Annotated in this window: 52 protein-coding genes and 1 tRNA gene; 12 read left to right on the forward strand and 41 right to left on the reverse strand. The window is 32.3% G+C overall.

Features of this window, described 5'->3' with window-relative positions; genetic code table 11:
* Nucleotides 1-54: 54 nt before the first annotated feature.
* The 20 genes from rpsR to C6H31_RS05825 all read right to left on the reverse strand — a co-directional run bounded on the left by rpsR (nucleotide 55) and on the right by C6H31_RS05825 (nucleotide 17,387).
* Complete coding sequence (gene rpsR, locus C6H31_RS05730; RefSeq protein ID WP_104697861.1) at nucleotides 55-309, reverse strand: 30S ribosomal protein S18; 255 nt, start codon at nucleotides 307-309, stop codon at nucleotides 55-57.
* 11 nt (nucleotides 310-320) lie between these two features.
* Nucleotides 321-812 carry a single-stranded DNA-binding protein gene (locus C6H31_RS05735; protein ID WP_104697862.1) on the reverse strand — a complete coding sequence of 164 codons (492 nt, stop codon included), beginning with the start codon at nucleotides 810-812 and terminating at the stop codon, nucleotides 321-323.
* 18 nt (nucleotides 813-830) lie between these two features.
* Nucleotides 831-1,253 carry a 30S ribosomal protein S6 gene (gene rpsF, locus C6H31_RS05740; protein WP_104697863.1) on the reverse strand — a complete coding sequence of 141 codons (423 nt, stop codon included), beginning with the start codon at nucleotides 1,251-1,253 and terminating at the stop codon, nucleotides 831-833.
* An 83-nt stretch (nucleotides 1,254-1,336) separates the two neighbouring features.
* Complete coding sequence (gene holA / locus C6H31_RS05745) at nucleotides 1,337-2,317, reverse strand: DNA polymerase III subunit delta (RefSeq protein WP_104697864.1); 981 nt, start codon at nucleotides 2,315-2,317, stop codon at nucleotides 1,337-1,339.
* Nucleotides 2,318-2,325: 8 nt separating this feature from the next.
* Nucleotides 2,326-4,245 (reverse strand): RNB domain-containing ribonuclease, encoded by a 1,920-nt coding sequence (locus C6H31_RS05750; RefSeq protein ID WP_104697865.1) that lies wholly within the window; start codon nucleotides 4,243-4,245, stop codon nucleotides 2,326-2,328.
* A complete protein-coding gene (locus tag C6H31_RS05755) occupies nucleotides 4,242-5,027 on the reverse strand; it encodes a shikimate dehydrogenase (protein WP_104697866.1) in 786 nt (261 codons plus the stop codon). The genes C6H31_RS05750 and C6H31_RS05755 overlap by 4 nt, the downstream gene beginning before the upstream one ends.
* Nucleotides 5,020-5,622 carry an SH3 domain-containing protein gene (locus C6H31_RS05760; RefSeq protein ID WP_104697867.1) on the reverse strand — a complete coding sequence of 201 codons (603 nt, stop codon included), beginning with the start codon at nucleotides 5,620-5,622 and terminating at the stop codon, nucleotides 5,020-5,022. Before C6H31_RS05760 ends, C6H31_RS05755 begins: the two co-directional genes overlap by 8 nt.
* Nucleotides 5,619-6,611: a phosphoribosylformylglycinamidine cyclo-ligase gene (gene purM, locus C6H31_RS05765; RefSeq protein WP_104697868.1), complete on the reverse strand. Its 993-nt coding sequence runs from the start codon at nucleotides 6,609-6,611 to the stop codon at nucleotides 5,619-5,621. Before purM ends, C6H31_RS05760 begins: the two co-directional genes overlap by 4 nt.
* Nucleotides 6,612-6,667: 56 nt before the next feature.
* The gene (locus tag C6H31_RS05770; RefSeq protein ID WP_104697869.1) at nucleotides 6,668-7,738 is read right to left on the reverse strand and encodes an NAD(P)-dependent alcohol dehydrogenase; all 1,071 of its coding nucleotides are present in this window, start codon (nucleotides 7,736-7,738) and stop codon (nucleotides 6,668-6,670) included.
* 54 nt (nucleotides 7,739-7,792) lie between these two features.
* Nucleotides 7,793-8,728, reverse strand: a complete 936-nt coding sequence (gene hemC / locus C6H31_RS05775; protein WP_104697870.1) for a hydroxymethylbilane synthase — start codon at nucleotides 8,726-8,728, stop codon at nucleotides 7,793-7,795.
* Entirely contained in the window at nucleotides 8,725-9,129 is a 405-nt protein-coding gene (locus C6H31_RS05780) for an FxsA family protein (RefSeq protein WP_158654754.1), read from the reverse strand. Before C6H31_RS05780 ends, hemC begins: the two co-directional genes overlap by 4 nt.
* Complete coding sequence (locus C6H31_RS05785; RefSeq protein ID WP_104697872.1) at nucleotides 9,126-10,874, reverse strand: proline--tRNA ligase; 1,749 nt, start codon at nucleotides 10,872-10,874, stop codon at nucleotides 9,126-9,128. The genes C6H31_RS05780 and C6H31_RS05785 overlap by 4 nt, the downstream gene beginning before the upstream one ends.
* Nucleotides 10,875-10,876: 2 nt before the next feature.
* A complete protein-coding gene (hemA, locus tag C6H31_RS05790; protein WP_104697873.1) occupies nucleotides 10,877-12,205 on the reverse strand; it encodes a glutamyl-tRNA reductase in 1,329 nt (442 codons plus the stop codon).
* Nucleotides 12,206-13,099 (reverse strand): polyprenyl synthetase family protein, encoded by an 894-nt coding sequence (locus tag C6H31_RS05795; RefSeq protein ID WP_233709981.1) that lies wholly within the window; start codon nucleotides 13,097-13,099, stop codon nucleotides 12,206-12,208.
* A gap of 9 nt (nucleotides 13,100-13,108) precedes the next feature.
* On the reverse strand, nucleotides 13,109-13,492 hold the full coding sequence (locus C6H31_RS07095) for a hypothetical protein (RefSeq protein ID WP_104697874.1): 384 nt from the start codon (nucleotides 13,490-13,492) through the stop codon (nucleotides 13,109-13,111).
* Complete coding sequence (locus tag C6H31_RS05805; protein ID WP_104697875.1) at nucleotides 13,485-13,763, reverse strand: DUF2018 family protein; 279 nt, start codon at nucleotides 13,761-13,763, stop codon at nucleotides 13,485-13,487. The genes C6H31_RS07095 and C6H31_RS05805 overlap by 8 nt, the downstream gene beginning before the upstream one ends.
* Nucleotides 13,764-14,521: 758 nt before the next feature.
* Nucleotides 14,522-14,959: a Dps family protein gene (locus C6H31_RS05810; RefSeq protein ID WP_104697876.1), complete on the reverse strand. Its 438-nt coding sequence runs from the start codon at nucleotides 14,957-14,959 to the stop codon at nucleotides 14,522-14,524.
* 75 nt (nucleotides 14,960-15,034) lie between these two features.
* Nucleotides 15,035-16,102, reverse strand: a complete 1,068-nt coding sequence (locus C6H31_RS05815; RefSeq protein WP_442778076.1) for a sensor histidine kinase — start codon at nucleotides 16,100-16,102, stop codon at nucleotides 15,035-15,037.
* A complete protein-coding gene (locus tag C6H31_RS05820) occupies nucleotides 16,066-16,371 on the reverse strand; it encodes a Rod binding protein (protein WP_104697878.1) in 306 nt (101 codons plus the stop codon). Before C6H31_RS05820 ends, C6H31_RS05815 begins: the two co-directional genes overlap by 37 nt.
* Complete coding sequence (locus C6H31_RS05825) at nucleotides 16,371-17,387, reverse strand: flagellar basal body P-ring protein FlgI (protein WP_104697879.1); 1,017 nt, start codon at nucleotides 17,385-17,387, stop codon at nucleotides 16,371-16,373. The genes C6H31_RS05820 and C6H31_RS05825 overlap by 1 nt, the downstream gene beginning before the upstream one ends.
* Nucleotides 17,388-17,568: 181 nt before the next feature.
* Here C6H31_RS05825 and C6H31_RS05830 point away from each other — a divergent pair.
* The 9 genes from C6H31_RS05830 (at nucleotide 17,569) to C6H31_RS05870 (ending at nucleotide 24,386) form a co-directional block, all read left to right on the forward strand.
* Nucleotides 17,569-17,646 (forward strand) — tRNA-Pro (locus tag C6H31_RS05830).
* Between the two features lie 400 nt (nucleotides 17,647-18,046).
* On the forward strand, nucleotides 18,047-19,087 hold the full coding sequence (gene recA / locus C6H31_RS05835) for a recombinase RecA (RefSeq protein WP_104697880.1): 1,041 nt from the start codon (nucleotides 18,047-18,049) through the stop codon (nucleotides 19,085-19,087).
* A gap of 22 nt (nucleotides 19,088-19,109) precedes the next feature.
* Nucleotides 19,110-20,381 carry a phosphopyruvate hydratase gene (eno, locus tag C6H31_RS05840; RefSeq protein WP_104697881.1) on the forward strand — a complete coding sequence of 424 codons (1,272 nt, stop codon included), beginning with the start codon at nucleotides 19,110-19,112 and terminating at the stop codon, nucleotides 20,379-20,381.
* On the forward strand, nucleotides 20,381-20,626 hold the full coding sequence (locus tag C6H31_RS05845) for a hypothetical protein (protein WP_104697882.1): 246 nt from the start codon (nucleotides 20,381-20,383) through the stop codon (nucleotides 20,624-20,626). The genes eno and C6H31_RS05845 overlap by 1 nt, the downstream gene beginning before the upstream one ends.
* Nucleotides 20,623-21,216 carry an AMIN domain-containing protein gene (locus tag C6H31_RS05850; protein ID WP_104697883.1) on the forward strand — a complete coding sequence of 198 codons (594 nt, stop codon included), beginning with the start codon at nucleotides 20,623-20,625 and terminating at the stop codon, nucleotides 21,214-21,216. Before C6H31_RS05845 ends, C6H31_RS05850 begins: the two co-directional genes overlap by 4 nt.
* Nucleotides 21,188-21,709, forward strand: a complete 522-nt coding sequence (locus C6H31_RS05855) for a shikimate kinase (RefSeq protein ID WP_158657714.1) — start codon at nucleotides 21,188-21,190, stop codon at nucleotides 21,707-21,709. Before C6H31_RS05850 ends, C6H31_RS05855 begins: the two co-directional genes overlap by 29 nt.
* 259 nt (nucleotides 21,710-21,968) lie before the next feature.
* Nucleotides 21,969-22,967, forward strand: a complete 999-nt coding sequence (locus C6H31_RS05860) for a methionine ABC transporter ATP-binding protein (RefSeq protein ID WP_104697885.1) — start codon at nucleotides 21,969-21,971, stop codon at nucleotides 22,965-22,967.
* A 34-nt stretch (nucleotides 22,968-23,001) separates the two neighbouring features.
* Nucleotides 23,002-23,610: a methionine ABC transporter permease gene (locus C6H31_RS05865; RefSeq protein ID WP_233709984.1), complete on the forward strand. Its 609-nt coding sequence runs from the start codon at nucleotides 23,002-23,004 to the stop codon at nucleotides 23,608-23,610.
* Nucleotides 23,607-24,386: a MetQ/NlpA family ABC transporter substrate-binding protein gene (locus C6H31_RS05870; RefSeq protein WP_104697887.1), complete on the forward strand. Its 780-nt coding sequence runs from the start codon at nucleotides 23,607-23,609 to the stop codon at nucleotides 24,384-24,386. The genes C6H31_RS05865 and C6H31_RS05870 overlap by 4 nt, the downstream gene beginning before the upstream one ends.
* Here the strand turns inward: C6H31_RS05870 and C6H31_RS05875 are convergent.
* The 7 genes from C6H31_RS05875 to C6H31_RS05905 all read right to left on the reverse strand — a co-directional run bounded on the left by C6H31_RS05875 (nucleotide 24,383) and on the right by C6H31_RS05905 (nucleotide 29,779).
* A complete protein-coding gene (locus tag C6H31_RS05875; RefSeq protein WP_104697888.1) occupies nucleotides 24,383-25,378 on the reverse strand; it encodes a hypothetical protein in 996 nt (331 codons plus the stop codon). The two genes, C6H31_RS05870 and C6H31_RS05875, sit on opposite strands and share 4 nt — an antisense overlap.
* Complete coding sequence (folP, locus tag C6H31_RS05880; RefSeq protein ID WP_104697889.1) at nucleotides 25,371-26,507, reverse strand: dihydropteroate synthase; 1,137 nt, start codon at nucleotides 26,505-26,507, stop codon at nucleotides 25,371-25,373. The genes C6H31_RS05875 and folP overlap by 8 nt, the downstream gene beginning before the upstream one ends.
* Complete coding sequence (locus tag C6H31_RS05885; RefSeq protein WP_104697890.1) at nucleotides 26,485-27,111, reverse strand: DNA polymerase III subunit delta'; 627 nt, start codon at nucleotides 27,109-27,111, stop codon at nucleotides 26,485-26,487. The genes folP and C6H31_RS05885 overlap by 23 nt, the downstream gene beginning before the upstream one ends.
* A gap of 3 nt (nucleotides 27,112-27,114) precedes the next feature.
* Nucleotides 27,115-27,660 (reverse strand): HobA family DNA replication regulator, encoded by a 546-nt coding sequence (locus C6H31_RS05890; RefSeq protein WP_104697891.1) that lies wholly within the window; start codon nucleotides 27,658-27,660, stop codon nucleotides 27,115-27,117.
* The gene (locus C6H31_RS05895; RefSeq protein ID WP_104697892.1) at nucleotides 27,657-28,862 is read right to left on the reverse strand and encodes an aspartate kinase; all 1,206 of its coding nucleotides are present in this window, start codon (nucleotides 28,860-28,862) and stop codon (nucleotides 27,657-27,659) included. The genes C6H31_RS05890 and C6H31_RS05895 overlap by 4 nt, the downstream gene beginning before the upstream one ends.
* The gene (locus C6H31_RS05900) at nucleotides 28,862-29,329 is read right to left on the reverse strand and encodes an RNA pyrophosphohydrolase (RefSeq protein WP_104697893.1); all 468 of its coding nucleotides are present in this window, start codon (nucleotides 29,327-29,329) and stop codon (nucleotides 28,862-28,864) included. The genes C6H31_RS05895 and C6H31_RS05900 overlap by 1 nt, the downstream gene beginning before the upstream one ends.
* A 147-nt stretch (nucleotides 29,330-29,476) precedes the next feature.
* Nucleotides 29,477-29,779 (reverse strand): c-type cytochrome, encoded by a 303-nt coding sequence (locus C6H31_RS05905; protein WP_104697894.1) that lies wholly within the window; start codon nucleotides 29,777-29,779, stop codon nucleotides 29,477-29,479.
* An 86-nt stretch (nucleotides 29,780-29,865) separates the two neighbouring features.
* Here C6H31_RS05905 and hemW point away from each other — a divergent pair, with 86 nt between their 5' ends.
* Nucleotides 29,866-30,900, forward strand: coding sequence for a radical SAM family heme chaperone HemW (gene hemW / locus C6H31_RS05910; RefSeq protein WP_104697895.1), 1,035 nt, complete (start codon nucleotides 29,866-29,868; stop codon nucleotides 30,898-30,900).
* On the opposite strand, the gene lspA is transcribed toward hemW, so the two are convergent.
* Entirely contained in the window at nucleotides 30,861-31,337 is a 477-nt protein-coding gene (lspA, locus tag C6H31_RS05915) for a signal peptidase II (protein WP_233709982.1), read from the reverse strand. The genes hemW and lspA overlap by 40 nt on opposite strands.
* A complete protein-coding gene (gene glmM / locus C6H31_RS05920; protein ID WP_104697897.1) occupies nucleotides 31,334-32,674 on the reverse strand; it encodes a phosphoglucosamine mutase in 1,341 nt (446 codons plus the stop codon). Before glmM ends, lspA begins: the two co-directional genes overlap by 4 nt.
* A gap of 133 nt (nucleotides 32,675-32,807) precedes the next feature.
* Here glmM and rpsT point away from each other — a divergent pair, with 133 nt between their 5' ends.
* Both rpsT and prfA read left to right on the forward strand, forming a co-directional pair.
* Nucleotides 32,808-33,110: a 30S ribosomal protein S20 gene (gene rpsT, locus C6H31_RS05925; RefSeq protein WP_104697898.1), complete on the forward strand. Its 303-nt coding sequence runs from the start codon at nucleotides 32,808-32,810 to the stop codon at nucleotides 33,108-33,110.
* A gap of 6 nt (nucleotides 33,111-33,116) precedes the next feature.
* Nucleotides 33,117-34,178, forward strand: a complete 1,062-nt coding sequence (prfA, locus tag C6H31_RS05930) for a peptide chain release factor 1 (protein ID WP_104697899.1) — start codon at nucleotides 33,117-33,119, stop codon at nucleotides 34,176-34,178.
* Between the two features lie 10 nt (nucleotides 34,179-34,188).
* Here prfA and C6H31_RS05935 read toward each other — a convergent pair whose 3' ends face one another.
* From C6H31_RS05935 to C6H31_RS07100, 12 genes are all read right to left on the reverse strand, one after another.
* The gene (locus C6H31_RS05935; RefSeq protein ID WP_104697900.1) at nucleotides 34,189-35,889 is read right to left on the reverse strand and encodes an ATP-binding cassette domain-containing protein; all 1,701 of its coding nucleotides are present in this window, start codon (nucleotides 35,887-35,889) and stop codon (nucleotides 34,189-34,191) included.
* Nucleotides 35,867-36,841 carry a GDP-L-fucose synthase family protein gene (locus C6H31_RS05940; RefSeq protein WP_104697901.1) on the reverse strand — a complete coding sequence of 325 codons (975 nt, stop codon included), beginning with the start codon at nucleotides 36,839-36,841 and terminating at the stop codon, nucleotides 35,867-35,869. The genes C6H31_RS05935 and C6H31_RS05940 overlap by 23 nt, the downstream gene beginning before the upstream one ends.
* Before the next feature lie 10 nt (nucleotides 36,842-36,851).
* On the reverse strand, nucleotides 36,852-38,198 hold the full coding sequence (locus C6H31_RS05945; RefSeq protein ID WP_104697902.1) for an aminotransferase class V-fold PLP-dependent enzyme: 1,347 nt from the start codon (nucleotides 38,196-38,198) through the stop codon (nucleotides 36,852-36,854).
* Nucleotides 38,199-38,525 (reverse strand): histidine triad nucleotide-binding protein, encoded by a 327-nt coding sequence (locus tag C6H31_RS05950; protein ID WP_104697903.1) that lies wholly within the window; start codon nucleotides 38,523-38,525, stop codon nucleotides 38,199-38,201.
* Nucleotides 38,526-38,535: 10 nt separating this feature from the next.
* Nucleotides 38,536-39,378, reverse strand: coding sequence for a biotin synthase (locus tag C6H31_RS05955; RefSeq protein ID WP_104697904.1), 843 nt, complete (start codon nucleotides 39,376-39,378; stop codon nucleotides 38,536-38,538).
* A gap of 9 nt (nucleotides 39,379-39,387) precedes the next feature.
* Complete coding sequence (locus tag C6H31_RS05960) at nucleotides 39,388-39,849, reverse strand: hypothetical protein (RefSeq protein ID WP_104697905.1); 462 nt, start codon at nucleotides 39,847-39,849, stop codon at nucleotides 39,388-39,390.
* A 10-nt stretch (nucleotides 39,850-39,859) separates the two neighbouring features.
* Entirely contained in the window at nucleotides 39,860-41,509 is a 1,650-nt protein-coding gene (locus C6H31_RS05965; RefSeq protein ID WP_104697906.1) for a 30S ribosomal protein S1, read from the reverse strand.
* A 257-nt stretch (nucleotides 41,510-41,766) separates the two neighbouring features.
* The gene (locus C6H31_RS05970; RefSeq protein ID WP_104697907.1) at nucleotides 41,767-42,615 is read right to left on the reverse strand and encodes a 4-hydroxy-3-methylbut-2-enyl diphosphate reductase; all 849 of its coding nucleotides are present in this window, start codon (nucleotides 42,613-42,615) and stop codon (nucleotides 41,767-41,769) included.
* 1 nt (nucleotide 42,616) lies between these two features.
* Complete coding sequence (gene aroA / locus C6H31_RS05975) at nucleotides 42,617-43,885, reverse strand: 3-phosphoshikimate 1-carboxyvinyltransferase (protein ID WP_104697908.1); 1,269 nt, start codon at nucleotides 43,883-43,885, stop codon at nucleotides 42,617-42,619.
* A gap of 2 nt (nucleotides 43,886-43,887) precedes the next feature.
* Nucleotides 43,888-46,239: a phenylalanine--tRNA ligase subunit beta gene (pheT, locus tag C6H31_RS05980; RefSeq protein WP_104697909.1), complete on the reverse strand. Its 2,352-nt coding sequence runs from the start codon at nucleotides 46,237-46,239 to the stop codon at nucleotides 43,888-43,890.
* Complete coding sequence (gene pheS, locus C6H31_RS05985; RefSeq protein WP_233709983.1) at nucleotides 46,239-47,228, reverse strand: phenylalanine--tRNA ligase subunit alpha; 990 nt, start codon at nucleotides 47,226-47,228, stop codon at nucleotides 46,239-46,241. Before pheS ends, pheT begins: the two co-directional genes overlap by 1 nt.
* 512 nt (nucleotides 47,229-47,740) lie before the next feature.
* The coding region (locus tag C6H31_RS07100; RefSeq protein WP_233712807.1) for a hypothetical protein at nucleotides 47,741-47,925 on the reverse strand (185 nt) is incomplete at its 5' end.

The raw sequence follows: 47,925 nt of genomic DNA on the forward strand, positions 1-47,925 counted from the left end.
AGAATAGATAGAATAGATACGCAGGAAGCGTATCTATTAAATTTTATCGCTAAATTAGATTTTGAAAGGATTCTCTACTACAGATTTTCGATCCACAATATATGGAATAAGCGCCATATGTCTAGCTCTTTTGATTGCCACTTCTACGCGCTCTTGCCATTTTTTTGTATTACCTGTCAATCTTCTTGGCATAATCTTATATCTCTCTGATAGAGAATGCTTTAACATCTCTATATCCTTATAGTCAATAAACTCAATCTTTGCTTCTGTATACTTACAATATCTTTTTGAATATTTTTTTCTTTCCATAATTTTATCTCCTAAAATGGTATTTCATCTTCATCAATATTAATTTCTGGGATATTGCTTACATAATCTTTTTGTTGTGGTATAGCATTACCCATTTGCGGATTCTGATAATTATTGTTTGGTGCATATGGTTGGGTACTTTGACTTGGAGCTTCATAGCTATCTGCTACATTACTAGATTTATTATCTAGCATACTCATACTCTCTGCAGTAATTGTATGTCTGCTTTTTTTAGCACCCATCTGATCTGTCCAAGTCTCATAGGTCAGCCTTCCTTCAATCAATACTTTAGAACCCTTCCTTAAATATTGATTTGCAACTTCTGCTGTTCTCCCAAAAAGTTTCACATCAATAAAACAAGATTCATCTGCAATACTGCCATCTTGCTTTTTAAACCTACGATTACTTGCTAACCCTATTGTAGCCAAAGCTGAGCCACTAGGCAGATAACGCAACTCAACATCACGAGTTAAATTACCAACCATTATCACCTTATTAAACATAACACACCTACCTAATTTTTATTCAGCAGCCTCACTAGTTTGTTCTTTTTCTTCTGTGTTTTCTTTCTGCTCTACTTTTTCTTTCTTTGCAACTTTTGGCTCTGGCTTCTTATTTGCTCTATCTACTAGAGTCTGCCAAGCTTTTTGCTCTTTTTTGCTCTCATATTTAATCACAATGAAGCGTAAAATATCCTCATTAATACGATAAAGTCTTTCTAACTCCAATACCATATTGGGTTGAGCCTTAAAATAAATTACAAAATAATAGCCACGCTTATTTTTTTTGATTTCATAAGCAAGATTTCTCATACCCATATCTAGGCAAGTTTCAATAACGCCTCCATTTTTTGTAATTGCCTCTTTGTAAAATTCAATCTTTGCTTTGATTTCCTCTTCTACCAAAGTAGGCTTAATGATAAACATTGTTTCATAGTGTCTCACTATATTCTCCTTGTGGTTTAATAGCCCTTTAATAAGAGCAAGGTTTTTTCTTTTTTATAGCATAAAAAAGATGCAAAATTATATCAGAGAAATGCTTTTATTTTTATTAATGCTCGGATATCTGCCGTTTTATCTCCCCTAAAAGTTTGATTACGCCAATCCCTTAAAATTTCAAAAATTCTTTGAAAATGATTTTCTTTGAGTTTAATCATTCTTCTTACATATTTATCCACTATAAATTTAGGAGGTTGATAGCCTAATATCTCCTTGGCATTTTCCTTTCCATTGACTTTAATATATGAACTAAACATAAAGAGAATATAAAAATAACGCTCCAGTTCCCTTAAGATATCATTAGAATCCACCCCTTCTTCTTGCATCTTTTCATAAGTGGGTAAAAAATCTTTTTTCTCAAAAAAAACATCTAAGAAATCATCGATACTGATACTTCCTAATCCATAAGATAACTTTTGTATCAACTCTTGAGTGATAGGTTCATCATAATTTTCATATTTTTGTAACTCATTATAAGCCAAGGACAGATCATTATTTTGTATGTGTAGAATAAATTGTAACAATCCATCATTTAGTTCTAAATGCAACTCCTTGGCTCTTTGTCTCAAAATCATTAAGCTATCTGCAAGACTTGGGGCAAAAAATCTTACTTCAACTATATTATCCCCCTTAAATGCGCTTGCAATACTTCTACAATCTTGTGCATATTGAATTGATGTTTTATTTTCAGATTGATAAAAATTTACTATGAGATAATTATCTGTTATCTGGATAGCACCAAGCATGGAATCGATTTCTTTTTTTGATAATTTGGTATCTATTTTTAAAATAACAATACTAATATCTCCAAATAAACTACCCTGTGAGAGGATATCTAGCACCGCATTTAATTCATAATCAGCAAAATAAAAAGTTGTAATATTTGCATCAGGTATTTTTTGAGTTATTTTTTTGGAATAAAAATCAATAAAAAAATTACTCTCTCCATAAAGCAAAGAAGCTTTTGGGGTAGTTTTAGCCAAATAGATGTCAAATTCTTTTTTATACATTAACTGCCTTACTCCTTTGAAGATAGCCTTGCATAGATTCTAGCATTGACAAAATCAACATCTATGATCTCAACTTCAACTTCTTCAAACATCAAGAGCTCTCTTGGATTCTCATCAATTATGATTCTAGCACCTTGTATTTCTCCAAGGGCAAGAGCTAAAACAGGATAGCGCTCATCAATTATTTGTGCCCTTATTTGTTTACCTATATTTTTTCTTGCCCAATGGGTATATTTTCTATCTCTAAACCCTGCTTCAATTTTTGCAATTTTCCTTTCTTGCTCATTTAAATAAGCACAATAAGTATGCATTTTATTAAGTAAAAAATCCACACGCTTACCCTGTCTTAAAATTTCTTTTAAAACACGATGCAAGGCTAAATCACTGTATCTTCTAATGGGTGAAGTAAAGTGAGTATAGGCCTCAAACCCTAAAGCAAAGTGTTCTTGCAGTGCTGTGCTATATTCTGCCTTATTTTGTGCTTTTATAATTATCTTATCAATTTGAGAAGATAATCCTTTCTCTTTGGCCTGTGCTTGGATGTTTAAGATTTGAGTATGAAAATCCTTGCCTTTTATTTCAAAACCTAAATTCTTTAAATCAAAAAATAACATCCTTAATTTTTCATCTTTAATAGGTTGATGGATTCTATAAATTCCTGTTTTAAAGTCTCTTAACATTAGTGCAGATTGTTTATTTGCAAGAAGCATTGCCTCTTCAACAATACAATGACTCTTAGTCTCTTGATAGGGCTTAGTTGATACAATCTCTTCATTTTTATCCAAACTTAAAACAACTTCATCACTGCTAAAATCAAACCCTTTAGCAAGTCGTTGTTTTTTTAACTTTAAAGCAATTTGATAGAATTTTTTAATATTTGAAGCAATTTCTTTTTTAATGTCATGCTTTTTAGAATCTAGCATCCGATCTACCATTTCATAACTAACATTTTGATGATTACAAATTATTGCTTCAAAGAGATGGGATTTTTTTACTTGATTTTTATTATCAAACTTTATTTTCCATACAAATGCTAGACGCACCTCACCTTCTTTTAAAGAACAAATATTTTGACTTAAATTCTCTGGAAGCATCGGATAACTACGATTTGGAAAATAAACACTAAAACCTCTCTCTAATGCCTCATTATCTAATATACTATCTAAAGCAACATATTCGCTTACATCAGCAATTGCAACATACAATGTTTTTTCTTTAAAATCATAATAAATTGCATCATCATGATCTTTTGCATCTACAGGATCAATTGTATAAAAAGGAAGATGTGTTAGATCAATGCGATTTTCATAAAGTTCCTTATAAACTTTAACCCCAAAACTATCAGCATATTTTTTACATTCTTGTGAAAAATCAAAAGGATGATTATAAAAATAAAGCATAATTTTTTCATCAATCTTTGGATCATCCAATACGCCTAAAATATCAATAATTTTCTTTGTTTTTAAATCTAAATAAATCACACAATATCTAGGTAATTGTCGTAATGATTTTTGCGAAATTGGCAGTTTGAGTGGATAGGGCTTTATATCATAGAGTCTATAAGCCACAATGGTCCCTTTATAAAGGTCTAAATAAAATAATGCACAAGACCAAGAGCTAAGAACATCAATGATTCTAGCCTTTATCTTTGCTTTTTGTCTCACAAGTTTTGCTAAAACAAAATCTCCTTTCTGAAGATTTCTTATGGGATTTAAAACCCTATAATCTTGTTTTTTTGAAAGATCGCATAAAAAAACACTTTGATTTTTTGTGATATCAATTGTTCCAATTACAAAATTAGAATCTAGTATAAAGCCATTTTCTTTTTTTTGAATACATTTAAACTTCTGTAATCTCAAAAACAATTCCTGATACTTCTTAGGAATTGACCTTATTCCAAAAGCTATTTGAAATAAAAACTCATTCATATTAATGCCTTTTGCATCAAAGCAGATAATTGAGGAAAGCTTTTATTACAAAAGATTTCAAAAGCTAGGACACCTTGAGCAATTAACATATTTTTTCCATTTTGCACAGGGGCAAATTGTCTTGCAAGCTCTAAAAATGGTGTTGTTTGCATATAGGCTAAATCATAAGCATACTTTGCACTCTTAAGAATTTCTTGTATTAGGTTTTTATCAAAAGGAAGAATATTTTGAAGGCTTGAGGCTGTGGCATTTATCACTAGGTCATAACTTTTCATTTTAAGCGTTTGGGGGATATAGCAATCAAAATGTTGTTCTAAATCTCCAATCCGATCCTTGGAACGATTTAATATTGTAGGTTCTATACCCTTTTCTTGCAAGATAAAAGCAATGGCTTTTGCAGATCCTCCTGCTCCTAAAATTAATGCATTTTGAAAGCAAAAATCTTTTATAGTCTCATAAAATCCCATTGCATCGGTATTGTATCCATAGATTTTTTTATCCCTTAAAACCCAAGTATTTACCGCTTGAATTTTTTCTGCAATCCCCTCAACCCTATCACTTTGTCTAAATGCCTCTTCTTTAAAAGGGAGGGTTATATTTGCTCCATCAAGCCTTAAATCAAAAAAAGTTTGGGCTAATTTAGATGAATCTTGAAGTAGAAATCTTCCATAACTACCCCTAAAGTTTAAATCATTCTTCAAACAATCAAAGGCATAATTATGCATCATAGGAGAAAGAGAGTGATGTATAGGATTACCAAATACACAAAATTGCTTATTCATCAATTCTTTCTACAAGTTTTAAAGCAATATATCCCTGTTCTATCTTACCCCAACCATTCCCGATTTCTTGTATCTTTAAAATCTCATCCCTATAAACTTTTGCAATAATTTTTGCATTTGCTAAGGGTTTTTCTCTGACATTTCCTACTGCTACCTTAACCTTATATGTACTCTCTTGCTCTAAGTCTTGTTTATTAGAGACTTTTTGTATATTTTTTGGATCTAAAAAAACATATCCCCTCTGCAACTTCCCCCAACTATTCTTATTTTCAAAAATAAGCACCTCTTGACCCTTATAGATTCTATCAATGATTGGAGAATCAATAGAGGGTAGCTGTCTTACATTTAAAATACTTGCCTTTGCCCTATATAGTTTAGGCTCAATAATTTCTTCTTGGATTTGAATTATATCCTCTTGGATTTGAGCTTGCATTTCTTGATATCCAAAAAAATGCCTCGCGCTAGAAACAAAATGTTCCCATCTAGGCTTGTCATAAGCAAATAACATAATATTTACATAAAATCCCATACAAAGACATACAAATAAAAAGGGAATTGTATGCAAGAAAAAGAATTTAAAAATACTTTTTATCATTCTATACTGATACCTTGATGTGTATTTACTACTTCTCCAATCACATAGCCATCAGTAACTTTGAGAATAAAATCAAGATTTTGAGGCTTTACTACCAAAACCATACCAACACCCATATTTAAAACCCTAAAGCTTTCTTCAAAATCTAGATATTGAGATAAAAATTGAAAAATCTTTGGAATCCTAAGAGATTTTTTATCTATTACTCCTCCAAGACCTTGCGGAAAAATACGCGGAATATTCTCTAAAATCCCTCCACCTGTGATATGCGCAAGTCCTTCAATATGATTTTTAATTTGTTTGAAAATTTTTACATAGATTCTAGTGGGTTCCAAAAGCACATCAATCAATGCCCTTCCATCAAACTCTTCATTAAAATCTTTTTTTAACATTTCAAACAAAATTTTTCGAACCAAAGAAAATCCATTGCTATGCAATCCACTACTAGGTAAGGCCACAAGATATTGTCCTTTTTGGATATTTTGACTTTTATTTAAGTCTTCTTTCTCTGCAATTCCCACTGCAAAACCTGCTAAATCAAAATCTTTGCCTTGATAGATTCCAGGCATTTCAGCAGTTTCTCCCCCAATCAAAGAACACTCTGCTTCTTGACATCCTTTAACAATACCTCGCACAACCCTTGCTGCACTCATCTTATCTAATTTGCCTGTTGCATAATAATCTAAAAAAAATGCAGGTTCTCCAAAATTACAAATCAAATCATTAACACACATTGCAACCAAGTCAATACCTATGCTATCTAATTGATTACTTTGGATTGCAAGTTTGAGTTTTGTTCCAACCCCATCAGTTGCTCCAAGCATCACAGGCTCTTTATAACCACTTGGTAAGGCATAGGCTCCAGCAAAAGACCCCAGGGTTCCTAAAACATTTTTATTATAAGTCTTTTTTACCTCATCTTTAATGATCTCAACAAATGCATTTCCCTCATCAATATCAACCCCAGAATCCTTATAACTCAGAGACATTCAGCACCTTTTTTAACTTTTTTAGGCTAGATTCTACCATAAATAATAGACTAAGCCTACCGAAGTGTCATCATATCAATCACATACCTAAATTTGGCTTTCCTTGTTGTTAGTTTCTCATAAGCTTCATTAATTTGATCTACAGAAATGACTTCAACTTCAGGATAAATTTTATGTTTTAAAGAAAAATCAAGCATTTCTTGAGTTTCTGCAATACCTCCTATCAAGGAACCATAAATTTTTTTACCTGCATTAAGCACGAGTTTCATTGCATCAATCTTTGGGCTACATTCTTGAGGCGGAAGTCCTACAATAGCCATCTCACCACCAAACTTTAAAAGTTTAAGATAAGAAGCAATATCATATGATGTTGGGATTGTTGAGATAATAAAATCAAACCTTTCTTTTACATTTTCTGTAGAAGTATAAAAACTTGCAACACCCATAGAGACTGCATCTTGTTTCTTTGCTTCATCTCTTGCAAAGACACTAACACTTGCCCCCATTTTAATCGCATATTTAACTGCCATGCTTCCTAAACCACCAAATCCAGCAACTGCAACTTTATGATTTTTTCCAACTTTGGAGAATTTTAAGGGGGAGTAAGTAGTAATACCTGCACAAAGCAGTGGGGCAACTTTTTGTAATGGAGCATCCTTTGGAACTTTAATTGCAAAATCTTCTTTTACAACAATATTATTGCTATAGCCTCCATAAGTTGGCTCATCATCATGAAAGCAATCTAAGCAATCATAAGTATAAACCACCTTACCTTTTTCACAAAATTGTTCCTGACTACTTTTGCAAGCCTCACACTCACCACAGCTATTTACCATACAACCTACACCAGCATAATCACCAAGGCTAAACTTACTAACATTCTTTCCAATAGCTACAACCTTTCCTACAATCTCATGTCCTGGAACCATAGGATAAATTCCTTCTTTCCACTCACTCCTAGCACTATGGACATCACTATGACAAATCCCTGTATATAAGATTTCAATTAAAATGTCATTACTTCCTAATTTATGTCTTGTAAAAGTAAAGGGTTTAAAAGTATCTGTTTTTGAAAAAACTGCAAAGCCTTTTGCAGGAATACGCTCATCTAAATTCATACTTTGCATCACTTGCTCCTTAGATTTTTTAATTTTTAAAATAAACTTTTTTAATCAAAAAAATTAAATAAAAGCGATTTGTTGTGCTTCATATAAAATATCCCTTGCACCTTTTTGAATTAATCTTTGGGCAAGCTCTATCCCAAGATTCTCTGCATTATGTTTATTTCCCTCTATAAAATCCCTTAAAATTCTCTTGCCATTAGGTAGTCCTAAAATTGCTGTTATTTTTATTTTTTCTTGCTCAGTTTGTGCATAAACCCCTATTGGTACTTGACAACCTCCCTCCAATGTCCTAATAAAGGCTCTCTCAGCCCTAGTACAAATGGCAGTCTCTTGATCATTTAATTTTTTCAAGCTTGTTAGCAAAGCATCATCTAATCTTGCCTCAATACCTAAAGCACCCTGCCCCATTGCTGGAATCATCTCTGAAGTCTCTAAAACTTTTATAAAAGGAATTTGATTGCTAGAAATTTCCAAACGATTGAGTCCAGCCTTTGCAAGAATAATTGCATCAAAATCTCCATCAATCAATCGTTTTAGCCTCGTTTGAACATTACCTCTTAAACTTTGCGTATCTAAATCCTCTCTTAGATATTTTAATTGCATTGACCTTCGTAAAGAGGTAGTTCCTACTTTTGCATTCATTGGAAGGTCTCTAATACTAGGATACTTTATACTTAAAAAACAATCTCTGGGGTCTTCCCTTTTGGTAATACATACTAAACCAAGTCCATCTACAAAATCTACAGGCACATCTTTTAAAGAATGTACTGCTAAATCAATCTTATTTTGCAATAACAATTCTTCTAGCTCTTTTGTAAAAAGCCCCTTGCCCCCAATTTTTGCAAGTGGAACATCTAAAATTTTATCCCCTTTAGTCTTTACAATCTCTAATCTTGCATCAATCCCTAATTCTAACCTTAATCTTTCCTTGATATGATTAGCCTGCCACAGCGCAAGCAAACTGCCTCTTGTCCCAATAACAACTTCCCTCATACTCTACTCTCTTCGCTCTCCATAATCTCTATATCAATGATTTCATCATTTTCATTTTCTGTGTATGTTGTATCTTTTTGTTTTAAAATAAAATAAGCATTAATTAAAAGAATAATCCCAAAAATATCACAAAATACCCCAGGAAAAATAAGCAACACCCCTCCAAAAAACTTTGCAAAATTCCCTCTAACAAAAGCGCTGATTTGAATCTTATTTTGCAAAATATTATTTAATACATCTGCCAATTCCATTCTTAGGTTAAAAAGAATCAAAATCCCAATAAAAGCACTGATTATAATCTCAGATAGCAGAGGGAAAAAACCAAGATAATTTCCCACATAAATGATGCTTACAAATTCCAAAATAATATAAAATAAAAAAATAATTTTTAAAAGCTTCACGATAGTCTCCCTTTAATAAATGCAATAATTTCTTCTACATCCGCTTTTAAAATCTGCTTTTGCATCCCATCTCTTACAACCACTTCCACTTGATTTTTTTCAAGTTCCTTTCCGATGATAATCCCAAAACTACTACCAATGAGTTCAAAATCTTTCATTTTAAAACCAAAGCGCTCATTCCTATCATCCAATAAAACCTCTAATTGATTTTGCTTCATTTTTTCATAAAGCTTATTTGCAAAATCTAGTTGCTGTGAATCTTTGGTATTAGATAAAACAATATTTACTTCAAAAGGTGCGCTAGATAGACCCCAGACACATCCAAACTCATCACTCTTTTGCTCCAAAATTGCTGCAAGCAGTCTTGAAACCCCTATGCCATAGCAACCCATAATAAAAGGTTGGCTTTTTCCATTTTGATCTAAAAAATTTGCACCCATATCCTTTGAATAACGATCTTTTAGTTTAAAAATATGTCCAACCTCAATACCCTTTTTATATTCAATTCTACCATCACAACAAGGGCATAAATCCCCCTCTTTAACTTTTGCTAAATCTTCATATCTTAGTGCATCAAAAGTACTGAGATCCACTCCCACAAAATGCTTGTCCTTTTCATTTGCCCCACAAATCAAATCTCTTTCTTCTCTTAAGTCTTCATCAAAAAAGATGAATTTAGATTCTGTAATATTTCCTAAAGCATAAGGTCCAATAAACCCTTCAAAAAGACCAGCTGATCTAATATCTTCAACACTAGCATCCAATAATTCTAAAGCTTGAGCTCCATAATTATTTAATATATTTAAGGCTTTGGTTTCTTCAAGTTCATCATCTCCTCTTAAAAAGAAAAAGGCAAGTTCTGGGTCTTTCTTGCTCTCTGGAAGAAAAACTATTTTTTTCACTACTGCCTTAAGTATATAAAATGGATCTACTTTAAAAAATGCACTTAAATCTTTGATGCTTGAAATATTTGGAGTTGTAAATTTTGAAAATTCTGCTTTTGGCGCATACTCCTGTGTAATACGCTTTTGTCGTTTTGCTGCCTCAATATTAGAAGCATAGCTACATTGATTACACATTGCAATCGTATCCTCACCACAGTCTGCTAAAACCATAAACTCCTTACTACCACTACCACCAATCGCTCCACTATCTGCATCTACGACCCTAAAATCAAGCCCCAATCTTTTAAAAATTCTTTGATAGGTTTCATTCATAAGATCAAATTCTCTATCTAAATCTTCTTGCGTGCTGTGAAAACTATATGCATCTTTCATTATAAATTCTCTACCGCGCATCAACCCAAACCTGGGGCGCATTTCATCTCTAAATTTTAAATGGATTTGATAGAGATTTAAAGGCAAGTCCTTATAGCTTCGAACAAATTGCTTTACCAAGTCTGTCACGCTCTCTTCATAAGTAGGACCTAATACAAACTCATTCTCCTTACGATCTTTAAACCTCAACAACTCTTTTCCATATTTACTATAACGGCCTGTTTGCTTCCAAAGGTCTGATGGCGTAATAAAGCCCATCATTACCTCAATTGCCCCTGAAGAATCCATTTCTTCTTTAATAACTTTAGAAATCTTATCTAACACCCTTTTTCCGAGAGGTAAAAAACTATAAATACCACTTCCAACTTGATAAATATATCCCCCTCTAATGAGATATTGATGACTTTTTAAAACCGCATCTCTTGGAACTTCTTTTGTTGTTGGGATAAAAAATTGAGAAAAACGCATATCTAATCCTTGTTACTTGAAGTATCATATTCACATTTATAAGTATTAATTAATAAAGTATCTTTGTGGATTCCAAAAAAGTTTTTAATGGATTCAATAATGATATCAGATTCTTGCTTATTTGCCTGATTTCTTAAATTTTGAGTAGGTTGGTGCAAAAATACATTAAAGGCTTGGTGAAGTATTTTTTCAACATTAAATTGATATTGTGCTGGAATATAACCTTTTTTAATGGCTCTTTGCAATTCCCTTAAAGAAGCCTCCTTTGCAAGCTCTCTAATTTTTTTAATCAAAGGCTCAATTTCTAAAGTTTGTAGCCATTGAGAAAACTCCATCGTAGCAATTCCTATAATCTCATAGGCTCTATGTGCATGTTCTCTTCTTGAATTTAGATTTTCTTCTGCAATTTGTTTTAAGTCATCTACAACAAAAATTTGTATCCTCTTATTTGTAATATCTTCAATGTCTCTTGGAACTGCCAAATCAAACCAAAAACGATCAAAAGCTACATCCTCAACCATAGAATCCAAAATAATAGGACTACTAGATGCTGTTGCGCTAAAAACAAAATGATATTCTTGAAGCGCTCCTTGTAAATCATCAAAATTACAAGATTTAATCTGTGCTCTTTCTTTAGTCGGATATTGTTCTATAAAATCTTGAATTTTTTGTTGGTTGCGGTTACAAATTAAAATTTCATAACCATCGCTTAATAAATGCTTTGCACTTAAAATGCTCATTTCTCCCATACCTATTACTAGTGCTTTTTTAGCAAGGTTAAATTGCTTTTGAAGTTTTTTTGCTTGATGCACTGCAACAGATGCAACAGAGGTAACATTGTCAGATATTTGGGTTTGATTTCTCACTCTAGCAGCACATTTAAAAGCAAAGTGTATCAAGCGTGTAAAGTTCTTGGAACATAGATTAGAATCAAGACAGAACCTATAGGCATTTTTAAGCTGACCTACTATTTGTGTTTCTCCAACTACAACACTATCCAAACTACTAGCCACACAAAAAATATGATGCACCGCACCTATGCCCTCATATGTCTCCAAACTCTCTTCTAATACAGCAAGATCTATTTGTTTGAGCCCTACCAACTTTTCTAAGATTCTTTGCTTTACCTTTGCACCATCACTTGTATAGCAATAAAATTCCAAACGATTGCAGGTAGATAATAAAATAATCTCTGGCACCGTTTCATCTTTTATTGTGTTTAAAAATGAGAGAATTTCTTTTTCATCCAAAAAAGCTAGTTTTTCCCTTAAGTGAAGAGGAGTTTTTTTATGAGAAAAACTCATCACATAATATTGCATCTCTTTTTCCATTTAAAACTCCCTATAAATCATATCTTTAACAATCTGCTCAAGCTTTATATTTTCTTCCCCTTGAATACTTTCTAAAGCTTTATATGCATAATCTCTTGCACACTCCTGTGTCTTTTTAAAAATATCAAATTCTTCCATCTTTAATAAAATCCATTCCTTGGCCTCTGGAGTAGAAATTTTAAAATACTCTACCAACTGCTTTTTATCTTCTATTTTTAAATTCTCATATAAAAATAAATAAGGAAGCGTTGTTTTACCCTCTACATAATCACTCATCGCAGGCTTTCCTAAGACTTCGTCCTTTCCAAAAACATCTAAAAGATCATCTATAATTTGAAAAGCAATACCAAGATTTAAACCATAATCATAATACCTTTTTGCATCCAAACCCATTAAGATAGCAGCGCTCTGAGCACTAGAAGCAATAAGTGAAGCTGTTTTATCTTCTATCATTGCAAAATATTGATGTTTATCTTCTTGAAATTTTTCTCCCATACTCACATCACTGATTTCGCCTCTTGAAAGCCTTACAACGCAATTAGCAATACTTTGAGATATTTTTTTGTCAAAATTTGTAAGTTCATAAAATGCCTTGGAGTAAAAAACATCACCAAGCATAATGGCATTTTTATCTCCAAATAGAGTATTGATAGATGGCTTCCCTCTACGCATCTTTGATTCATCAATCACATCATCGTGCAATAAAGATGCAATTTGTATCATTTCAATGATGGCACATAATGTAATAATATCTTGATGCTTTGGACAAATAGCAAGCATTAATTTAGATCGCAACATTTTGCCCATTTGCATCTTCTTAAAAAAAATATTTACAACTTCGCTATCAACTTCATCAATAAAATCTTTTATTTTTTCTTGTATTTTTAGTAACACTCTGCTTCCTTATTGCTCCATTAAAAAACTTGCATCTCCTTGGATCCCTATCCAAAAATGTGCTTTTTTATCTTCAAAATATTTAAAAACCAAAACCAACTTAGAATCTTTCAAAGATCCAAAATCCTCTAACTTTAACACAAATTGATTACGCTGATAATCTGGATATAAAATAAATTGATGATTGAAACCATCATATTTTAACAGCACAACAATGCCCTCTTTTTTAAAAAGTGTCCAGCGCATAGCCAACTCTTTTGTGCTATCCAAAATTGATACTTTAGCAAGCATTAGCTCATCTTTTTGCAAAGAAAATTCCTGTTCAAAACTCCATTCAATAGGCTTTGAAAAAGCAAGAACACAAAGCAAAATAATGACAAAAATTTTATTCATTTTGGCTTAAAATTTCTGCCATCGAAGCAATCGCAAAATTATTTTTATAATTTTTTATTTTTTTCTGCAAAAGCTCATCAACCTTTATCGCTTTTATTTTCTTTTCTAATTCAGATTCTAACCCATTTTCTCCCATTAGTATCTCAAAAAATGCCAATAATTCTAATAACCGATCAAGCTCTTTTTGCACAATTTTTCTATCCGCATGAAAAATAATTTCTTTCCACTTATCTAATGGATCTCCCTGCAAAATCTCTAAATCTTTCCACATTACCCTAGCCTTTCTTATTTCTAATAAAATCTTTATAGTCTCTTGATTGATGTCTATTTTTAAGTTTATAGTTTTACACCAAAAATCTTGCTTAACTACACCATAAAGGTTTTTTTAATTTCCCAAAAATTAAAAGAAAAAAAGAATTTTACACTTCTTGTTGCAAATAAAGGAATAATCTTGCAATACAATCAATTGGGTACAAGAACTAAATCAAGAGTTGCATCATACTCCATAAAAAATACTCACTATTTTAAATATCTTAGTGTTACTTGAAGTTAATCATTACAAATAAATGAGATTACTCATTCATACCTTTTGTTTTTTAACACAAAAATTCTTTAATTTAAAAACCCTAAATATCATAGCTTCTAGTTTTGCATAACATACAAGATTAGCACAGTTAAAAAACTTAGAGTTAATTGACCAACAGGTAAAATGATTCTATGCATAATTAAGAGTGCAAGAACGAGGTAATTAAAATATCCTAACTTTTTATCTAAAATAAATTCAACTAAATCTCTCATCTAGTTATCGTGCTATACAAAACCACTAAAATAGGGTTTTAATCATTAGACAAAATTATTTACTCCAAAAATGATTTTATTTTTTGTGTGTAGATAGAATCAAAAATCTTAGAAATAACTTCTTTGTATCTATTATAAAATCAAAACACTCTTAAGGACTAAGGACTAGATATTTTACACTTTACCTTATTTTTAAACCCACTTCCTTATAGCCAAGGAAGTGGATAAAAATTAAGACTGTGACGCCTTTAGCATCCATAGAGATTTCTGCAAACTCGCTACTTGATCATCTGCATACATCGCTGTTGTTTTGTCCCCACCCTCTTCGGATAATTTTGAAAGTTGCACAAAGTTTTCTAAAAGATATTCATAATCTTTAACAATTGCCGAGAAAATTTCCTTTGAGTAAAAACTTGCCCCACTTTCTTCTTTAACCTTTGAATGTTGTAGCGCCTCTTGCAAAGTTACTATAGGCTTTTGACCTAGCTGAACAAGACGCTCTGCTAAATCATCAAACATGGATGCAAACTTTTCATAAATTTCTTCGGTTGCACTATGAACCTGAAAAAAATCACTCCCTTTTGCATTCCAATGGAAATTATGAGTTTTTACAAACAAAACTAAACTATCTGCCTGAAGTTGTCTTAGTAATTCAATTACCTTTTGCATCTTCTTCTCCTTTTATTTTGATTTTATACAAACGAGTTTATATCAAAAATGTAAACACTTCTTTAAAAAGACTGCTTACTGTCTAATTGTGATTTTAAATACTTTTTTGGTTTCTTCTAGTAACTCAATTTTTCCATTGTGTGCTTCTATAATTTGTAAGCTTAGAGCCAATCCCAAACCATTTCCTTTTAATTTTGTTGTCTCAAATGGTTCAAATAAAATATTTTTATTTTGTATTTCCTTTCCATTATCTTGAATAAAAAACTCTAGTATTTCATTATTGCATTGCGTCCAAATCTTAATTTCTCCAACTTCACAATCCCCCTCTTCAATTGCATCAATCGCATTGTAAATAAAATTTTGCAAAACAATTCCCATTAAGTCAAAATCAAAGTTAAAGTCCTTAGATTCCAAGTTAAAATCTATATTTATATCCTTTGTGTAGGTATATTGTGCAATAATTTCTTGCAATTCCTCTTGAAGAAGCAATAAAGAATTTTGATTTCTATTTAAATTCAATCCCCTTGAAAAAAGCAATGTGGCCTTTATCTGTCTCTCCACTCTCCAAAGAGATTTTTGGATCTCAAATACGATAGGTTTAAATTTAGCTTCTACTTTTTTTAACAAAGTAGAAGCTAATAAGGAAATAGAGCCTATAGGGTTTCTAATCTCGTGTGCAAGATGTGCAGAAATTTGCCCCATTGCAGCAAGTCTCTCCTGTCTTTTTTGAGTTGTAATATCTGTTGCAGTAACAATCTGCTTGTCCTTTAAAATATTGCCTTGAACCAAAAAGGTCTTTTTTTTATACTCTACTTCTTGGGGAAAGCTTTGGATTTTTTTTAGAATCAAATTCAATTCTACAGCTTGGGTATTACGATAAAACACACTCCCATCATCATTAAAAACCCATATGGCTTGAGGCATAATCTCAATGACCCATTCATATAAGGCTTTATAGTCTTTAAACTCCTTTTCTACACGATAACTTTGTGAAATAATTTCATTTAATAAACCCAATAACTCTTGTTTATCTTTAGCATTAAAACTTTTTAATAATTCGGAGTTAATTACACTCTCTTCTTCTTTATCTCTATTATCAACCATATTTATTTTAAACTCTTTGCCTGCTGTTCTTTTAAAAATTTAAATAAAAGCTCACTATAGCCAAATCCTCCACTCAATTGTTCAGAAAGAGAATCCTTATACATACTTTGGTAGATTTCACTTCCAGCCTCCTTGGGATAAAGAGGATTATCAAGCTTTAAGGATGTATCTAGCAAGGTTTTTAAGATTAATGCTTCAAAAGCATCGGTTTGTTCTCTCAATCTTGCATCATTTTTAACATCTGCCTTTGTAATCTTTGGTGCTTTAGCTTGAGAAGCATAAAGACTTTGAGAAAGATCTATTTTCATTATAAAACCTCAATTTCTGCACTGATTGCACCACTTTGCTTCATTGCATTTAAAATAGAAATCATTGTTTTTGGCTTAATACCCATTTTTTGCAAAGCCCTTACTACACTTGAAATTGTGGTAGGTTTTCCATTTGAGCTAATAAGATTAAAATCTGGATTTAAAAGTGCATCATTGTCTATCTTTTGAGAATCTTTTTCTTCTAAAAATTCTTTTGTGACCTTGATTGTCAAATCCCCACTACTAACCACCACAGGATGGACGATAATATCCACTCCTGCCACAATGGTTCCAGATTTTTCATCAATAATAATACGCTCACGATTACTATAATCAATATTTACCTCTTGAACGAGTGCCAAAAACTCTATTGTTGATAAGTTTTGAGGCACAACTATTTTAACAGTTCTTGGGTCAATTGCCTTTGCTATTCCATCTCCAAAAGTTTTATTTAAAATATTTTGAACCTTAATAGCATTTTGAAAATTGGTTTGCTTCAGGCTTAAAGTCAAACCATTTTTATTATAGAGATCATAATTTACTTCTTTTTCTACTGTGGCACCATTACTGATAATTCCACTTAAACTATTTTGAGAACTACCTAAAACCACATTACCCTGTGCCACCGCATAGATATTACCATCTACCGCACTCAAAGGTGTCATAATCAATGTGCCACCCTCTATTGATTTTGCATCTCCAATTGAAGCAATCTGTATATCTAACTTATCGCCTTGTCTTGCAAAAGCTGGTAAGTTTGCAGTAATCATAACTGCTGCTACATTTTTAGACTTAATATCTTCTGGAGATACCTTTACATTCATACTTTCTAACATATTTGCAATAGATTGCATTGTAAATTTTGAGCTAGTCTTATCTCCAGTGCCATTCAATCCAATCACAAGACCATAACCAATAAGTTGGTTATCCCTCACACCAACTACATTGGCAATTTCCCCAATTTTTTCAGCAAAACCAAAGCAACAAAACAAACATAATAAAAAAAACTTTTTCATTTTATAAGCTCCATCCTTGAAGACTAAATGCTACTTATTCTGTAAAGCAAGCAATATTTATTCCAATATTTTTAGCCTAATCTCAATTTACCCAAAACTTTTTTATCTAACACCATAAGTCATCATTATTTTGTTTATGCTATAATCCCAGCCACAAAAATCTTAAAATGATTTTTTATTTCGGAGTATGGCGCAGCCTGATTAGCGCGCACCCTTGGGGTGGGTGAGGTCGTGGGTTTGAATCCCGCTACTCCGACCATGTTCTTGTTTTTTTTATCTTTCATTTATACCAAATCTAGTCACCTTGCAAAATAAATTTACTACAAGTAAAAACCACAAAAACTTTATCAACACTTTGCAAAAACTTTTAGAATATGTCAATATCAAATGAAATTACAAGCTAAATTTTAGAAATAAACAAAACATTAGTCTAAAGCATATCTCTGTAAAATAAGGTTAAGTAAATCTTATAACTAAAAAAGAAGAAACTCAAGATAAATACAACACTCAAGATTTATAAAAACATCCCAATAGAAACTCTTTGACTCATACCCTCAAACAAAGAATAACTCTTTTATACTTTTTCATTTATAGAATTTTTACGATAGAATCTAGTTTTAACTTTAATTTAGATCAATACAAAACCGTAGGATAATTTTATGGCTATAGATGAGAGAAAGCAAAAAGCAATAGAGCTTGCTTTAAAACAAATTGATAAAACTTTTGGCAAGGGAGCGCTAGTTAGACTTGGTGACAAACAAGTAGAGAAAGTTGAAGCAATCTCTACTGGATCCCTGGGTCTTGATATGGCACTTGGTATTAATGGAGTTCCTAGAGGAAGAATTATTGAAATATATGGTCCAGAATCAAGTGGAAAAACTACCCTAAGTCTTCAAATCATAGCAGAATGTCAAAAAAATGGCGGAATCTGTGCTTTTATTGATGCTGAACATGCTCTTGATGTTTATTATGCAAAAAGACTTGGGGTTGATACTGAAAACTTACTAGTTTCTCAACCTGATAATGGAGAACAAGCTCTTGAAATTCTTGAAACATTAACACGCAGTGGAGCTGTTGATTTGGTTGTTATAGATTCTGTAGCAGCACTCACACCAAAAGCTGAAATAGATGGTGATATGGGAGATCAACATGTAGGACTTCAAGCAAGATTGATGAGTCATGCTCTAAGAAAAATTACGGGGGTCTTGCACAAAATGCAAACCACTTTGATTTTTATCAACCAAATTCGGATGAAGATTGGAATGATGGGATATGGAAGTCCAGAGACTACGACAGGAGGTAATGCACTTAAATTTTATGCAAGTGTAAGAATTGATATCAGACGCATTGCAACATTAAAGCAAGCTGAACAACAAATCGGAAATCGCGTCAAAGCAAAGGTAGTAAAAAATAAAGTAGCCCCACCTTTTAGAGAAGCAGAGTTTGATATTATGTTTGGCGAGGGCATTAGCAAAGAGGGTGAAATTATTGATTATGGAATCAAGCTTGATATTATTGATAAAAGTGGTGCTTGGCTAAGCTATGGTGATAAAAAACTAGGACAGGGGAGAGAAAATGCAAAGCTTTTCTTGAAAGACAATCCACCTTTAGCAAATGAAATCACACAAAAAATTAAAGAGCAAATTGGTGCAACTGATGAGATTCTTCCATTACCAGAAGCTCCAAATGAAGATTTATAACTAAGTTTTGAAGGATATATAAATGGTTTATATTGAGAATATTTCGGCAAAAGAAGTGATGGATAGCAGAGGGAATCCTACTGTTATGGCAAGTGTTTTATTATCAGATGGGACAATGCAAAGTGCAATTGTTCCAAGCGGTGCTAGTACAGGAAAAAGAGAGGCTTTAGAACTAAGAGATGGTGATAGCAAAAGATTTTTAGGGAAAGGTGTCTTGAAGGCTTGTGAAAATATTGAGACAACTATTGCAAATAACCTTATTGGTTTAGATCCTTATGATCAAAGTGCAATTGATGCTCTTTTACAAGAGCTAGATGGGACACAAAATTATAGCAATCTTGGTGCAAATGCAACCCTTGGAGTTAGTATGGCAATTGCAAGGGCAAGTGCTTCTAGTCTGGGGATTCCTTTGTATCGCTATTTAGGTGGTGCAAATGCACTAACTTTGCCTGTTCCGATGTTAAATATCATTAATGGTGGATCTCACGCTGATAACACAGTAGATTTTCAAGAGTATATGATTATGCCAATAGGTTTTGATAGCTTTAGCCAATCTCTTAGGGCAAGTGCTGAAATCTATCAACATCTAAAAATTATCCTTAAAGATCTTAAGCACATTACAAGTATTGGTGATGAAGGTGGTTTTGCACCCAATTTGAAAAATAATGAAGAGCCTATAGAAATTATTTTAAGAGCTATAGAAAAAGCTGGATACAGACCTTCTGAGGATATTGGAATTGCTCTTGATGTAGCAAGCAGTGAATTTGTAGAAAATGGTATTTATCACCTCAAGGGTGAAAATAAAAAATTAACCTCAGAAGAACTTATAGAATATTATGAAAGACTTATAAATAAATATCCTATCCTTTCAATTGAAGATGGATTAAGTGAAGATGATTGGCAAGGTTGGGAATTACTTACAAAGCGCTTAGGAAACAAGATTCAACTTGTAGGAGATGATCTTTTTGTGACAAACAAAGCGATTTTACAGGAAGGAATTGATAAGCATATTGCCAATGCAATTTTAATTAAACCAAATCAAATTGGGACAGTTAGTCAGACAATGCAAACAGTAAGATTGGCTCAAAGAAGTAATTATAAGTGCATTATGAGTCATCGCAGTGGTGAAAGTGAGGATGCTTTCATTGCTGATTTTGCAGTTGCTCTTAATACTGGTGAAATTAAAACTGGTTCTACTGCAAGAAGTGAGAGAATTGCAAAATATAACCGCTTGCTTGAAATTGAAAAAGAAATTGCTAAACCTGATTTTATAGGAAAGGCTCTATTTAGATAGTGAAAGATTTATTTTTTAATTTTTTACATCTTTTACACAAAAAAAGGGTTTTTATCATCTTATTTGTATTTTTTTTTGGTTTAAGCACTTATGCGATGATATTAGCATTTGGAAAGCAGTCTTTTAGTGTATTATCCCATAATAAGGATGTCGAAAAAAAACTTAAGGATGACATCCTAAAATTGCAACTTGAAAATTCAAAAATTCAAAAAAAGCTTTTTGAAATCAAAGGATTAGAGCCATGAAAAAAATATTCTTTTTTCTTTTTTGTTGTCTATTGCTTGGAGCTAGAGAAAACCCTTTTGAATCTCTTTCATCTCCAAACACAGACACCCAACTTAACAACAAACGAGATGATAAAATCTTTGAAAATTTTGATTTTAAGCTTCCATCCACAGCCAGAATATTAAAAGAAATAAAAATTGTCTATCAAAATATTGATGGAAGTCTTGAGGAAAAAACTTTAAATATTGATAAAAATATCGACTGGCACTACCCTATCTCCCTAAGTCAAAAGGATGCAATTATTAGCAAAGATTCTGATTATATCAGTGCCAATCAAATTATCTTCTTTACCAAAGAGAACAATCTTTTTATCACTACAAATCGCAAATTGCAAAGAAACTTTATCTTACCTGAACCCTTTAGAATTGTGATTGATTTTGAAAAAAAAGATGGGGACAATGATGATTCTATCTCAATCAATCAAAAATATTTTTCTTCTATTAATCTGATTAAATACAAAGACTTCTACAGAGCTATTATTACTCTTGATGGTCATTATCAATACAAAATATCAACATCTGATGATGGATACCAAATTACCCTGCAATAATAATATTGTTTTAATAGGTTTTATGGGTAGTGGAAAAAGTTCTATTGGATTAGCACTAGCAAAATCCATAGATTACACCTTTATAGATTCTGATACTTTCATCACTCAACAAAAAAAAATGACTATTCCTCAGATATTTCAATACTATGGTGAAGAATATTTTAGAAAATTAGAATCTAATTTTATTCTTCAACATCAAAATATCAAACAAACTGTTATTGCTACAGGTGGAGGGATGCCCATATTTAATGATGTAAAAAAGTTAGGTTATGTTTTTTTTCTAAAGGCTACATTTAAAACTATCTACAATAGAATCCATTCTTCACAAGATAGGCCACTCTTTAAGGATAAAAAGGCACTTTACCAGCTTTTTATAAAACGCCAAGATATCTATAGGACAAAAAGCAATTTTATCATTGATACAGAAAAAGGTATTCAAAATAGTATAAATCAGATTAGGGAGAAAATAAAAAACCTCTCCCCAGATACTTAGGGCACATAGAAACAAAAGGTGCTCTGCTGTGTTCCCACCCTGAAGCTTTGTCTTTAATTTCCATTGCATAAGTCTAGGAAAAGGCAAGGAAGATTATAACACAATTTTATTTCACTAAAAATAAAACTCTTTAAAAAAGCAGACTTATATTAAAAAAATATTTAATATATAAAAAGTTCTAAAGTCTATTTTTTAAAAAACACATATTGTGTTTACTTTTTAAAATTAAAATAACCCCATTTAAGAAGCGGGGTTTTAAGTGATTAGGCTTGAAAACATAGAAAAATTTTATTCCAATGGCTTTTGTGCGATAAAAAAGCTGGATCTTGAAATTGAAAGAGGGGATGTTTTTGGTATTGTTGGCTACTCTGGTGCTGGTAAATCTACACTTATTCGCCTTATCAATCGCTTAGAACTACCCACGAAAGGAAAAGTTTTTATCCAAGGGCAAAATATCTTAGATTTAAATGAATCACAGTTGCGAAAGCAAAGACAAAAAATTGGAATGATTTTTCAACATTTCAATCTACTCTCATCAAAAAATGTATTTGAAAATGTTGCTCTTGCATTGCATGTTGCTAAATGGAAAAAGGATTTGATAGAAAAAAGAGTATTGGAACTACTCAATCTAGTAGGTCTCAATGATAAAAGATCTTTCTATCCAAGTCAGCTTAGTGGAGGGCAAAAACAGCGTGTAGCAATTGCAAGAGCACTGGCCAACTATCCCGACATATTATTATGTGATGAGGCTACAAGTGCCCTAGACATCAAAACCACTAAAGACATTCTTAGGCTGTTGCAAGAAATTCAACAAAAGCTTCAAATTACTGTTGTTTTAATTACTCATCAAATGGAGATAGTTCGATCTATCTGCAATAAAGTTTGCGTAATAGATAAGGGTGAAATAGTTGAAAAGGGTTTTGTAAAAGATGTATTTTTTCATCCCAAACATCCAGTTACAAAAGAACTCATTCAATCATTATTTCATCAAGAGCAAGATTCAGTAGAAAATAATACCTTGGATAAAAATGTCTATGAGTTTGTTTTTTTAGATAAAAATCAAGATAAACCTATTATTTCTCAAGCAATTAAAAAATTTGATATTGATGTCAATGTACTCTATGCTGGTTATACTCATTTTTCAGCTGATACTTTTGGCCATATGATTTTAAAACTTAGCGGATCACAGGTCTTAGAATCTCTTGATTGGTTTAAAAAACAAAATATCGAAATTATTTTAAGGAATGAAAGTGTTTAATTTATTATTAGAAGGCACTTTAGAAACTATTTTTATGGTGTTTGGTTCTTCTTTATTAGCAGTGATATTTGGACTACCTCTTGGAATTTTTCTTTTTATCACACAAAAAGAATCTATTCTTCCTATGCCAAATCTTAATAGAGCTATAGGAAGCATTGTCAATATTATACGATCATTTCCATTTATCATTTTAATTGTCCTTCTTTTACCCATATCAAGATTTTTAATTGGGACAAGTATTGGGGTGGGTGCTGCAATTGTTTCATTATCCATTGCTGCAATTCCATTTGTAGCAAGATTGTTTGAAGGTGCTCTATCAGAAGTAGATAGAGGAATTATTGAAGCAAACCTTAGTCTTGGTGCTACTAAATTAACACTAATTAGAGTTATCGTAGATGAAACCCTACCCTCCTTAATCAATGCTCTAACAATTGCAGTTATTTCTATTGTGGGTTATTCTGCTATGGCCGGGGTATTAGGTGCTGGAGGGTTGGGAGATTTGGCAATCCGTATTGGTTTTCAATCCAATAAACCAGACATATTGTTCTCTACAGTTTTTATTATGATTGTTTTAGTGCAATGTATTCAATTTCTTGGTGATTGGGTTGTTTATAAAATTAAAAATAAGAGAGGAATAAAATGAAAAAGATTTTAGTTTTACTTTCAATAATAGTTTTCTTTTTTGGTTGTAAGAATCAGCAAGAATCTGCAACAGAAATTAAAGTTGGGGCAACCCCTGTTCCTCATGCCCAAATTCTTGAATTTATTAAACCCTTACTAGAAAAAGAGGGTTTTAGTTTAAAAATTATTCCCTATACAGATTATGTAACACCAAACTTAGCACTACAAGATAATTTAATTGATGCAAACTTTTTTCAACATCTCCCCTATCTTGAAAAAAGCAACCAAGATAGAAATCTCACACTAGTAAGTGCTGGCTTGGTTCATATAGAACCCCTTTCTATCTATTCAAAAAAAATTCAACAGCTGAAAAGCTTAAAAGAGGGAGATATTATTGCTATACCCAATGATCCTAGCAATCTTGCTAGAGCACTAATTTTGTTAGATAATCAAAAAATTATCAAACTACGAGATTCTAAAAATCTTAGCAGCACTGAGCAGGATATCATACAAAATCCTAAAAAATTGGTCATTAAACCAATGGAGGCAGGTCTCTTGCCAAAAATACTGGATGATGTGGCTTTGGCTGTTATTAATGGAAATTATGCTTTACAAGCAAAACTAAAAAATCCTATCTCGCAGGAAGGAAAAGAATCACCCTATGCAAATATAATAGCTGTAAAAAAAGGTAAGGAGGATTCTGCAAAAATTAAGGCTTTGATGCGTGCAATTCAAAGCGATTCTACTAGGGATTTTATACTCCAAAATTATAATGGAGAAATAATACCCGCATTTTAAAAGATTTTGGCCTTCATTCGGCCACTAATCTGCTTAGCAACGCTCTCAAACTTGTTGATAAAGAACTTGTTTTGAGAGCCTAGATAGTCCAAAACTTTTTGCAATTCTTCACTATTTAGTTCATTCACAGCATTGATGCAAGCCATGTCAAATTCGCTATCACTTGCCATCAAAATACTCTCTTCTAATATCTTAATATGCTTAAGAATAAGTTTTTTACTCTGTTCTTCCTTGTGTTTTTGTCTTTTTATCTCTTCTTTTAGTTCCAAAAGATTTTTAACTGGCATATGCTTTAATGAATGCTTGGTATAAGAATGAGTAAGCTCTAAAACCTCTCTAACCAATTTCATTTTCTCTTCACTATCATCATAAAAAACTTTATAACTCTCCTCAAGCATTTGAGGTTCATAGTTTTTAAGTAGCAACAGTTTATTTTCGGCCACCTCTTTCATCCTTTGAACTTCTTGCTCATCAAATGACTTTTGATAAACCTTAAATAATAAAGGAATATTATTTCGTATTTGTTGATAATACTGCATTAAGGTCATTCTCTCTTCTTGTGGCAATACTTTAAGATTCTTTTCAATTTTTTCTAACCAAACTTCCTGATACTCACAGTATTTAATTTTTAAAATCCTCTCAATTGTCAAAAAAGGAATCTTTTTAACCCGACTAAAAATCAAAAATTTTAATTCTTCATAAGGGAATTTTTCAATATATTTATCTAATAAAATATAAAGTTTTTTTACATCTGTTTGTATTTCTTCTACTTCCCTACCAATAGTTTGAGATAATGTTATAAACTCTGCATTCTCTCTTACACCCATTGCCTCAAAAAAATTATTATCAAAGATATCATTTTGATAAAGACATATCTCTTGAGAACAAATTTTTTTATAAAGCTCTAAAATCTCTTGTTTTTCTTTATTGTCTGTGTCATATCCTCTGGACTGAAGAAAAATTTTCATAGACTTTAAAGAAGGATTATGCATCTTGGTAGGCCTTATAGATTTTTAAAAGATCCAAATGCTCCATCTCATCATGAACCCTTAAAATATCTGCTCCATTCTCTAATGCTAAAAGGTGCAGTGCCAATGTACCACTTAGTGCATTTTTTGCTTCTTTTTTGATAATTTCTTGAATAGTTCGTTTGCGACTTGCGCCCACTAAGATAGGATATCCATACTTTTTAAAATGTCCTAGGTGTTTAATTAAAGTTAGATTTTGTTGGGTATTTTTTGCAAAACCAAACCCTATATCCAAAACAATATCCCCTATCTTATACTCCAAAAGCTTAGAGATTTTTTGCTTAAAAAACAAATCTATTTCCTCAAAAAGATTCTGATAAGAAGTAAGTTGCTGCATTTCCTTTGGAGTTCCTCTTGTATGCATTAAAAATACTTTTGCTTGATACTCTTTTGCCAAATACATCATTTTTTCATCTGCAAAACCACTTACATCATTAATCCAACAAAAACCATTTTTTAAAGCTTCCCTGGCTACCTCAACATTATAGGTATCAATACTAAATTCTTTTTGTTTAAACAGCTGATTTGAAGCAATAAAATGAAAAATTTCCTTCAAGCGATTTTTCTCCTCCATAGGATCTATTAAATCACTGCCTGGCCTTGAACTTGCTCCACCAATATCAATAATATCAACCTCTGTTTGCAATAAAGCAGTAATTCTATCTATCGCTCCTTGCACACTCTGCCTAGAGTCTTGGTAAAAACTATCTGGTGTTACATTTACAACTGCCATAATTTTTGGTTGAAATTTTCTTGGTTTCAAAAAGGCTTGCAATTGAAACGCGAATTCCTTTAATCCAAAGGGTTGAATTTTGCACTTCTTAATAATACGATTTATTTGAGATACACTACCAAACAAGATACCATCATAATATTTATCTTTTGCCAAAATACAATCTCTTGGAGTTGCAAAATCACCCCCAACACTTATAGCCTCTTGTTTTAATATCATCGTAGCTGATAAAGACAAGCCAAAGACCTTAAAAGCAAGAATCTCTGACTTATCACTCATAATCTTCCTGCCAAAACTATCACTTTGGATTTCTTCAATTGCCTGATGGCAAAAATCTCTATTGATTTGTTGTATATACATTGTTTCTCTTTTTTTGCAAAATCATTAGTAATAATGGTAGAAAAATATAATTACCTCTTTGATAATTACTATTAGCAAGAAGAGCTGCATCAAAATTCTCTAATTCTTGTTGGTTAAACATAATCCCTGCCTTATGGGCACTAAAAAGCAAAGATTGTATTTTTTGTTTTAATTTTTCTTGTGTTTCATCAAAATCTTTTTTCAAAAAATTATGAATATCCTCTAACTTTAGCTGTTCTAAATTAAGCTCAAAAGGCTCTAATCTAACTTTTTCTCTTCTATCTTCAATCTGTAATCGTGATCTAATGGTATTTAAGAGAGAGTTCTTGTTTTTAGCAAATAATATAAATTCTATATTTTTAGGTGGTTCTTCTAGAATCTTTAATAGTGCATTTTGGGCGAAAGTGTTATAAGAATTTGCAATAATACAAAGATATTTTTTTTTATCAGATGCAATATAAGCCTCTGTGATTACTTGATGGGCATCTTCAATTTTAAATTCTTCAGATCTAAAAATCCTTACAAAATTCCTATCTAAAGGAGCAAGGAATGTCTCTAAGGTATTATCAAAATGATGAGTTAAAATAATTTTATTTCCTACCATTTTTTATTCTAAAACAATATCACCCAACATTACACCAAATAATGCTTCTTCAAAAACCTTATAAAGTTGAATAAGCTTGTAATCTACCATTTTATCTGAAGAATTGAGATGTAAAGCATTTTGTATCGATTCATCAAAAATCCATAAAAAACCATTATTTCTACTTAATGCAAGCTTTGCAGCCGCACTACTTGTCTTGCCAATATACCAAAAGGCATAATCCCTATAACTTAAACTCAACATATCATACACCAAAGCATTATTATGCTCATACACATTAGGAATAATATCCTTAAGCAAAAAAACTGGAACTAGAGGCCTATTTGCCTTTAATCTATTGATTCTACTAGAAATATAGCTTCCAAACCATTCAAACCTCTCATCCGTGCATAATAGCAATGTTCCACCATTTAGAATATATGTAATAGTTCTAGATACAAGACTTACCCATTGAAATCTCTCTATCTCAAGCCAATCACTATTTAGAGCAATTTTATTATTCTCCTCTCTAATAGTTTTTAGCATCCATTCTGAAATTCCAACACTCATTTATCAAGCTCATAAGCACTATGTAGAGATCTAACTGCAAGCTCTGCATATTTGATATCAATAAGCACTGAAATTTTAATCTCACTTGTGCTTATCATCATAATATTAATATTTTCACTTGCAAGTGTTTTAAAGGCCACGCTTGCAACGCCAGAGTGAGACTTCATCCCTACTCCCACTATAGATACCTTAGCAATAGAACAATCAAACTCAATAATTCCAACATCTTTCTCAAAGCGTTTTAAGGCTCTCTTTGCTTCTTCAACCTCAGTTTCTGGAATTGTAAAATCTAAATCTGTTTTTCCATCCCTGCCAATAGTTTGCACAATCATATCAATATTAATATTTGCATTTGCAAGCTCTCCAAAAATATCAGCTGCAATTCCAGGTCTATCAATCACATCTACCATACTCACTCTTGCTTGATTCTTATCTAATGCTATTCCACTTACAACTGCTTGTTCCATAATATTCTCCTCATGTAAAATCATTGTCCCCTCTTCAGTATTAAACGAACTTCTAGTTACTAAGGGGATATTCCATTTCTTTGCAAACTCAATAGAGCGATTTAATAAGACTTTTGCACCCATTGAAGCAAGCTCCAACATCTCATCATAACTTATCTTTTGTATCTTTTTAGCATTCTTCTCAATCCTAGGATCTGTTGTATAAACCCCATTTACATCAGTATATATTTCACACAAGTCTGCTTGAAGTGCTCCTGCTAAAGCAACAGCAGATAAATCGCTTCCTCCACGACCTAATGTTGTAACCTCACCCTCTGTGCTAACCCCCTGAAATCCTGCGACAATGACAATATAATTTTGCTCTAACAATGATTTAATATAACCTGTATTTATCTCCTTAATGCGAGCCTTAGTATGCACAGAATCTGTAGTAATTCCTGCCATTCTCCCACTCAAAGAGATTGCTTTAAATCCCATTGCATCCAGAGCAATTGCAAGTAATGCACTCGTAACCCTTTCACCTGAACTCAAAACCATATCAACTTCTCTAGCATTGGGAAGAGTGCTAAAAAACTTTGTATAGCTCAAGAGCTCATCTGTTTTTCCACTCATCGCAGAAACCACTACCACTAAAGAATGATTATTCTTCTTAGCTTCTGCAACTCTATTTGCTACATTCTGGATTCTTTCACAATCCCCCATACTTGTCCCACCATATTTTTGAACAATCAACATTACAAATAACCCTCTTTTTTAAAGTGTTCTAAAACTTCTTTGTAAACACTTCTTTTAAAATGATTTACAATATCAAAAATCTCCTCATAACTCACAAATTTAAAGGAACTAAATTCGGGGTGCTTAGTTTGCAAATTTATGACACTCCCTCTCCTAAGTCGCACCAAAAAATACTTCTGTATCTGACCATCAAAAGGATACATTTTTTTAGAAATTGTCTTTGGAAAATCATATGTAATCCACTTTGGACACTCTGCTAATATCTCAATCTCATCAGTCCCAATTTCTTCCTTCAATTCTCTAAATAAAGCATCCTTTGGACTTTCACCCTCATCAATTCCACCTTGAGGAAATTGCCAAATACCCTTCATATCACTCCTTTGTGCAATAAAGAATTCACACACTTTTGGATATTTAGAGGAAACAACAACTGCTGCTACATTTGGACGATACCTTTTTTGCTTCATCTCACATAAGTCCTTGAGATATGAATTTATCTTTCAAAAAAGAATATGTGTGTAATTATATTGTAAGTAAGTTAAAACTTCGATAAGTATGAAAACTTTTACCTAGATACTAAAAGCTAGTATCTAGTAAAGAAGAATAAACTCTGATTACTTCTTTAAGTTTGTAGTAATATATTTTGCAATTTCGCTGATATCGCTATCTGAAAGGGCTCCAGCCTGACCCCACATTGTCCCACCAAGACCATATTTATTAAGTGTTTTTGCTTTATACCCCTTAAGAGTTTCCTCAATTTCACTTGCACTCATATTACTAACAATATGACTTTTTCCCAAAGCAGCCTTTTCCATATTTGTTCCATGGCAACTTGCACATTTTGATTTAATTATAGCTGCAGGATCTGCAGAAACAACCATTGCGCTAAAAAAACATAAAGATAAAATCCTCTTCATTATTACTCCTTGATATAATTTTGATATTTAGAGTCTAATATATTACAATTATGTAACAAATTCTACAATAGGTAGTAATAAATTTTATGATTTTATACATTCATATTCCTTTTTGCTTGAATCGCTGTGGATATTGTACTTTTGTCTCTTACGAAAATGCACAGTCTCTACAAGAAAATTTTGTCCAAGCACTCATTAAAGATTTATCTCTATCAAAAGTTTCTACACCAATCACATCTATTTTTTTTGGAGGAGGAACACCAAACCTACTATCTGAAAAATTTTATGAAAAAATCTTTATAGCTATTAATAAGAACTTTTCTCTTGCTCAAAATTGTGAAATTACTCTAGAAGCAAATCCTAATCTTATTACCTCCCACTGGTGCAACACGCTCAAAAACCTCGGAGCAACTAGACTGAGTATAGGGGTGCAAAGCTTTTTTGATGATAAATTGCATTTTTTGCAAAGAGATCACTTCTATAAAGATATAAATCAAGCAATCTCAACTGCCTATGATAGTGGTATTAAAAATCTTAGTATCGATCTTATTTATGATACCCCCCAAGATACCCCTTTGAGAATCTATGAAGAAATTAAAAAAGCATCCATGCTACCAATTAACCACATTTCCGCCTATAGTCTTAGTATTGAAAAAAATTCCAGCTTACAAAAACAAGGTTTTAGACAAACAAGTTTCTCCTTACACCAAGAGATAATCTCTGCTCTAAAAGAGTTTAACTTCTTGCAATATGAAGTCTCAAATTATTCAAGAGGTTATAAAGTTTTACACAATCTTTCTTATTGGAGATATGAAGATTACATAGGATGCGGTTGTGGGAGTGTAGGAAAAATTGACAATACTAGATTTTATACACATACAAACCTAGAAAATTACATCAAAAATCCAGATTTTAGAAAGAAAGAATTATTGAGTGAAGAAGATATCAGAACAGAAAAAATATTTCTAGGACTAAGATGTGAAATAGGAGTGGATGTCTCTCTCTTAAATCCTAAAAAGCTCCAAATATTATTAGAGGAAAAGAAGGTAGTTTGCAAAAATGGCAGGGTTTTTGCACTAGATTATTTTATTGCTGATGAATTAGCATTATGGCTTTTATAAATCATAATTTTATAGAGTAAAAGGAATATACCCAAATCAATCATTACATCTGCTAAATTAAACACAGCAAACTCAAAATAATAATGCCAATAAATATAATCTACAACCCCTCCATAGACAAACCGATCTAATAAATTCGAACATCCTCCTGCAAAAATCAATCCAAAAGCAAGAGTATTTTGCAAAAAAAAGCCTTTCTGTCTCCAAAGTAAAAAAGTTGCAATACAAATTGCTAGCACCTGTAAATATTTTAAGTAGATTCCCAAAAAACTCAAAAAAGAAAAAGCAATACCCTTATTAAAAACAAGCACTAGGGATATAATCTTATTCTCCCACAACACCATTCCATCAATACCACCAGCATAATAAAAAAATAAATATTTCACTACCTGATCAAGTATAAAAACACTTAAAAAGGTGCTTAAAAAGACCTTCACCCTAATGCCTTTTTTAAAAATAGCTCAAAACTACCTATTAGAGAATCTAAGAGTTCTTGATTTTTTCCCTCAAGTAAAACCCTAAGTTTATTTTCTGTCCCAGAGTATCGAATTAAATGCCTTATATTTTTTGACTCAAAATCTCTCAACCATGCATCATAATTAGCAATTGTATGAAGGGGTTTTTTCTCACTAATAGAAACATTAACTAATCTTTGAGGATAAAGTTCAAATGGATTTAATACAACACTGCTTTCCTCCTGCCTCATTTTCAAAAGACTCATTACTTGCAATGCACTTACTAGGCCATCTCCTGTTTTTGCATAATCTCCAAATATAATATGCCCACTTTGTTCACCCCCAAAATTTAATTTTTCCTGCCTCATAAGATCAATCACATATTTATCTCCCACATCACAGCGCATCAACTCAATATCCTTGCTTTTTAAAAACTCTTCTAATGCCAAGTTACTCATTACAGTTGCAACAATTTTATTATTTTTCAATTTTTTAATTTCTTTTTGATGATTTGCTAGGGCTCCTATTAGCTTATCTCCCTGGACTATCTTTCCATTATTATCCACAACAACCAATCTATCTGCATCCCCATCAAAGCCAAAACCTATATCCGCACGATATTTTTTTACAGCCTCACTTAGACATTGTGGAGAAATTGCCCCACAATTATCATTAATATTTGATCCATTAGGGGTATTATTAATCACAATAACATCTGCACCAAGTTCTGAAAAAATTGTAGGTGCGACCTTATATGAGGCACCATTTGCAGTATCTAGAACTACTCTAAAGCCCTTCATTGTCAGATCTTTTGGAAAAGAATTCTTGATTTGAACAATATACCTACCAATCACATCATCAATGCGCTTTGAGCTTCCAATGTCTGAATGGGTCTTAAAACTACTTGATAGTAAATCTTTATTTGCAAAAATTTTTTCAATCTCCTCTTCTGCATTTTCATCTAATTTAAAACCAAAACGATCAAAAAATTTAATACCATTATCCTCAAAGGGATTATGGCTAGCAGAAATCATAATTCCACCATCACAACGCATATCTTCTGTCAAGAATGCAATTGCAGGTGTTGGCATTGGACCTACCTGAATTACATCATAACCTATTGAGGTAAGTGCTGAAACCAAAGCATTTTCTATCATATATCCACTACGCCTTGTATCCTTACCCACCAGAATCTTATTTGTAGTCCCCTGTTTCTTAAAATAAAGTCCTGCACTAATTCCAAGTTTTAAAACCAAAAAAGGTGTAATATCTGTTCCTGCTCTTCCTCTTACCCCATCTGTTCCAAAAATCTTTGTCATCTCTACATTCCCCTATTAGTTAGTTTGATTTCATTCTTTTTTAAAACAAGTCAATATTTTAACTTTAAACTCATTTTAAATAAAATTTTGGCATAATTCTGCCTTAAAATTGATTATAAAAGGATTAAGAATTATGGCAAATCATAAATCTGCTGAAAAAAGAATTCGTCAAACAATCAAAAGAACTGAGAGAAATCGCTACTATAGAACAAGAATTAAGAACATCATCAAGGCAGTGAGAGAGAGTATTGTTGCCAAAGATCCTCAAGAATCTGATATCCAAAAGGCTCAAGAAGCTTTAAAAATTGCCAACAAAGAGTTACATAAGTTTGTAAGCAAGGGTGTTATTAAGAAAAATACCGCTTCTAGAAAAGTTAGTCGCCTTAATGCTGCTGTAAAAGAAATGGTTAAAGGCAGTACTTCTACATCTGCTTAATAATTGATGCTTGTTAAAAAACTTCTCCCAATTATAAAAAGATATGATGAGATATCTGCTCTCTTAGCAGATTCTCAAATTATTTCTGATATCAAGAAACTAACCACTCTAAGTAAAGAACAAAGCGAAATTGAAGATATTACCCAAAAGGCTAGGGAGTATATAAAAACTTTAGATCAGATTCAAGAAAGTAAGGCATTACTAGAAGACAAAGATCTTGGGGAATTGGCTAAGGAAGATCTTAAAGTTTTAGAGGAACAAAAAATAAAGCTTGAAGAAGACATCAAGTTTTTACTTATTCCTAAAGATCCTAATGATAATAAAAATATCTTTCTAGAATTGCGTGCTGGAACTGGGGGAGATGAGGCTGGGATTTTTGTTGGAGATCTCTTTAAGGCTTATTGTCGCTATGCAGATTCTCAAAAGTGGAAAGTTGAGATTATAAGTTCTAGTGAAAATAATGTGGGAGGTTATAAGGAAATTATTGCACTTATTAAAGGAAATGGTGCGTACTCTAAACTCAAATTTGAAGGGGGAACTCATAGAGTGCAAAGAGTCCCCGAAACAGAATCTCAAGGAAGAATTCATACCTCTGCAATTACTGTGGCATTAATGCCAGAAGTAGATGATATAGAAGTTACCATCAATCCAAGCGATTTGCGTATTGAAGTGTTTCGTGCAGGAGGTCATGGAGGACAGTGTGTTAACACAACAGATTCTGCTGTAAGAATTACTCATATTCCAACTGGGATTAGTGTTTCTATCCAAGATGAAAAATCTCAACATAAAAATAAAGATAAAGCAATGAAAATACTGCGCTCTAGAATCTATGAAGCACAACTCCAGGCGCAACAAAGCCAAAATGCTCAAGCAAGAAAGGATCAAGTAGGCAGTGGTGATAGGAGTGAAAGGATAAGGACCTATAATTATCCTCAAAATCGTCTTACAGACCACCGAATAGGTCTGACACTCTATAGCCTAGAAGAAATTATGCTGGCTGGAGATCTTGGTGCTGTAATCGATCCCCTTATTGCAAATGCTCAAAGCAAAGCTATGGGAGCTGAATAAATCTTACTCCCTAACCCACGGTAATCTTTCTATCACATCTCTCAATAGTACTAAGGCGATGAGCAATTACTAGAAGTGTTTTATCTTTTGAAATCTGATAAATCTCATCCATGATTTGGCTTTCAGTTTGTGTGTCTAGGGCACTTGTTGCCTCATCTAATACCAAAATCTCAGGATTGTGATATAGAGCTCTTGCAATACCTATTCGTTGTTTTTGCCCTCCACTTAAATTACTTCCCCCATCCCCTACTTGAGTATCAAAACCATCATTTTCTTGCAAGAAATCATAAATTTTTGCCATCTTTGAAACTTCTATCAATCGTGCCTTATCGATTTTACTGCCAAAGGCAATATTTTCACCAACACTCCCATCAAATAAATAAATATCTTGAGGGATATAACCAATCTTACGCCTCCAAGATTTAATGTTGGTATTATCAAGCTTCACATCATCAATAATAATCTCACCCCCCTTGGGCTTTAAAATACCTATAATAAGGTCAATTAATGTTGATTTTCCCGCTCCGCTCTTTCCTACAAAGGCTACTTTTTCCCCTTTTTTAATCTCAAGGTTAAAATCTATAAATATCTCTTTTTTTGCTGGATAGGAGAAGGCAATATTTTTTAGAGTAATCTTGTCATTAAATTCTATAGCATCTTCACCTTCTTGTGGATCATCTTCTTGTAAGGCTTGATAAATTTGCTCCACCGACTTACCCATAAAAATCATCATATTATAGTGATCTAAAATTTTAGTGACTGATGGCAATATACGATATAAAGCTAAAGCATACATCGAAACAATGGGTAAAACAGCACTTGCACTACCATAGGAATATAATATATAACCAACACAGGCCACCAGCATACAAAACCCTACTGTCTCTAAAATATTTCTTGGTAAGGAATTAAAAGTTTGAAATAAGATTTGAACCTTAGATCTTCTTAAAGAAATTTGCTCAAAAACCCTAAAATCATCTTCTTCCCTAGCTCTAAGTTTTACAATTTTAAAATTACTAAGAGTTTGAGACAATATCTTAAAAAAAGCACCTTCTGCTTTAGACCTTTCAGCACCCTGCTTTCCCACAGCTCTCCCTACACCTTTTGCAATCAATAATATATTTAGTAAAAGTAAAAAAGTTAATACTAAAGTCATCTTCCAACTTATGTACAACAAAAGTGTATAAAGCAAAAGCATGATGCTAACTTCTGAAAAAATATTTAAAAAACTAGAGAGAAAATGTGAAGCATTGCTTGATTCTTGGACAATATTTTTTCTAATAAGATCTAAATTTTTTTTAGAAAATTTCTCATAATCTTGTCTAATTGTCTTGCAAAAAACCCCATAGGAAAAATAGTGGTACTTTTTAGAGACAAAACGATTTAGCGAGTATGTGTAAATAATATTATAGAATGCTCTAAAAATATAAAAACCAATTAAAAGAATAGAAAATGTAATCATAAATTGATTAGTATTTTTAAAATGAAAAAAATTAAAGATAGCTGCAGAAGCCTTATACTCCAAGATTAAACCAGGATTGGTTGCAAGAGTGATAAAGGGCATAATAATACTTACGCCAAAAGTTTCAATGAGGGTTAAGATTAAAGTAGCAAATAATAACCCCAGCATTACGACTCTATCACGCCTTGTAATAAGAGATAAAATTAAAGATATATTTTTAAAAAAGCTATTGTCTTGTTTTTGTTTCATTTTTCAAATACCATTCATAAGTTTTTTTAATACCATCAAACAATGATATCTTTGGTTTCCAGCCTAAAGAAAAAATCTTTGAACTATCCATAAGTTTTTGATATGTCCCATCTGGTTTTGTGGCATCAAAAACTATTTCTCCTTCAAACTGTACGACTTCTTTTATCAAAAATGCCAACTCTTTAATACTAATATCAGACCCAAATCCAATATTTAAGTGTGTATTTTTAACCTCTTGCATTCCCCTACTTAGATGTTCAAAATCAATAGTTTGCATTACATAAACACATGCCTCAGCCATATCACCACTATATAAAAACTCTCTTTTAGGTTTTCCACTTCCCCAAATAACTACTTGTTTCTTATTTCCAACCTTAGCCTCATGAAATTTTCTTATTAGGGCAGGAATTACATGAGAGGTTTGTAAATCAAAATTATCATTTTCTCCATACAAATTTGTAGGCATCACTGCGATAAAATTTGTTTTATACTGCAAATTGAAAGCTTCGCACATTTTTATTCCAGCAATTTTTGCAATCGCATAAGGCTCATTTGTATATTCTAACTCACTTCTTAGAAGATAATCCTCTTTAATTGGTTGAGGAGAATGCTTTGGATAAATACAACTTGATCCTAAAAATAAAAGCTTTTTTACCAGATACTTATGGGATAAATAAATTAAATGATTTTGAATTAATAAATTTTGATAGATAAAATCTGCACGATATGTATTATTTGCTACGATTCCACCAACTTTAGCAGCACAAAGAAAAACATACTCAATTTTTTCTTTTTCAAACAAGGACTCCACTGCTACATAATCAAATAAATCTAGCTCATCTCTGGTTTTCAAAACTAAATTATGATAACCACGATCCCGTAGGACTTTTGTAATTGCACTCCCCACAAGACCATTATGGCCAGCAACAAAAATTTTAGAATCAAGATGCATCTCACCTACCTTATTGTGGCATTGTATCATACAAGCCAGGATTTAAAATATCAATAGCCTTTCTAAGAGCTTGGGATAAATATTTAATATCTTGCAGAGTATGGGTATAATGAACACTAATGCGCAACCACCCATAAGGATTCTTTTCCCCTCTATAAACATTATCCTGTAATTTTAATAAATCATGCCCATAGGGTCCTGCACAACTACAGCCTGCACGAGTTTGAATTTTGTAGTGCTTGCTTAAAAAATAAGCAAGATCAAAAGGTGAAATCCCAAAGATATTAAAAGATACAACACCAAAATGCTCTGTTTTTCCATAAATTACAATATCTTTTATTGTTTGTAACTCTTGCATTAAAAGACGCATTAAAACTTTTTTTCTTTGGGAAATAAAATCTATTCCTACTTCATCTCTAAGTTTATAAGCAAGAGAAGACCTAAAAAGCTGTAATATTGGAGGGGTTCCTGCTTCTTCTCGCAATTCTTCATCATTTAAATAAATTTGAGTTTTCCTATCCACATAGGACACTACACCTCCACCGGCAAAAGTAGGGGCTTTTGAAGTATCAATGAGAGTTTTTCTGACACAAAGTATTCCACTTCCACCAACTCCTCCCATTAATTTGTGGGGAGATAAAAAACAAGCATCAAAATAATTACAATCTATAATTAAATCTGGAGAACTTGTAGCCATATCAAATGCAATAATGCAAGAATATTTCCTCGCAATTTCAACCATTTCTTTATAGGGTGCGATATTCCCTGTAACATTTGAAATAAGATTGCACGAAAAAATTATTTTTCTATGCTTATTTTGCTCCAAAACTCTTTCAAAATCTTCTAGATCAAAATCAAAATTTTCAAGCAACCTAACCCGATAGACTTCACATAGCCCCTCACGAAAACTAATTTCATTGGAATGATGCTCAAAAGCCCCAACAACCACTAGGGGCAAAAGATCTTTCTTAACTTCTACGATCTTCTTTGTTGCAGGAGGGATATAAATCCCTAGCAACTCTTGAAATTTTTTTATGGCAGATGTAGAACCACTACCACAAGAAATGACAGCAAAATCATCATCTAGAGCTAAACTTTTTCGTATATTTTTTTTAGATTCTTGATAAAGTTCCTGGATTAGCATTGCATGCGTAGAACTACTAGAATGAGTATTAGCATAAAAGGGCAAGATTTCTCTGATGCGATTTTCCACCAAAGAACTTGCAAGTCCTGAAGCAGTCCAATCAAAATAATAGGAATCTTTTTTGAGTATAATTTGTTCCCTTAAATCTTCAATCTTATCTTCATAAAAACCATCTAAAAAATTTCTAAAAGCAAAATCTAGGAAATCTCTCACTTATTTTTCCCATTTCAATTTTGAACCACCTAAAATATGATAGTGAAAATGAGGAACTTCTTGACCACCATCAACCCCAATATTTGTTACTAATCTATAGCCCTTTTCCTTAATACCTAAAAGTTCTACAACCTCAAGAATAAATAAACTCATCTCAGCAAGCAACTGCGGTGGCATTGTATTAAAGTCCTTGAAGCTTTGTTTTGGAATTGCCAAAACATGTATAGGGGCTTTTGGTGCAATATCATAAAAGGCCAAAAACTTATCATTTTCCAAAACCTTTTTATAAGGAATCTCTCCTTTGATAATCTTTTCAAATACATTCATAAAAATACTCCTAATGACATGTTTTTGCAATACTCAAGCCATAAGACAAAAGCTCTTGCACATCATCTTTTGGTGTCCTACCCTTTGTTGTTAGATAGTCTCCTAATACAATTGCATTGACCCCATATTCATAAAGCTTTTTTTGCTTTTCTTTAAATACTACTTCCCTACCTCCAGCAATCATCAATCTCACAGAAGGTAAATATTCCTTCGCAAGAATAATACACTCCAATGCTTCCTCTTGTGCAATTACATCTTGTTTAATCGGTAATGCAGGATTTGGAATAAAAAAATTAATGGGAACAGAATGTGGCTCTAAAGATTTAAGGGATTGTAAAAGCTCCATTCTTTGTTCCCAACTCTCTCCAAGTCCAAAAATACCCCCTGTGCAAAGCCCTAAGGAAGCCTTGAGAGCATTTTCACAAGTCTCATACCGTTCCTCCCAAGTATGAGTAGAACAAATTTCTTTAAAAAAACTCTGCGCGGTTTCAAGATTGTGGTTATAGCTATCCACACCACTTTGTTTTAAAAATCTTAAAGAATCTTCATCAGCTCTTCCGCAACATGCAATTAGATGTATATCAGAAATTTGCTTCTTTAATTCCTTTGAAACCCTTGCAATATAATCACACTTTTGAGAATCAAGTTCTCTTCCTGAAGTTACTAGACAAAAACCAAGCATTCCATATTCTTTAAGAGCCCTTGCTTCTTGTACAACTGTCTCAATAGGCTTGAATTTGTATTTTTGTATATCTGTTTCATAATACACACTCTGTGTGCAATACTTACAATCCTCAGAGCAATTTCCACTACTCACATTGGATATAGAACATAAAAAAATCTCTTTTTTCAAATCAACCCTTTAATTATTCTGATAAGTAATATTGTAGTAGCGAAGTGTTTTTAATATCTCATCCTCTTTTCCATCTACTAAATACACAATAATATCCAAGTTGGTAGGTGTCTTATTATATGCAAATTCAACACCTTTATCTTTAAAAACCTCTTTAAGACAAAACAACAGTTCTTCATACACATCTTTAATAATCACTCGATGTGTTTTTTTGGTTTCATTTGGATCTATAAATTTGATAGAAAAACCAACTTCACTTGCAGGATAAGCAAAATCTTTTTCTTTTTTCATACCAGAAAACCAAGTCTTTTCTTTTGGAATCTTAATCTCAAAATCCTCTCTTGGTTGTGCATAATCCAATTGAAAGCTTTCTTTTACAAGTGTCTTTTGATAGGAAACAAGCAAAAAAATTGCAATGGCAACTACAGCAAACACAACCATAGCTAAGATTAACTTGATACTCTTTGTCATTTATAAAAAATTAAAGCAACCCTTTTAATTTATCACCCAGCGTCATCTTATCAGCAGAATTAAAATTCTTAATTTCTTCTCTTTCTTGTTGCTTTTCTAATCTTTTTACAGAAACTCTAATCTTTCCATTTACTTTATCAATAAATGCAACTGCCCCTTTTAGCATATCCCCCTTCTTTAACTCCTCTTTTTTCACACCTGCTAAATCTTCATTTCTCACTAGAGCATCTACACCATCTACTTCAATAAACACACCAAAATCTTTAATATCAACAACTTGTCCCTCAACAACATCATCAACTTGATGTTTCTTTGCAAATTTATCTGCAGGAGATTCCTCTAGTGCCTTTAGGCTTAGAGAAATTCTCTCACTTGATGGATCAATCTTAATAATTTTCACTTTAACCTGATCGCCAACCTTCAAAACATCCTTGCACTTCTTTGTCTTATCCCAAAAAGCATCTTCGTTATGCAAAAGGCCATCGATGCCACCAAGATTAACAAAAGCTCCAAAGTCTGTTAATGTTTCAACCTTACCCTCTATGACATCCCCTTCCTTATTTTGCTTTATAAACTGAGAGAAAGGTTTTTCTTGAAGCTTTTTCAAAGATACTCTAAGTCTTCTCTCTTTAGGATCAATTTCAATAATCTCTACATCAATCTCTTGCCCAACCTTTAGCACATCTTGTGGATGTTTAATGTCCTTGCTCCAAGAAATTTCAGAAATATGTAGAAATCCTTCTAAGTCATTACCAATATCTACAAAAGCACCATAAGGCTCAATATTACTAACATTTACCTTAATTGCATACCCAACCTTAAGCTCATTGATAACTTCTTTCCAAGGATCTTCTTGCAGAGCTTTTATTGAAAAAGAAAGTCTCTTTTTATTTTCATCATATGAAATTGCCTTAACTTGAACCCTATCTCCTTCTTTATAAAGTTTTGAAGGATTCACAGGTCCCCTATGTGCAATCTCTGTATAATGCACCAGCCCTTCTACTCCATTTACACTTACAAACATACCAAAACTTGTAATACGCTTAACTATACCATCTAAGGGTTCTTTTGACTCTAAAAACTGTTTTGCATTTTCACTATGAAGCCTATCGCTCAAATCAAAATAATGCTTACGAGAAACAATGATGCTATTTTCCTCTGGCTTTACATTAATGATACAGACTTCAATCCTTTTATTCTTATCTTCTCTTGCAGATGCTTGGAATTTTGGCATAAAATACTCTACACCTTCACTATCTTCAAGTACAATACCGCCTTTATTCTTTCTTACAATCTTAGCTTCTATGATTTTGTCCTTGTAGTCATTCCCCAAAGCCTTAATTTTTTCTTGTATCTTTTTAAATTTCAGTGCTTTTTTATAAGAAACACTAAAATATTCTCCTCCACCTTTTGTAACATACACAAGAATCTTATCTCCTTCTTTAAAAAGGACCTTGTCTGTTTCATCTTGTATTTCAGAGATATTAAAACGACCCTCAACTTTCTCACCCACATCAACCATTACATTTTCTGCTGTTATCTTTACAATAATAGCTTCTTGAACTACGCCCTTTTCCTCCCCTTTTTGACTTGCTTCAAAAAGCGCTGCAAAATCTTCACCAGTATCAAACTGATCGAAATTATCTAAATTCACTCTCATCAAAATCCCTTAATCTTTTTTTGTATTTTTGCGTTATATTATCTTATTTTTGCTTAAAACTCACAAAAACTACCAAGCTTTTTAACTTTTTGTTTTTTACAAATTTTTAAGATTAAATAAACCAAACTCTCTTTAAAAATATAAAAAGATATTTTAAATAAATAAGAAGTAGTTCAATTCTTAAACTTTTAAAGCAAATTAAACTTCTTTATATAAGTTATAAAGAAGTTATATCCTTTGTTTTTTAAACTTTTAAATCAAGGGATTATTTCATCTTTGCTTTCTATCTTTGCTATAAAATCTTGCACTTTTTTTACAATCCAATCTGGTGTTGATGCTCCAGCAGTGATACCACAAACTTTCTTACCCTTAAACCAATCCAACACTAAATCATTCTCATCTTCAACAAGATAACTATCTTTGCAATATATTTGTGCAATATTTAAGAGCTGTTTTGTGTTTGAAGAAGTTTTTCCTCCTACAACAATCATCACATCCACTTCCTGACTCAACTCCCTAACAGCTTCTTGATTATCAAAAGTAGCATTACAAATTGTATTAAACACTCTTGTTTCATAACAATTTTGCATTAAATAATCTGCTATTTCCAAAAATTTTTTTGTTTGTTTGGTGGTTTGAGAGATAAGAGCCACCTTTTTCCCTATCTTCTTTTCATAAATTTCTTCAAGACTTCCAACCACAATAGGTTCGCTTACTGCATAGCTCATTACCCCTTGAATTTCTGGGTGGCTTACATCTCCAAAAATTACAATACTATACCCCTCTTTGCTCATCGATTCTACAATTTGCTGAGGCTTTATTACAAAAGGACAAGTTGCATCGGTAATTTTTGCATTTTTTGATTTTAAGATCTCCAAATCCTGCTTTGTAATTCCATGTGTGCGTATGATAACACTTTGATTTTGCTTTACCCTATCTGTATCATTTTCTACAAACACATTAAAATCATCTTCCAAGCGCTTAATTTCTTTACTATTATGAATTAAAGACCCAAATGTTATCGCTCCTGCACTTTTTTCAGCCAACTTAATCGCTCGTTTTACCCCAAAACAAAAACCATATTTTTTTGCTAATTTTATTTCCATTTTATCCCTTAGTAATTTTGTTTAAAATTTCCAAAAAATTTGGGAAAGAAATATCCACGCATTTAAAATTTCTAATTTCCACCCCACACTTAAGTCCCGCGATTGCAAAACTCATCGCAATACGATGATCTCCAAAACTATCTACTTTTGCGCTATAAAACTCTCCACCTTTAATGCTAAACCCATCTTCAAATTCTTCAGCTTCTATATGCATCTTTTTTAAATTTTTTACAATTGCTTGAATTCTATCTGTCTCTTTGATTCTTAATTCTTTTGCATTTTTTATGATACTTGTTCCCTTAGCACTTGCCATTGCGATGCTTAGAGCAGGTATCTCATCAATCAGCCAAGCAATATTCTTGTTTAATGTAATTGCATTAAGCTGGCTAGATTGAACTGTAATATTACCTACTAATTCATAAGAATCTTGAGTAATTTCATAACTAATTTTTGCACCCATTTTTTTAAGAACTTCAAAGGCTTCAATTCTAGTAGGATTTAATAAAACATTTTTTAAAACAAGATGACTATTTGGCAAAATAACTCCAGCAACAGCAAAGAAAAAGGCACTAGATGGATCTGATGGAATCTCTAAAATTAATGGTTCAAGTGGTTTTTTTAAAGGAGTGATATAAATCCCATTGTCTTTATTTTTTAAACTAGCCCCCATCCCTTGAAGCATTCTCTCTGTATGATCTCTGCTTAAATAGGGTTCTTTAAAATAAGATTTTCCTTCCGAAAAAAGCCCAGCTAGTATCATCGCACTTTTAACTTGTGCTGATGCAACACCGCTTTTATAAGAAAAGTCCCTTAGCTTACTTCCAACAATACTAATTGGTGCAAATCTATCCTCTTTCCTTGCTTTGATTTTTGCACCTATATCCTGTAGAGGTTTAATAAGCCTATCCATTGGTCTATTTCTCAAAGATTGGTCACCATTTAATACAAAATGTCCATTATTCCCAGCAAGTAATCCCATATAAAGTCTCATCGCAGTTCCAGCATTACCACAATTTAAAATATTAACAGGCTCTCTAATCCCTTCTTTTGGAGGGATAAAAAGCAATATATCTTTCTTTTTTTCTACTTTAAGTCCAAGCTGTTTCGCGATATTTAGGGAACTAAGAGTATCTTTTGCTAACAAAAAATTTTTGATTTCGCTAGTTGAACTGGCTAAAAGAGAAAAAATTACACAGCGATGAGAGATTGACTTATCAGGGGCGATATTATCTAGTTCACCCCTTACACTTTTAGCTTTTAAAATTTTCATTCTTAGCTTTTTAATTTAATATCAAATTTTTCTTCCAAAACTTGCAATATCTTTTTAGTTACTAAAGCAATATCCTCTTCAGTTAAATTCTTTTTATCTGGTGTGATCTCTGCACGAATACTTAATGCTATCTTTCCATCTTCTTGAGAAAAAATATCTAAAGGATAGATATCTTTTAAGTATGCAATCTTTTCTTGCAAAATTGCCTTTCGGATTTCTGCAAAAACAAAGGTATCTTCTACTAATACTGTTAAATCCCTCAAGCTTGTAGGTAATTTTGAAAATTCTTTACATAAAGGATGCTCTAGTTGCAATTCTTGTAAATCTAGCTCACATAAGAATACATTTGCTAGTTCCATCTCTTTTGCAAAAACCGGATGAAGCTTTCCAATAATCCCAATTTTTTGGTTATTTAAAATTACATAAGCACTTTGGTAGGGATGAAATATTTGTGGAATTTGATTCTCTAAAACTTGCAACTCAAATTCTCCAACAATCTTTGAAACTACTTGCGCAAAGGAATAAAAATCCCATTTAATGCCCTTAGGATTTGGGAATTGCTCCCCATCTTTCATACCACTCACCGCAAAGGCAATTTTTAACTTTTCATTACGCTGACTGTCATAGACACTTCCAATCTCACATAAGCTTATATTCTTATAGCCAAAATTCTGATTCCTTGAAATAGAATCTAATAATGCTGGAAGCAAAGAACTTCTTAGAGTATTGAGTTCTGAAGTAATTGGGTTAAGCAACTCTTTTTGATCCTCAAGAACCTCAAAACCAAACTTTTGCAACCTATCTTTTTGATAAAAAAGATAATGGATACATTCTACAAAGTTATGGGCCAAGGCTCTTTGAACGATACGCCTCTGATTTTTGTAAGCTAAATAAGCTGGGGTGATTTTTGATTCTTCTTGCATCGTATGAGGAACTGGTGGAATCTTATCTACTCCATAGATTCTTAAAATTTCTTCTGCCAAGTCCTGTTCAGTCTGGATATCATGGCGATAGGAAGGAGCCACTACACTAAATGAATCATCATTAGTTTTTAGCTCCAAATAAAAATCAAGTTGCTTTAAAATATCAGAAACAATCTGGATGGGAATCTCAAATCCTATAATTTGAGCAATACTAGAAAACTTTGTGCGTATGATATTTTCTTCTTTATCTTGTTTAATCTCCTGAACACCATCATAAATAAAGCACGAACTGTAAAGATCTAATAAAACACAAAGATAATTAATTCCTAGGTGTAAGTCAGGGTTTGTTCCCCTAACACTCTTATAAACCAATTCTTTATTCTGCTTTTGTGCCTTATTTTCAAATAAAACCTGAGAAATTTGAAAAGGAGCAATATAACTTGCTTCAAAAATAATTGTCTTGCTTGTATCCAAATCCTGCTCAACTAAATTTCCCACCCCTATATAAGAAAGTTTATCATTTGCAAAGATCTCCTCAAATCCTTGAGGATTCTTTTGAACATAAAGCCATAAAATCTCATTTGTCTGATTTTGATTCTTATAAAGCTTATCTGCCTCATAAGCATTCAAAATTACACCTGTCATATAAGTAACATAATTTAAATAATTCTCAATAATTCCTGTTTTTAAAATACCATTGATACCCAAGGCAATCTGCATTTGCAATGGCAAATTCTTTGCTTCAAAATCCATTACTTTATAAAGCAATGATGAATCTACTTTATTCTTTTGAGCAACTTGAAATTTTCTTCCTATGCCAATTTGGTTATTACTTAAATATTCTTTCATTTTCTTAAATTTAAGTCCAAAGTAAGCCTTTAGTTCCCTCGCAATCCCCAAAACACAGAGACAATCCCCACGATTTGGAGTAAGAGAAATCTCTAAAATATAATCTCTGAAAATTTCATACTCCCTTAATTCTCTACCCAAAACGAGCTCTCCGATACTTTCATCCAAAAGCATAATTCCATCATTTATTTTTGGCAATCCCAATTCTGTGCTTGAACACAACATCCCAAAGCTATCAACTCCTCTTAGCTTGCTGGGTTTAATTTCTAAAATCTTTCCATCAAATGCAAGTTTAGCTCCACAAAGCGCAACCGCAACATGCTGATCTTGTGCAACATTTTTTGCTCCACAAACAATCTGCAAGACCTCGCCACCTACATCAACTCTACATACACTTAATTTATCTGCATCTGGATGTGCTTCTTTTTGTAACACCTTTCCCACTACAATCTTTTGTGGTAAATCTATAGCTTCACAGGCATCAATCTCTAAACCTATAACATTTAAAGCATTGCAAATTTCATTAATTGTCAAGTCTTCAATATCAACAAACTCTTTTAGTAAATGCGTTGTAACCCTCATTAAAATTGCTCCAATATTCTCAAATCTGTTTCAAAAAAGCTTCTTAAATCATTTATTTCACAAGTCAGCATTGCTAAACGCTCAATTCCCATTCCAAAGGCATAACCACTTACACCCTCATATCCAACAGCTTCAAATACTCTTGAATCTACAACTCCACAGCCTAAAACCTCAAGCCATCCTGTATGAGAGCAAACCCTACAGCCATCACCACCACAAAAATTACAGCTGATATCAACCTCTGCACTAGGTTCTGTAAAAGGAAAAAAACTTGATCTAAAACGAACTTTTACATCTCCAAATAAATATTGTAAAAAATTCTCAAGCGTAAATTTTAGATTCGCAAAGTTAGCATTTTTTCCATAATCAACAACCAAGCCTTCAACTTGATGAAACATCGGGGTATGAGTTAAATCATAGTCTCTACGAAATGTGGCTCCTGTACAAATCATTTTGATAGGAGGTCGTTGTGCTAGCATCGTACGAATTTGAACAGGTGAAGTATGAGTTCGCAATAACATAGAATCTCTAAAATAGAATGTATCTTGCATATCTCTTGCAGGATGATAAATAGGAATATTTAAGGCCTCAAAATTATGAAAATCATCCTCTACCAAAGGCCCTACACATAAATCATAATCAAGATTCTTAAAATATTCTATAATCCGATCTTTTGTATAGTTGATTGGATGCCCCACTCTTCCCTTAGATTGAGAATAAAACAAACTAGGATCAATCTTTTCACTCAGCAATATTTTTTGCAATTCTTCGTTTTCTAAAATTACCTTTTTCTCTGAAAATAAATTCTCAAATTTTGATTTCAAAAGATTAAGTTCTCTTGCAAGCTCTTTTTTTGCTTCCCCCTCTAGATCTTTCAAGGCACTAAATTTTTGAGTAATACTTCCCTTTTTACCAAAAAACTCAATTCTAACCGCTTCAAGCTCCTTAATATCTTTTGCTTGTATTATTTTTTGCTCAAAAATCTCCACTTCTTCCTTCCTCGCAACTATCATCTTAAAATAATGCGTTATTTTAATGAAAAATAATACATTTTCCTCAGCTTTCTTTAAATAAAATCTAAAAATAACTTACTCTTTAAACAACTAGGAGCCTACTAACTATCAAGGCAACATTATAAATACTAATTACTTTTTGCAAAATATAAACAAATAAAATATAGTTTTTAGAGACAATTCCCTCTCCTACCACCACTTAACAGGAGTTCATTATGAATATGCCAAAACTTTCAAAAAAGCATATTTTGTTGTATAGTTTGTTGTGTAACTTGCTAAAGATTTGTTTTTAAAAAAAATCTTTAAAAAATAAAAAAAGAAAAAAATTAAGTGGTGGCAAGAGAAAGAAAGATTTCTCTTTATTTTAAAGAACATTGATGCATTGCATCTTTTAGTTTTTTCCCTCCTTGATTGATTGTTTGAGTTTAATTATTTCTACCCTAACTCTTATTTTTAGAGTTAGGGTTTACTATTTTTTAGATCTAGTCTTATTCCACTACAATCACATTAGCATTTGAATTTAATTCTTTTAATATGCCTTGCATTTGATCTTTTTGCTTTAATGCATCCTGCTCACTGTTAAATGGACCTACTAGATACACTTTAGAATTTCCTTTATTTTGAACTCTAAGATCTTTTATTTTCTTTAGAGTATTTTCTTCTTTTTTAGAGA

Origin of the sequence: Helicobacter sp. 'house sparrow 1' (genome assembly GCF_900199585.1) — a bacterium.
In the GTDB taxonomy this organism is placed as follows: Bacteria; Campylobacterota; Campylobacteria; order Campylobacterales; family Helicobacteraceae; genus Helicobacter_H.

Bases quoted from the DNA above. Each gene is read 5' to 3' on its own strand.
- holA (WP_104697864.1), bottom strand. From the start codon at position 2,317: ATGTATAAAAAAGAATTTGACATCTATTTGGCTAAAACTACCCCAAAA.
- C6H31_RS05890 (WP_104697891.1), bottom strand. From the start codon at position 27,660: ATGAGTGTTGGAATTTCAGAATGGATGCTAAAAACTATTAGAGAGGAG.
- folP (WP_104697889.1), bottom strand. From the start codon at position 26,507: ATGTATATACAACAAATCAATAGAGATTTTTGCCATCAGGCAATTGAA.
- C6H31_RS05805 (WP_104697875.1), bottom strand. From the start codon at position 13,763: ATGTGGAAAGATTTAGAGATTTTGCAGGGAGATCCATTAGATAAGTGG.
- C6H31_RS05885 (WP_104697890.1), bottom strand. From the start codon at position 27,111: ATGGTAGGAAATAAAATTATTTTAACTCATCATTTTGATAATACCTTA.
- rpsT (WP_104697898.1), top strand. From the start codon at position 32,808: ATGGCAAATCATAAATCTGCTGAAAAAAGAATTCGTCAAACAATCAAA.
- C6H31_RS05950 (WP_104697903.1), bottom strand. From the start codon at position 38,525: ATGAATGTATTTGAAAAGATTATCAAAGGAGAGATTCCTTATAAAAAG.
- C6H31_RS05870 (WP_104697887.1), top strand. From the start codon at position 23,607: ATGAAAAAGATTTTAGTTTTACTTTCAATAATAGTTTTCTTTTTTGGT.
- C6H31_RS07095 (WP_104697874.1), bottom strand. From the start codon at position 13,492: ATGAATAAAATTTTTGTCATTATTTTGCTTTGTGTTCTTGCTTTTTCA.
- glmM (WP_104697897.1), bottom strand. From the start codon at position 32,674: ATGACAAAGATTTTTGGAACAGATGGGGTAAGAGGAAGAGCAGGAACA.
- C6H31_RS05735 (WP_104697862.1), bottom strand. From the start codon at position 812: ATGTTTAATAAGGTGATAATGGTTGGTAATTTAACTCGTGATGTTGAG.
- hemA (WP_104697873.1), bottom strand. From the start codon at position 12,205: ATGGAAAAAGAGATGCAATATTATGTGATGAGTTTTTCTCATAAAAAA.
- C6H31_RS05865 (WP_233709984.1), top strand. From the start codon at position 23,002: ATGGTGTTTGGTTCTTCTTTATTAGCAGTGATATTTGGACTACCTCTT.
- C6H31_RS05755 (WP_104697866.1), bottom strand. From the start codon at position 5,027: ATGAATAAGCAATTTTGTGTATTTGGTAATCCTATACATCACTCTCTT.
- hemW (WP_104697895.1), top strand. From the start codon at position 29,866: ATGATTTTATACATTCATATTCCTTTTTGCTTGAATCGCTGTGGATAT.
- aroA (WP_104697908.1), bottom strand. From the start codon at position 43,885: ATGAAAATTTTAAAAGCTAAAAGTGTAAGGGGTGAACTAGATAATATC.
- C6H31_RS05850 (WP_104697883.1), top strand. From the start codon at position 20,623: ATGAAAAAAATATTCTTTTTTCTTTTTTGTTGTCTATTGCTTGGAGCT.
- C6H31_RS05825 (WP_104697879.1), bottom strand. From the start codon at position 17,387: ATGAAAAAGTTTTTTTTATTATGTTTGTTTTGTTGCTTTGGTTTTGCT.
- C6H31_RS05820 (WP_104697878.1), bottom strand. From the start codon at position 16,371: ATGAAAATAGATCTTTCTCAAAGTCTTTATGCTTCTCAAGCTAAAGCA.
- purM (WP_104697868.1), bottom strand. From the start codon at position 6,611: ATGTCTCTGAGTTATAAGGATTCTGGGGTTGATATTGATGAGGGAAAT.
- hemC (WP_104697870.1), bottom strand. From the start codon at position 8,728: ATGAGGGAAGTTGTTATTGGGACAAGAGGCAGTTTGCTTGCGCTGTGG.
- eno (WP_104697881.1), top strand. From the start codon at position 19,110: ATGGTTTATATTGAGAATATTTCGGCAAAAGAAGTGATGGATAGCAGA.
- recA (WP_104697880.1), top strand. From the start codon at position 18,047: ATGGCTATAGATGAGAGAAAGCAAAAAGCAATAGAGCTTGCTTTAAAA.
- C6H31_RS05940 (WP_104697901.1), bottom strand. From the start codon at position 36,841: ATGCATCTTGATTCTAAAATTTTTGTTGCTGGCCATAATGGTCTTGTG.
- rpsR (WP_104697861.1), bottom strand. From the start codon at position 309: ATGGAAAGAAAAAAATATTCAAAAAGATATTGTAAGTATACAGAAGCA.
- prfA (WP_104697899.1), top strand. From the start codon at position 33,117: ATGCTTGTTAAAAAACTTCTCCCAATTATAAAAAGATATGATGAGATA.
- C6H31_RS05960 (WP_104697905.1), bottom strand. From the start codon at position 39,849: ATGACAAAGAGTATCAAGTTAATCTTAGCTATGGTTGTGTTTGCTGTA.
- C6H31_RS05770 (WP_104697869.1), bottom strand. From the start codon at position 7,738: ATGCAAAGTATGAATTTAGATGAGCGTATTCCTGCAAAAGGCTTTGCA.
- C6H31_RS05855 (WP_158657714.1), top strand. From the start codon at position 21,188: ATGATGGATACCAAATTACCCTGCAATAATAATATTGTTTTAATAGGT.
- C6H31_RS05760 (WP_104697867.1), bottom strand. From the start codon at position 5,622: ATGATAAAAAGTATTTTTAAATTCTTTTTCTTGCATACAATTCCCTTT.
- C6H31_RS05965 (WP_104697906.1), bottom strand. From the start codon at position 41,509: ATGAGAGTGAATTTAGATAATTTCGATCAGTTTGATACTGGTGAAGAT.
- C6H31_RS05875 (WP_104697888.1), bottom strand. From the start codon at position 25,378: ATGCATAATCCTTCTTTAAAGTCTATGAAAATTTTTCTTCAGTCCAGA.
- C6H31_RS05750 (WP_104697865.1), bottom strand. From the start codon at position 4,245: ATGAATGAGTTTTTATTTCAAATAGCTTTTGGAATAAGGTCAATTCCT.
- pheT (WP_104697909.1), bottom strand. From the start codon at position 46,239: ATGAGGGTTACAACGCATTTACTAAAAGAGTTTGTTGATATTGAAGAC.
- C6H31_RS05935 (WP_104697900.1), bottom strand. From the start codon at position 35,889: ATGAAACAAAAACAAGACAATAGCTTTTTTAAAAATATATCTTTAATT.
- C6H31_RS05905 (WP_104697894.1), bottom strand. From the start codon at position 29,779: ATGAAGAGGATTTTATCTTTATGTTTTTTTAGCGCAATGGTTGTTTCT.
- C6H31_RS05900 (WP_104697893.1), bottom strand. From the start codon at position 29,329: ATGAAGCAAAAAAGGTATCGTCCAAATGTAGCAGCAGTTGTTGTTTCC.
- C6H31_RS05810 (WP_104697876.1), bottom strand. From the start codon at position 14,959: ATGCAAAAGGTAATTGAATTACTAAGACAACTTCAGGCAGATAGTTTA.
- C6H31_RS05785 (WP_104697872.1), bottom strand. From the start codon at position 10,874: ATGCGTTTTTCTCAATTTTTTATCCCAACAACAAAAGAAGTTCCAAGA.
- C6H31_RS05970 (WP_104697907.1), bottom strand. From the start codon at position 42,615: ATGGAAATAAAATTAGCAAAAAAATATGGTTTTTGTTTTGGGGTAAAA.
- C6H31_RS05895 (WP_104697892.1), bottom strand. From the start codon at position 28,862: ATGTTGATTGTTCAAAAATATGGTGGGACAAGTATGGGGGATTGTGAA.